The sequence below is a fragment of the Chryseobacterium sp. sg2396 genome (assembly GCF_042610505.1).
In the GTDB taxonomy this organism is placed as follows: domain Bacteria; phylum Bacteroidota; class Bacteroidia; order Flavobacteriales; family Weeksellaceae; genus Chryseobacterium.
In genome coordinates this window covers 1-57,671 of record NZ_JBHGAQ010000017.1, presented here as the reverse complement: position 1 = coordinate 57,671, position 57,671 = coordinate 1, and the positions used below count along the sequence as shown (strand labels likewise).

General features: G+C 40.8%; 51 protein-coding genes (1 of these 51 running past the window's edge). 14 read left to right on the top strand and 37 right to left on the bottom strand.

The features are described from left to right. A protein-coding gene (locus tag ACED20_RS16895) for a hypothetical protein (RefSeq protein WP_294202580.1) crosses the window boundary here: on the bottom strand, positions 1-703 show its 5' portion. 32 nt of this gene lie to the left of the window's left edge; 703 of the gene's 735 nt are visible here — the first part of the coding sequence; it begins with the start codon at positions 701-703; its stop codon lies off the left edge, out of view. Between the two features lie 193 nt (positions 704-896). Between ACED20_RS16895 and ACED20_RS16890 the strand changes: the two genes are divergently transcribed. Both ACED20_RS16890 and ACED20_RS16885 read left to right on the top strand, forming a co-directional pair. After that, complete coding sequence (locus ACED20_RS16890) at positions 897-1,646, top strand: SDR family oxidoreductase (protein WP_345767650.1); 750 nt, start codon at positions 897-899, stop codon at positions 1,644-1,646. A gap of 300 nt (positions 1,647-1,946) precedes the next feature. Continuing rightward, the gene (locus ACED20_RS16885; protein WP_345767649.1) at positions 1,947-2,915 is read left to right on the top strand and encodes an NAD(P)H-quinone oxidoreductase; all 969 of its coding nucleotides are present in this window, start codon (positions 1,947-1,949) and stop codon (positions 2,913-2,915) included. 290 nt (positions 2,916-3,205) lie between these two features. On the opposite strand, the gene gldG is transcribed toward ACED20_RS16885, so the two are convergent. The 21 genes from gldG to ACED20_RS16780 form a co-directional block, all read right to left on the bottom strand. Then, positions 3,206-4,876 (bottom strand): gliding motility-associated ABC transporter substrate-binding protein GldG, encoded by a 1,671-nt coding sequence (gene gldG, locus ACED20_RS16880; protein WP_294202637.1) that lies wholly within the window; start codon positions 4,874-4,876, stop codon positions 3,206-3,208. A 4-nt stretch (positions 4,877-4,880) separates the two neighbouring features. Continuing rightward, a complete protein-coding gene (locus ACED20_RS16875; protein ID WP_294202583.1) occupies positions 4,881-5,609 on the bottom strand; it encodes an ABC transporter permease in 729 nt (242 codons plus the stop codon). A 61-nt stretch (positions 5,610-5,670) separates the two neighbouring features. Further along, complete coding sequence (locus ACED20_RS16870; protein WP_294241154.1) at positions 5,671-6,225, bottom strand: CopD family protein; 555 nt, start codon at positions 6,223-6,225, stop codon at positions 5,671-5,673. A gap of 9 nt (positions 6,226-6,234) precedes the next feature. Continuing rightward, a complete protein-coding gene (locus ACED20_RS16865; RefSeq protein WP_345767646.1) occupies positions 6,235-6,693 on the bottom strand; it encodes a hypothetical protein in 459 nt (152 codons plus the stop codon). Between the two features lie 238 nt (positions 6,694-6,931). After that, on the bottom strand, positions 6,932-7,369 hold the full coding sequence (locus tag ACED20_RS16860) for a hypothetical protein (RefSeq protein ID WP_295212889.1): 438 nt from the start codon (positions 7,367-7,369) through the stop codon (positions 6,932-6,934). Between the two features lie 69 nt (positions 7,370-7,438). Beyond that, positions 7,439-8,635, bottom strand: coding sequence for a glycine C-acetyltransferase (gene kbl, locus ACED20_RS16855; protein WP_345767645.1), 1,197 nt, complete (start codon positions 8,633-8,635; stop codon positions 7,439-7,441). 88 nt (positions 8,636-8,723) lie between these two features. Further along, complete coding sequence (locus ACED20_RS16850; protein WP_378105896.1) at positions 8,724-10,646, bottom strand: M1 family aminopeptidase; 1,923 nt, start codon at positions 10,644-10,646, stop codon at positions 8,724-8,726. Positions 10,647-10,729: 83 nt separating this feature from the next. Beyond that, positions 10,730-12,202, bottom strand: coding sequence for a D-alanyl-D-alanine carboxypeptidase/D-alanyl-D-alanine-endopeptidase (gene dacB, locus ACED20_RS16845; protein ID WP_294291128.1), 1,473 nt, complete (start codon positions 12,200-12,202; stop codon positions 10,730-10,732). Positions 12,203-12,363: 161 nt separating this feature from the next. Next, on the bottom strand, positions 12,364-14,811 hold the full coding sequence (gene priA, locus ACED20_RS16840) for a primosomal protein N' (RefSeq protein WP_378105893.1): 2,448 nt from the start codon (positions 14,809-14,811) through the stop codon (positions 12,364-12,366). Between the two features lie 792 nt (positions 14,812-15,603). Further along, a complete protein-coding gene (locus tag ACED20_RS16835; RefSeq protein ID WP_294225508.1) occupies positions 15,604-16,512 on the bottom strand; it encodes an AEC family transporter in 909 nt (302 codons plus the stop codon). Between the two features lie 44 nt (positions 16,513-16,556). Further along, a complete protein-coding gene (locus tag ACED20_RS16830; RefSeq protein ID WP_345767639.1) occupies positions 16,557-17,159 on the bottom strand; it encodes a hypothetical protein in 603 nt (200 codons plus the stop codon). 133 nt (positions 17,160-17,292) lie between these two features. Next, a complete protein-coding gene (locus ACED20_RS16825; RefSeq protein WP_378105889.1) occupies positions 17,293-19,764 on the bottom strand; it encodes a glycoside hydrolase family 2 protein in 2,472 nt (823 codons plus the stop codon). Further along, positions 19,764-20,141 carry a GxxExxY protein gene (locus ACED20_RS16820; protein ID WP_345767636.1) on the bottom strand — a complete coding sequence of 126 codons (378 nt, stop codon included), beginning with the start codon at positions 20,139-20,141 and terminating at the stop codon, positions 19,764-19,766. The genes ACED20_RS16825 and ACED20_RS16820 overlap by 1 nt, the downstream gene beginning before the upstream one ends. A gap of 1,092 nt (positions 20,142-21,233) precedes the next feature. Beyond that, entirely contained in the window at positions 21,234-21,896 is a 663-nt protein-coding gene (locus ACED20_RS16815; protein ID WP_294225523.1) for a copper homeostasis protein CutC, read from the bottom strand. Positions 21,897-21,933: 37 nt separating this feature from the next. Beyond that, entirely contained in the window at positions 21,934-22,929 is a 996-nt protein-coding gene (locus ACED20_RS16810) for an isoaspartyl peptidase/L-asparaginase family protein (RefSeq protein WP_294263390.1), read from the bottom strand. A gap of 95 nt (positions 22,930-23,024) precedes the next feature. After that, complete coding sequence (locus ACED20_RS16805; RefSeq protein WP_294202603.1) at positions 23,025-23,507, bottom strand: DUF6691 family protein; 483 nt, start codon at positions 23,505-23,507, stop codon at positions 23,025-23,027. 10 nt (positions 23,508-23,517) lie between these two features. Then, positions 23,518-24,081 (bottom strand): YeeE/YedE family protein, encoded by a 564-nt coding sequence (locus ACED20_RS16800; RefSeq protein WP_294202604.1) that lies wholly within the window; start codon positions 24,079-24,081, stop codon positions 23,518-23,520. 62 nt (positions 24,082-24,143) lie between these two features. Next, positions 24,144-25,556: an MBL fold metallo-hydrolase gene (locus ACED20_RS16795; RefSeq protein WP_345767634.1), complete on the bottom strand. Its 1,413-nt coding sequence runs from the start codon at positions 25,554-25,556 to the stop codon at positions 24,144-24,146. A 246-nt stretch (positions 25,557-25,802) separates the two neighbouring features. Continuing rightward, on the bottom strand, positions 25,803-26,597 hold the full coding sequence (locus tag ACED20_RS16790; RefSeq protein WP_294202607.1) for a sulfite exporter TauE/SafE family protein: 795 nt from the start codon (positions 26,595-26,597) through the stop codon (positions 25,803-25,805). Between the two features lie 265 nt (positions 26,598-26,862). Next, positions 26,863-27,489 carry a Crp/Fnr family transcriptional regulator gene (locus tag ACED20_RS16785; protein ID WP_378105883.1) on the bottom strand — a complete coding sequence of 209 codons (627 nt, stop codon included), beginning with the start codon at positions 27,487-27,489 and terminating at the stop codon, positions 26,863-26,865. 13 nt (positions 27,490-27,502) lie between these two features. Continuing rightward, positions 27,503-29,761: a beta-N-acetylhexosaminidase gene (locus ACED20_RS16780; RefSeq protein ID WP_378105880.1), complete on the bottom strand. Its 2,259-nt coding sequence runs from the start codon at positions 29,759-29,761 to the stop codon at positions 27,503-27,505. 103 nt (positions 29,762-29,864) lie between these two features. Here ACED20_RS16780 and ACED20_RS16775 point away from each other — a divergent pair, with 103 nt between their 5' ends. After that, a complete protein-coding gene (locus ACED20_RS16775) occupies positions 29,865-30,668 on the top strand; it encodes a DUF4197 domain-containing protein (RefSeq protein ID WP_294202611.1) in 804 nt (267 codons plus the stop codon). 125 nt (positions 30,669-30,793) lie between these two features. On the opposite strand, the gene ACED20_RS16770 is transcribed toward ACED20_RS16775, so the two are convergent. Continuing rightward, the gene (locus tag ACED20_RS16770; RefSeq protein ID WP_294322128.1) at positions 30,794-31,186 is read right to left on the bottom strand and encodes a helix-turn-helix domain-containing protein; all 393 of its coding nucleotides are present in this window, start codon (positions 31,184-31,186) and stop codon (positions 30,794-30,796) included. A gap of 95 nt (positions 31,187-31,281) precedes the next feature. Between ACED20_RS16770 and ACED20_RS16765 the strand changes: the two genes are divergently transcribed. Continuing rightward, positions 31,282-31,659, top strand: coding sequence for a nuclear transport factor 2 family protein (locus ACED20_RS16765; protein ID WP_294322126.1), 378 nt, complete (start codon positions 31,282-31,284; stop codon positions 31,657-31,659). Positions 31,660-31,895: 236 nt separating this feature from the next. Here the strand turns inward: ACED20_RS16765 and ACED20_RS16760 are convergent, their stop codons facing one another. Then, on the bottom strand, positions 31,896-32,549 hold the full coding sequence (locus ACED20_RS16760) for a 3-oxoacid CoA-transferase subunit B (RefSeq protein WP_294267650.1): 654 nt from the start codon (positions 32,547-32,549) through the stop codon (positions 31,896-31,898). A 110-nt stretch (positions 32,550-32,659) separates the two neighbouring features. Here ACED20_RS16760 and ACED20_RS16755 point away from each other — a divergent pair, with 110 nt between their 5' ends. Next, positions 32,660-34,456 (top strand): ABC transporter ATP-binding protein, encoded by a 1,797-nt coding sequence (locus tag ACED20_RS16755; protein WP_378105875.1) that lies wholly within the window; start codon positions 32,660-32,662, stop codon positions 34,454-34,456. Positions 34,457-34,567: 111 nt separating this feature from the next. Here ACED20_RS16755 and ACED20_RS16750 read toward each other — a convergent pair whose 3' ends face one another. Continuing rightward, positions 34,568-35,269 (bottom strand): CoA transferase subunit A, encoded by a 702-nt coding sequence (locus ACED20_RS16750; RefSeq protein ID WP_378105872.1) that lies wholly within the window; start codon positions 35,267-35,269, stop codon positions 34,568-34,570. Between the two features lie 541 nt (positions 35,270-35,810). Between ACED20_RS16750 and ACED20_RS16745 the strand changes: the two genes are divergently transcribed. Together ACED20_RS16745 and rplS are read left to right on the top strand one after the other, a co-directional pair. Further along, positions 35,811-36,191 (top strand): hypothetical protein, encoded by a 381-nt coding sequence (locus ACED20_RS16745; protein ID WP_294202620.1) that lies wholly within the window; start codon positions 35,811-35,813, stop codon positions 36,189-36,191. 248 nt (positions 36,192-36,439) lie between these two features. Beyond that, on the top strand, positions 36,440-36,796 hold the full coding sequence (gene rplS / locus ACED20_RS16740; protein ID WP_034709455.1) for a 50S ribosomal protein L19: 357 nt from the start codon (positions 36,440-36,442) through the stop codon (positions 36,794-36,796). A gap of 144 nt (positions 36,797-36,940) precedes the next feature. Here the strand turns inward: rplS and ACED20_RS16735 are convergent, their stop codons facing one another. The 4 genes from ACED20_RS16735 to rpsA all read right to left on the bottom strand — a co-directional run bounded on the left by ACED20_RS16735 (position 36,941) and on the right by rpsA (position 43,786). After that, complete coding sequence (locus ACED20_RS16735; RefSeq protein ID WP_294238657.1) at positions 36,941-37,936, bottom strand: alpha/beta fold hydrolase; 996 nt, start codon at positions 37,934-37,936, stop codon at positions 36,941-36,943. 74 nt (positions 37,937-38,010) lie between these two features. Beyond that, positions 38,011-38,988 (bottom strand): DMT family transporter, encoded by a 978-nt coding sequence (locus ACED20_RS16730; RefSeq protein ID WP_294202631.1) that lies wholly within the window; start codon positions 38,986-38,988, stop codon positions 38,011-38,013. 129 nt (positions 38,989-39,117) lie between these two features. Continuing rightward, positions 39,118-41,769, bottom strand: a complete 2,652-nt coding sequence (locus ACED20_RS16725) for a T9SS-dependent M36 family metallopeptidase (RefSeq protein WP_294238654.1) — start codon at positions 41,767-41,769, stop codon at positions 39,118-39,120. A 214-nt stretch (positions 41,770-41,983) separates the two neighbouring features. Beyond that, a complete protein-coding gene (gene rpsA / locus ACED20_RS16720; protein WP_294219757.1) occupies positions 41,984-43,786 on the bottom strand; it encodes a 30S ribosomal protein S1 in 1,803 nt (600 codons plus the stop codon). Between the two features lie 377 nt (positions 43,787-44,163). On the opposite strand from rpsA, the gene ACED20_RS16715 reads away from it, so the two are divergent. The 3 genes from ACED20_RS16715 (at position 44,164) to ACED20_RS16705 (ending at position 46,779) form a co-directional block, all read left to right on the top strand. Beyond that, positions 44,164-44,595 (top strand): carcinine hydrolase/isopenicillin-N N-acyltransferase family protein, encoded by a 432-nt coding sequence (locus tag ACED20_RS16715; protein WP_294238652.1) that lies wholly within the window; start codon positions 44,164-44,166, stop codon positions 44,593-44,595. Between the two features lie 143 nt (positions 44,596-44,738). Then, a complete protein-coding gene (locus tag ACED20_RS16710) occupies positions 44,739-45,431 on the top strand; it encodes a hypothetical protein (protein ID WP_378105865.1) in 693 nt (230 codons plus the stop codon). Positions 45,432-45,471: 40 nt separating this feature from the next. Then, complete coding sequence (locus ACED20_RS16705) at positions 45,472-46,779, top strand: DEAD/DEAH box helicase (RefSeq protein WP_378105863.1); 1,308 nt, start codon at positions 45,472-45,474, stop codon at positions 46,777-46,779. Between the two features lie 66 nt (positions 46,780-46,845). Here ACED20_RS16705 and ACED20_RS16700 read toward each other — a convergent pair whose 3' ends face one another. Continuing rightward, a complete protein-coding gene (locus ACED20_RS16700) occupies positions 46,846-47,739 on the bottom strand; it encodes an SMP-30/gluconolactonase/LRE family protein (protein ID WP_294238643.1) in 894 nt (297 codons plus the stop codon). 208 nt (positions 47,740-47,947) lie between these two features. Here ACED20_RS16700 and ccoG point away from each other — a divergent pair, with 208 nt between their 5' ends. Beyond that, positions 47,948-49,387: a cytochrome c oxidase accessory protein CcoG gene (gene ccoG, locus ACED20_RS16695; RefSeq protein ID WP_345767621.1), complete on the top strand. Its 1,440-nt coding sequence runs from the start codon at positions 47,948-47,950 to the stop codon at positions 49,385-49,387. Between the two features lie 2 nt (positions 49,388-49,389). Here ccoG and ACED20_RS16690 read toward each other — a convergent pair whose 3' ends face one another. After that, on the bottom strand, positions 49,390-50,271 hold the full coding sequence (locus ACED20_RS16690) for an AraC family transcriptional regulator (RefSeq protein WP_378105860.1): 882 nt from the start codon (positions 50,269-50,271) through the stop codon (positions 49,390-49,392). Positions 50,272-50,429: 158 nt separating this feature from the next. On the opposite strand from ACED20_RS16690, the gene ACED20_RS16685 reads away from it, so the two are divergent. Both ACED20_RS16685 and ACED20_RS16680 read left to right on the top strand, forming a co-directional pair. Continuing rightward, positions 50,430-50,774: a MerR family transcriptional regulator gene (locus ACED20_RS16685; RefSeq protein ID WP_056078312.1), complete on the top strand. Its 345-nt coding sequence runs from the start codon at positions 50,430-50,432 to the stop codon at positions 50,772-50,774. Between the two features lie 129 nt (positions 50,775-50,903). Beyond that, positions 50,904-52,202, top strand: coding sequence for a hypothetical protein (locus ACED20_RS16680; protein WP_345767618.1), 1,299 nt, complete (start codon positions 50,904-50,906; stop codon positions 52,200-52,202). A gap of 283 nt (positions 52,203-52,485) precedes the next feature. Here ACED20_RS16680 and rluF read toward each other — a convergent pair whose 3' ends face one another. The 6 genes from rluF to ACED20_RS16650 all read right to left on the bottom strand — a co-directional run bounded on the left by rluF (position 52,486) and on the right by ACED20_RS16650 (position 56,617). After that, positions 52,486-53,208, bottom strand: coding sequence for a 23S rRNA pseudouridine(2604) synthase RluF (rluF, locus tag ACED20_RS16675; RefSeq protein ID WP_294203757.1), 723 nt, complete (start codon positions 53,206-53,208; stop codon positions 52,486-52,488). Then, positions 53,208-53,783, bottom strand: coding sequence for a hypothetical protein (locus ACED20_RS16670; protein WP_294203755.1), 576 nt, complete (start codon positions 53,781-53,783; stop codon positions 53,208-53,210). Before ACED20_RS16670 ends, rluF begins: the two co-directional genes overlap by 1 nt. Then, the gene (truB, locus tag ACED20_RS16665; protein WP_294203753.1) at positions 53,780-54,478 is read right to left on the bottom strand and encodes a tRNA pseudouridine(55) synthase TruB; all 699 of its coding nucleotides are present in this window, start codon (positions 54,476-54,478) and stop codon (positions 53,780-53,782) included. Before truB ends, ACED20_RS16670 begins: the two co-directional genes overlap by 4 nt. A 27-nt stretch (positions 54,479-54,505) precedes the next feature. Then, complete coding sequence (locus tag ACED20_RS16660; protein ID WP_378105853.1) at positions 54,506-55,324, bottom strand: undecaprenyl-diphosphate phosphatase; 819 nt, start codon at positions 55,322-55,324, stop codon at positions 54,506-54,508. A gap of 91 nt (positions 55,325-55,415) precedes the next feature. Further along, positions 55,416-55,715, bottom strand: coding sequence for a DUF3098 domain-containing protein (locus ACED20_RS16655; protein ID WP_378105851.1), 300 nt, complete (start codon positions 55,713-55,715; stop codon positions 55,416-55,418). Positions 55,716-55,717: 2 nt separating this feature from the next. After that, complete coding sequence (locus ACED20_RS16650; RefSeq protein WP_294203747.1) at positions 55,718-56,617, bottom strand: ABC transporter permease; 900 nt, start codon at positions 56,615-56,617, stop codon at positions 55,718-55,720. A gap of 91 nt (positions 56,618-56,708) precedes the next feature. On the opposite strand from ACED20_RS16650, the gene rsmA reads away from it, so the two are divergent. Then, a complete protein-coding gene (gene rsmA / locus ACED20_RS16645) occupies positions 56,709-57,479 on the top strand; it encodes a 16S rRNA (adenine(1518)-N(6)/adenine(1519)-N(6))-dimethyltransferase RsmA (protein ID WP_294221802.1) in 771 nt (256 codons plus the stop codon). Positions 57,480-57,671 lie beyond the last annotated feature (192 nt).

Sequence of the window (57,671 nt, the reverse complement as noted above, 5' to 3'; positions counted from 1 at the left end):
CCGTGCTTGCACCGAGTATAGTGGGATTTAAACTAGTGGAATTTGTAAGCCCGAAGGAAATTTTATCTCCTGCCTGAAACGGATACAGCCCGTTTAATGTCTCCTGTGCTATCGCCATCTCGGCAAATCCGAGATTTTGGCTCATGAAAGCACGTGCATCAATCAGTGTTGAAACACCATTTCTTGTGCGGACGATGCCTACTCCTGCAGTAACTAATTGTGCAAATAATCCCTGACCGTATCTGAAGGTATAATTGATTTCATATATACCGGTACTGGGAACGTTGTACGTATTATCATTATCGGTAAATACGGCTGAAGCACCTACCGTCCTTTCCGCATTCACAAAATTGACGGCCTGGAAACCGGTTGGAAATACGGTTGCCGACACTAACGTAACGCCTGCTGTTTTCCTGGCCGAATATACAGAAGCCGGAATACCGGTTACGCCCCCTTGTGTTGCCAGATCTGCGATAAGCTGCGGGTTGATTCTGGTAACTTCGAAATCCCCGCCCGTATTCTGGTTAACTGCCAGAATCTGGAATCCCGTGGTAGTGGCAGCAGTAGGCATCTGTCTGATTTTCATATTCCCGTTTACATCCAAAGTAGACTGGGGAGTGGTGGTATTAATGCCTACCTGAGCCAGCATTAGTGATGATGAAGAAAAAAGGCATAGTGCCGTGATAATCATTCTAGTTTTCATACGTACAATTTGGCGCAAATATATTGATATAAAGTCAGATATTCTTATATTATATTAAATAATTATCATCCTGCTGTCAGCCTTCATCTAAAGCTGGTCATTCACGATTCAGATACACTCTCCGCGGATCCGGTTACTTTTTTCATGTCTGATCTTCTGATCTTTTCCTATCAATTAAACAAATAGTTACAAAATGGAAACAAACAAAGTATGGTTCGTTACGGGAGCCTCAAAAGGATTTGAACTGGTAAAAAAACTACTGTCGGAAGGTTACCGGGTAGCGGCCACCAGCCGTACCGTTGAGTCGCTCGTGTCTTCTTTCGGGGAAGCTTCTGAAAACTTTCTGCCGCTGAACATGAATATTACGGACAATGACAACGTAAAATGGGTTTTTGCCCAAACGGGGGAACATTTTGGAAATATGGATGTCATCGTCAACAATGCGGGTTACGGCCAGATCGGAACGCTGGAGGAACTGACCGACCAGGAGGCCAGAGCCAATTTTGATGTGAATGTTTTCGGGAGCCTGAATGTGATACGGAATGCGATGCCTTACCTGCGGGAACAGCAATCGGGAAAAATCTTCAACATCTCATCCATCGGTGGTTATGCCGGGAATTTCCCTGGCTGGGGCGTTTATTGTTCTACCAAATTTGCCGTAGCCGGATTCACCGAAGCGCTTGCGGAAGAAGTAAAAGCGTTCGGAATTCATGCCACGGTGGTCTATCCCGGATATTTCCGGACGGATTTTCTGGCCAAGGATTCGGTGAAGATTCCGCAGAATCCCATTCCGGTTTATGAAGCGGCCAGGAGTTCGGAACAGGCACACCTCGACGAAATCAACGGCAACCAGCCGAATGATCCGGTAAAAGCCGCAGAAGCCCTGATCGAGAACAGAATCCACCGGTGCATTTCCTACTCGGTATCGAAACCAAAGCAATGACGAAGGATGCGGAGAACTGGAAAGAACTGACGGAATCCACTGCCCTTTAGTTTTTTATCTGAAACAAAAATTCAGGACTTGTGTCCCGGATGTTAAAAGCTGTTTGAATGATTTTGAATGAAGGCAAAAACGGATGCCTTGTTGAGTTTAATTCAGGCAGCCTTTTAATTATTTAGAGTTCCCACGTTTATCGGCACAAATTATGAAGTCTCACCGGAATAATTTCCGGCAGGAAGATGGCACCGATCGGTCATTCGCCAAACGGACTGAAAAAAGTTTAAAATAAAACTTCGTAAAAAAATGGAAGCAGTAGTTATTACAAAACCCGGAGGACCTGAGGTTCTGGCATTAAAAGAATATCCGACACCCGAAATCTCGGGAGATCAGGTACTGATAGAAGTAAAAGCAGCAGGACTTAACCGCCTGGATGTTTTCCAGCGTGAGGGCAATTATCCCGCTCCGGCCGGTGTCCCGTATGATATTTTAGGTTTGGAAGTCGCCGGAACGGTGACTGAATGCGGACCTGAGGTAACTGATCTTAAAGTCGGGGATAAAGTCTGCGCACTTTTGGAAGGCGGCGGATATGCGGAATTCGTGAGCGTTCGTGAAGGACAGTGCCTTCCGGTTCCTGATGGGCTGAGTTTTGCGGAAGCGGCCAGTCTGCCCGAAACGGTGTTTACCGTCTGGTCCAATATTTTCCAGAGGGGAAATCTTCAGCCCGGAGAGACGTTGCTGCTTCACGGCGGAAACAGCGGCATCGGCATCACCGGGATTCAGATCGCCCATGCTTTAGGCTCGAAAGTAATTGTCACCGTCGGTTCTGAAGAAAAAGGTAAGACCTGTCTCTATCTGGGAGCGGATTTATATATTAATTATAAAATTCAGAATTTTGAAGAGGAATTGCAAAACGAAGGAGTAAATGTTATTCTGGATATGGTTGGTGGCGGCTATTTAGCCAAAAACATCAATATCTTAAAACCTGACGGAAGACTTGTCCACATCAATGCAGTAGATGAAAGCGGGACCAGTCTCGACATCAGGAAAGTGATGACAAAACGTCTGACGATCACAGGAAGCACGCTCCGGAGCAGAGGATATAAATTCAAAAAACAACTGGCAAAAGAAGTTCAGAAATATGTCTGGCCGCTGATCGAATCGAAACAATTTAAACCTGTCATATTTCAGACCTTTCCTTTTTCAGAAGCTGCTGAGGCACATAGATTACTGGAAAACGGGACACATACCGGTAAAATCGTTCTGGTAAGATAACATAAATCTGAAGTAAAAAACTGAAAGAGTAAAGCAAATCAGAAAATTGCTAGAGATCTGATTAAAGGAATTATTGAGAAAACGAAAATGCTAGAATTTTAACTGGAAATTGGACTAAAAGAAAAATTTCATATATATGGTTTAAAAAACTATAAAATTACTTACTGGTTTAATCTGGAAAAAGCAGAATTGAAATAAATGATGTTTTCAATTCAAAACAGAACCCTGTGAAACTACAAGACAGACAATAAAAAAAGAGAAGCTTCCGAGCTTCTCTTTTTCAATATCATTTATCCAAATTTCTTCTTCCTCAGCCAGAAGAACAATCCTCCCAGAATTCCTATAATAAACAACGGCAGCAGCAGGTTGAACCATTGCCAGTTTGTTTTTTCTTCGGTAATCCGCTGACGGTCCAGAAGCCTTTCTTCAATGTTGCGGTTTCTTAATTCCATCAGGTTGCTGTCATCCAATAGATAGTCTAAGGCATTTCTCAGAAACTGCTCGTTTCCGAACTGCTCGTTGGTTAGCAGATCCACACCTAAAGGCAAAGGTTCGCCTTTCAGGACTTTGTTTCGGCCTACGTCTCCGTCGGCGATGACAATCATTTTATTTTCCGGGCTTGTCGTTTTGAAACCAGGATATGATTTCCTTTCGATCCTTGAAGCATAGGCCGAACTGAATTTTCCTTCCAGAGACACCGCATAAATTTTCGGAGTGCTCGGTTTTTCCATCTGCCCGAGGCTGTCGACACTGGAAATTTCTTTCAGGTCTACGTAATTCGGAACCTGTTTCAGCAAAGTACGTTCGCTGGATTCAAAAAGGACGCGGGTTTTAATGTTCTTTCTTCCGCCCAAGGTATCGATGGACGTTGGAAATTCAAACTTCACCGGGTTGATGTTTTTGGTGATCGGATTATCCTTTTCCGCAATTCCCAATGGAAAATACGGCCATGGAAGGCTTGTATACTGAGGGTTCCCGCTTACTTCTCCGGTCACCAGCCTCAACAAAGCGAACTTCTTCACATCCTTCACCAAAGCCGGATTGATTCTAACCCCGTAATTGAAGAAAAAGTCGGTCATGTTGATGTCAACCGGGAAAGGCATCACTTTCTGGGACCTCATCAGCGTATCCATTTCGGCATTTACGGCATCGATCATCCAGAGCGTTTTCCCACCGTTCATGATATACTGGTCCAGAATAACCTTTTCACCGTCGGTAAAAGCTTTTCTCGGTTTTGCAATCACCAGCGCATTCATTTGCTTTAAAGCAGGAACATCCGCCAACGTCAATTCAGTATTGTTTTTAGGAATGATCGGGCCGGCATCATAGCTTTCAGTAGCCAACTGCATAAAGCCCTGGAATTCTCTTGGATTCAGCTCATCCTGATTGATCAGAATTCCGATTTTCTTTCTTTTGTCTGCCGAAATATTCTTGATATTGGAAACGAGGTTGTATTCAAGATTCTCAATGGATTTCGTCAGCTGCTGATCGGCGTCGATTCCCGTCTGCTGCACTACCAAAGGAATAGAGACTCCCTTTTTATCATACTTGACTACGGCATAAGGGAAAAGATAAATCTGGGACACTTTCCCGTCTTTAATATCCGGAAGCACCGAAGGTTGCATTCCCATAGCCATCAGGGTATCTTTCGACATTTTCGCTTTTACCGGATCAATGAATTTAAAATCGATCTTCGGATTTATTTTCCGGAATTCTTCCAGCATGAATTTCGTTTCGCTCTGCAGCTGCTTGAAGCTTGCCGGGAAATCCCCTTCCAGGTAAACATCCACAACCAGCGGCTTATGTACCGATTCCAGCACCTTAATGGTGTTATCGGACAGCGTATATCTTTTTTCCTTGGTTAAATCCAGCCTGATTCCGGAAATGGCAAGGATAATCACCAAAGGCAATATAACGAAAAGTAAAATTCCCAACGGAGATTTAAACGGTATCTTCTTCATCATTTTACTTTTTTTTATTAATGAAATGGTTTGACAATACTAAAGTAATTCCAATAACGAGTACAAAATAGGCCACATCCTTAAAATCGATAAGCCCTCTCGTAAAGCCCAGGAAATGCTGATAAAAACCGACATTCTGCAAAATGAAATCGGCACCACCCAACAGTTTGTAGCTGGCCAGCTGCTCGATCCCGAAATACAGGATGAAGCACATAAACACACCCAGCAGATAAGCCATGATCTGGTTTTGAGACAGTGAAGAAGCCAGGATTCCCACACCGGAAAATGCGGCGATCAGGATGATCAGCCCTGCGTAACTTCCGAAAGTCATTCCAAGGTCTATGTTTCCTTCCGGCACACCCAACACATACACGGTATAAAGGTAGATTAACGAAGGAATAAGACATAAGATCCCGACAATCCATACCGAAAGGAACTTCCCGAATACAAGGTCCGAAACTTTTAAAGGCTGTGAAAAAAGCCAGTTCAGGGTACCGGTTTGCAGTTCTTCCGCAAAGGTTTTCATGGAAAGTGCCGGAATAATGAACATGAGCAGCCATGGAACCAGTACAAAATAGCTTTGTAAGGATGCCATCCCGATTTCAAAAATATTGGAATCGTTCTCGAAAAAAAACAGAAACAATGTCGTAATCAGACTGAAGGCCGCAATAATCACCCACGCGCTCCAGTTTCCGAAATAACTCCAGAGTTCTTTTTTTAAAATTGCAATCATAGTTTTTATCAAAAGGTTCAGGGAAGATGAGCATTCACAACTGAGTTCTCACCATTCACTATTATTTATTACTTTTTTTGTTTTTATTGACCAGCTTAACGGTCATCATGATCAAAAATACCAAAACGAAAAATCCGGCGATTAATTGCCACCAATATTCGATAACCTGCGATTTTAAGATTACGGTAAAAACGACCAGAAATAAAATAAAGGTTGCGATTTCGTTGGCCTGCCGAAGTTTGATGTTGGCCGTTTCAAGGGTATTCCCATTCAATTCTTTTAACCGAAGCACTTTTTTCCAGCACCAGTAATGGTAAATCGTCAGCCCGACAAGAAATGTCAGCTTCAGATGAAACCAGGGCGTTTTCATCAGTCCGGTATTCAGGAAGATCATCACCAACCCGCAGACTGCCATAATAATCCCTGCCGGAACTGTGATGATGTTCCACAGCCTGCGTGCCATGAAGGTGTATTGTTCTCTCAGGATCCGTTTTTTATCTTCCGCAAATTCATCGGTGTCTTTATAGTACACAAATATTCTTACCAGGTAAAAAATCCCTGCAAAATAGCTTACCATAAAGATAATGTGAAGCGCTTTGATGATGGTATAAAGCATTTTTACTAATTATTTAAGTGAAAAAATAGTGCATAGCTTATCTGAATTTTTTAAAAGCTGTAAAAATTCGTCTTTACAGCTGATCCATTGTATTCTTATAAACTGAATGTAAAGAGCATAAAAAATTAACATCAGTAACCAGAAATATTGCCAAATGAAAAGGGTGAGCACATAGGCAGCCAGAAAGAAAAAAACCGTAGCGATCAACAATCCGAGTAAATGGAAAGGTCCTGAAGAGATATCAAGCCATAATTTCTCTTTGTCATCTTCATCTTTTCTGAAATCTCCTGTAATTTCTGGCGAGGCATTCCAGCCGGCATATTTCACTTTAAAACCATTGGCTGTAACCCGTCCCTGAAAAGACTTATCCCAATCCAGAAGTTTTTTGGCCAACCGGCTTTCGATACCGGCTAAAACCTCTTGTTTCGGTTTATAAAATTCAATGATGTATCTAGAATTAAAAAACATTTAATTGAGATTATGTGCAAATATAACAATTGTATAAAGCATCTTAAAAATTTGTTTGCAAAGATAAGTTATTTCACAAAAAAAGAACGTTTTATACGAAAAAATGAAGGTGAAATAAGGATGATCAATATCAACTTAGAAACATAATGCAGAATATTCGGAATGGAAAAAACTTATTCTGTAAATAACATGGCTTTTTATGAGATTCCAAAGCCATAAATAATTCAGAGTATATCTGTTACCGTACCATTGAAATACTGTCTGTTTTCTGTCCTTGCCGGTATACTTTTATGTAGAGCAGCTTTCCGTTTTCATCATAATATCTCCAAGGGCCGAAATAGAACCAGTGCTGCTCATGATCTGAAATTTCAAGCCTGGACTTGCCTTTTTCCATGATGTTGCCATTGGGAAAATACTTTTGGGTTTTTGTCACCTCTTTCCTGATCACATCCTTCTGATATTTCCTGCCATTGAAAGAAGTTTTCCAGGTTCTTACTTTTTCCCCATTCTTATATCTTCCGGAAGCCACCAGAGTACCTTCATCTGCCGAATATTCTTCCACCCACTTCCCGTTCCGCCTGCTGACTTTCCGTTCGTCCTGGATATACTGATTTAGTTTTGTCTTACATGAAATAAGAGACAGCATCATTAAAAAGGATATATAAAGTTTGTTCATAAAAAAACAGGATTTCTACAAATATAAGAAATCCTGTTTTTATTCTACAAATGTAGAGCTATTTATTCTTTAAGAAATTACATTCAGCTCTTTTCCCACTTTTTCAAAAGCGGCAATGGCTTTATTCAGATGTTCCCTGGTATGAGCCGCAGAAAGCTGAACCCTGATTCTCGCTTTTCCTTTCGGTACGACAGGATAGAAGAATCCGATTACGTAAATTCCTTCATCCATCAGTTTTTCTGCCATTTTCTGGGCTAAAGGCGCATCGTAAAGCATTACCGGAACAATTGCTGCATCACCATCCGGAATATCAAAACCTTTGGCTTTCATTTCCGTCCTGAAATATTCGGCATTTTCCATTACCTTATCGCGAAGGGAAGTATCTTCGGAGATCATATCCAGCACCTTCAGTGCCGCTCCTACAATTCCCGGAGCTAAAGAGTTAGAGAATAAATACGGTCTGGAACGCTGTCTCAGCATATCGATGATTTCTTTCTTACCGGATGTAAATCCGCCCAGGGCACCACCCAACGCTTTTCCTAAAGTAGAGGTAATGATGTCTACCCTACCCATTACATCATTTGCTTCGTGGGTTCCGCGTCCCGTTTTCCCGATAAATCCTGTGGCGTGGGAATCGTCCACCATAACCAGCGCATCGTATTTATCGGCCAGGTCACAAACCCCTTTAAGGTCGGCTACAATTCCGTCCATGGAGAAAACCCCGTCGGTTACGATAATTTTAAACCGGTGATTTTTTTCGGAAGCAGCAATTAATTGTGCTTCCAGGTCTTCCATATTGTTGTTTTTATAACGGTATCTTGCAGCTTTACATAAACGAACCCCATCGATGATCGAAGCATGGTTCAGCTCATCCGAAATAATCGCATCCTCCTCGGTAAATAACGGCTCGAAAACCCCACCGTTCGCATCAAAACAGGCAGCATACAAAATGGTATCCTCAAGTCCCAGGAAGTCGGCAATCTTCTGCTCCAGCTGCTTGTGGATATCCTGGGTCCCGCAGATAAAACGTACCGAAGACATTCCGTAACCATGTGATCCGATCATATCCTGGGAAGCTTTCATCACTTCGGGATTGTTGGATAATCCCAGATAATTGTTGGCACAGAAGTTCAGAAGCTTTTTTCCGTTGGCTTCTATTTCCGCACTCTGCTGGGAAGTGATGATCCGTTCTTTTTTGTAAAGCCCGTCATTCTCAATATTCTGTAGTTCATTCCGTAAATTTTCAAGATACTTTTCAGAGATCATTTCTAGTAATTTTTAAGATGCGCTAATTTAATAAAAAAAGCCGTTTCGCACTTATGAAACGGCTTTGTTATTTATATCAGGGGAAATTTTATTTCTTCAAAAACTTCACTTTCTTATCATTAATCCTGAAAATGTAGGTTCCCGGAACCAGTTCGGAAATGTTAATCGGCTTTTCAGGCTGAAAGGTTCCTTTTAGCACCAGTTTCCCGTCAATGAAATAAATTGTGAAATCTGCCGGCTGATCGATTCCTTTCAGATTCAATTCGTTTTTAGCAGGATTCGGATATAAAGCAAACTCATCTTTACCGGTTTCTGAAACTGTTAACGTATTATCCTGAGCTATCGTAGAATTCTTTTCCAGGATCTGGTACTCATAATTGAATTCCACACTGGCTACCGGAAAGTTTACGGTCTGTGTAAAATACTGGTTGTTGGAAGTATTGTTCAAGGCAAAATAAGCAACCTGCCCTCCGGTACCGTTTACTTTAATCGGCAACGGCATTTCAAAGAAGGATACTGTTGAACTGCTCTGCGTCTGTGCAGCCCTGAAGGTCACGGTGTTTCCAACCTGTTTCCAGCGGATATCATAGATCGGATACCCTTCACCATAAATCCAGTCGTTTAAAAACTCGGTAAAATCTTTTCCGGTAGAGGTAAGCAAAGAAGTTTTAAAATCCTGTGTTCTGGCATAATTATATGCCAGAGCCGGCCTTGAATTATAGTCCTGAAGTGCCTGATAGAAAGCGGCATCCCCAAGAATCCATTTGATCATTCTTAAAACATAACCTCCTTTAGAATAAGACAGCCTTCCATTGAAAATCATTCCTACATTTGTTAAATTGGCATCCGAAACGTATACACTTCCACCGGGAGCACTGGTAATATAATTTTTCTGGCCTAAGAGATAATTTAAAAAGTCCGTATTCGACATCAGTAATTTTTCATTGGCCAGATGCTCTCCGTAAGTGGCAAAACCTTCATTCAGCCAGATATCGTTCCATGCACCACAGGTTATCTTATCGCCAAACCACTGATGAGTCAGCTCATGAGCGATCAGGCCTCTGCTCCAGCCTCCCATCGATGACATGGTCTGATGTTCCATTCCACCGCCGGCCTGAAATTCCATGTGCCCGTATTTCTCGTTTCTGAAAGGATAAGGGCCGAAATAGGTTTCAAAAGTATTCATCACGGTTTTTGTCCAGTCGATATTACTCATATTCGTGGTATTCGTTGAAGTGGACGGAAAAACATAATTGATGAACGGAAAAGGGGGATTCCCCATGGTATCGGTCAGTTTCACAAAATTGGTTACCGAAAATGCTATTAAGTATGCTGCAGTAGGATATTGAGTACGCCAGAAAGTAAGCTTCTGTCCGTTTCCTAACACCGTTTCGGACATCAGTTTCCCGTTTGAAGCTACGCTGTATTGGGATGGAGTGGTAATTTTCACATCTACCCTTTCGATTTTATCATTTAAACTCTGCTTGGTCGGGAACCAGTCCTGTGCCCCGTAAGGCTCACTCAAAGTAGAGAGTACCGCCGTTCCGCCCTGGGTTCCGTTAAAGAAGGCATTGTTCGCCGTCGTAGGTGCTCCTGAATAGGTAATGGTAAGCGAATCCAGCACATTGGCAGCCAGTGCCGACTGAAAATTAATTTTCACTTCTTTGCTGGAAAGCTGCTGGAAAGTAAGTGTATTCCCATGATACTGCACCTGGGAGACTGTCATCTGGTTGTCCAGATCAAAATAAATATTACTTATATTCTGGTTCGGCTTGAAGTGGGAGGTTACCGATCCTGAAACATTATAGACTGCCGGATTGATGTTTAAATCGAGCCTCTGATACTGAAGATCATAATTCAGCGTGTTCGGATTGATGTTTCCTACGGCCATTTTCTGCGCAAAGGATTTCATTTCCTTCGCCATCATGGCTTTTCGTTCGATATTATCACTTTGAGCGCAAAATTGCTGGAAAACAAAGACGCTCAGTACCAAAAAGTAAATTTTCTTCATTCTTAAATTAATTATATCAAAGATATAAAAAAACCTTTCAATCGTTGATTAAAAGGCCTTTATCTTAATTAAATTTTAATGTTCTATAAATCCAGTGCAGGCTCCAGAATTTTCTCCATTCTTTTCTTCACCATATCCACCGATCCTGCATAATTGTTTACCATCAGAGAAAAAACCAGTGTTTTCCCGGTGTTGGTTTTCAGGTATCCCGCCAGTGTTTTCACCTTGTTTAACGTTCCGGTTTTGGCAAATACCTGTCCGTTTCCAAGACCGTTGAACATTCTTTTCAGCGTTCCGGATTGTCCTCCCACCGGTAATGAATTCAGATAGGTCTTATAAAACTTTTCATCCATTAAAGAGGTCAGGAATTTAGCCTGGGCAATCGGTGTTACATTGTTGCTTCTGGAAAGCCCGCTGCCGTCGATGTAGTTAAGACCCATCATATCAAACCCATGATTTTTAAGATGTTCCGTCACAACTTTTCTGCCGGATTCGGTAGTCTGGTCACCTAAACTCTGAAAACCTACTGTTTTTAAAAGAGCTTCTGCTAATCCGTTATCGCTATGCTGATTGGTATAGTAAATAATATCTGCCAAGGTAGGAGATTTGTACACGGAAACCATTTTTCTGCCTTCCGGGTTGGCATCCGTCATTTTAGGAATTACTTTTCCGGTTACGGGAATCCCGCTCTTCACTAAAGTGGTTCTAAAAGTATTGGCTAAATAAGCAGGTGCATCAGGCAATTTTGTTGTTAACATTCCGTCACCTTCATATTTATCGGCATATACCATCTGATTATTGTACGGAGAAACGTAGAAGAATTTTTTGTCTGCCGAAAGAGCTGCTGATTTTTTCACGATCAGTTTTTCGTTCGCTGGGTTGATCTCGCGTGTGGTTCCTGCCGGTAAGTAGTAATTGTTGTTTTCCAACCAGACAACATTTTCCGGAAGCCTGGAAATATTGCCTTTGAAAAGCGCTGTCTGGATAATAATATCACCATTTACCTTTTTGATACCTTCGCGGGAAAGCCCTTCTTTAAAATCCGTCACGATGTCCCGGTAAGCCCATGCTCCGCCTTTATTGGTTCCCAATGAAGGGTCGCCACTGCCTATGATATACAGGTTTCCGTTCAGTACTCCGTTTTCGTCCACACTTCCGGAATATTCCAGCTGGGTATTCCACCGGTAATTCTCACCCAGCATGCTCATGGCTGTTTCCGTTGTCAGCAATTTGGTGGTGGAAGCCGGAACCAGCGGGGTATTTTCGTTATACGAAGAAATAACCTTCTTCGTTTTCGGGTCGTACACGACAAAGCCCCAGGTTGCATTTTTCAGCACCGGATCGGCCATCATTGTGTTTACACTAATGTCTACAAGTTCTTTAGGCGACAAAATGGTTTTCTCCACCATGGAAGTGATGGGCGAAGGTAAGTTTAAACTGCTCTTCTGATTTTCGTATGCCTGAGAATAAAGAACGGTAGATACAGTAGACTGTGCCAGGAAAAACCCTGAGGCCAACACTGCAACACCTGAAATATATTTTCTGAAATTTACCATCGATCTTTCAATTTTTGTTATATTTTGGATTGGATAAGAGACAATGGGTTAAATTGAATGTTAAACTCCAAACATATAATCAACGTCCAAATGTAGAAAATATTGTTGTATGGCAGTTCAGTAGACTATTATAAAAAGTCTATAAATTTTGTTAAAAAATGTTAAAAATCAACAAATACATCTTTTTTAATGCTTTGATAGGCAGGGATTTCCTCAAATTCTTGAATGCTTGCCAACACCAGCTTTTTGTATTCCTCATACTTTTTGCCACGGGGAAGCTTGAGCATGATCTGAAACTGGTACAGGTTATTGAGCCGGGCAATCTGAGCTTTTTCCGGGCCTAAAATACAATCTTCCGGCAAATATTTCCTGAGGATGGAACCCAGAAACTGGGAAGCACGGTTGGCCTTATCTTCACGGCGGTGCTTCAGTTCGATCATAATTAATTTCGTAAATGGCGGATAGTGGAATTTCTGGCGTTCCGTCAGGATGTATTTATAAATCCTGGCCGGATTATGCATTTTGATCAGCTGGAAAACGGAATGTTCCGGATTAAAGGTCTGGATCAGGATTTTTCCTTTTCCGGAAACCCTTCCCGCTCTTCCGGAAACCTGGGTGATGAGCTGATATGCTCTTTCTTCCGCCCGGAAATCCTGAACATAAAGTAAAGAATCCGCCTTCGGAATAGCGACCAGTTCGATATGATCGAAGTCCAGACCTTTGGAAATCATCTGAGTTCCGACCACAATATCGGTTTCCCGGTCTTCGATTTTTTCGTACAGTTTTTCGTAAGCAAATTTTTTCCGCATAGAATCCACGTCCATCCGATCCACTTCGTTATCCGGAAACAGCTTGGAAACTTCTTCATGAATCTGTTCCACGCCTACTCCTCTTTCATTGAGGTTCTCGGAGTGGCACTTCGGGCAGGTTTTCGGTTTGGAAGCGCGCTGGCCGCAGTAATGGCATTTCATTTCATTGGCAGCCTTGTGATAGGTCATCACCACATCACAATTGGAACAGTAGTTTACATATCCGCAGGTCTCACATTCCACCACGTTGGCGTAACCACGGCGGTTGTGAAGAACAATGGCCTGGCTCCGCTCTTCCAGCACTTTTTTCATTTCATCGATCAGATGCAGCGAAAAATTCCCGGATATTTTTTTGGAATCCTGGGCTTCCTTGAAGTTGATGATCTCATATTCCGGCAGGCTGACGTTGCCGAAACGTTCTTCCAGGAAGATGTATTTCATTTTTTCCTTCCTTGCATTGTAATAACTTTCTACGGAAGGTGTTGCCGAACCTAGAATGACACGTGCACCATAAAAATTCCCAAGTACCAGAGCTGCATCTTTCGCATTGAAATACGGCGATACTTCCCTCGGCCTGTAGGCGGAATCGTGTTCTTCATCTACGACAATCAGTCCTAAATTCTGAAACGGCAGGAATAAGGCATTCCGGGTTCCGATCAGGATTTTAATGTCGTTTTGCCGGATTCTCCGCCATACTTCCACCCTTTCAAAATCAGTGAGTTTCTGATGATAAAAGCCGAGCTGGCGGCCGTATTTTTTTTCCAGCCGCTGGGTAATCTGTTTGGTTAATGATATTTCGGGAAGCATGAACAGGACATTCCGGCCTTCGCTGATACATTCTTCAATTTTCTCTAAATACAAATGGGTTTTCCCCGATGAAGTTACGCCGTGAAGCAGAACATTCTTTCCATCTTCAAATGCCTCATCGATTTCCGTTTTGGCAGTTTTCTGGGCTTCGGAAAGTTCCTCGAGCGCTTCAATTTCACCTTCATAGCTTTCCAGCCGGTCTTTCTGCATGTAATATTCCTCTACGAGGTTTTTATCGGCCAAAGCTTTAAAATGGGAACTTCCGAAGTAACCGTCCTCAAAGAGATCCGATTTTTTCAGGCGAAGATCCGGATTTTCGCTCTGTTTTTCAAGGATATGGAGAAAAAGATCTTTCTGTTTCCTGGCTTTATTCAATTTCAACAGGATTTCCGTGAGTTTTTCATTCTCTAAAACCCCGTCTTTGATTTTTACGTAAGCAATTTCTTTTGCCCTGTATTTTTCCGCAATTTTTTCATCAATTTCAATATACTGCAGATCAATTAATGAATTGACGGTCTTGACGATGTCTTTTTTCGGAATGAAGGCCTCGATATCGGTAAGGTTAATTAGCTGACGGACTTCCAGTGCCTGAATGAGGTACATTTCATTTACATCGAGGTTTTCAAAATCAACGGTAACGTTCGGTTTCAGCTTCAGGTAGGTTTCACTTTCGAGTTTCAGGGAAGAAGGAAACGCAAAACGGTAGATTTCCCCCAGTCCGCACAGGTAATAGTCGGACAGCCAGTTCCAGAACCGGATCTGCTCCTCCGGAACGATCGGTTGATCATCCAGCAAACTGATGACTTCTTTCGCAATAAATGTTTCAGGCGTCTTGTCGTGAAGTTCAAAGACAATGCCCGTATAGATTTTTTTTCCGCCGAACGGAACCAGCACCCGCATTCCGATACGGATTCCGGACATTAATTCTTCAGGAACTTTATAGGTAAAGGATCCTTTCAAGTTTAACGGTAAAATAATCTGGGCGTAATTCAAGAGAAATATTTAAAGTGTAAAATTAAAATTTTCCGGAGAGAAGTGCAATTTTTAAGGAAGTTAAATGGATGAGTTTTTTATTGGAGATCTGTTTTTGAAACGCGACGTGCGCGAAGGTTTTTTTTTAAGTATTGAGAATATTTTACGGGCGCAAGGGCGTTTCACTCATCAAATGAGCAGTAACGCTGCTCATTGAGTGGTGATTGTAATTAATTATAACTCTGAATTGAGCTTTTTATCGGAGATGTGTTTCAAACGTGACGCTCGCCAAGATTCCGTTTGAAAGTATGGAGAATATTTTCCGGGCGCAAGGGCGTTTCACTCAGCAAATGAGCAGTAACGCTGATCATTGAGTGGTGATTGTAATTAATTATAATTCTGAATTGAGCTTTTTATCGTAGATATGTTTCAAACGTGACGCTCGCCAAGATTTCTTTTTAAAGTATGGAGAATATTTTCCGGGCGCAAGGGCGTTTCACTCAGCAAATGAGCAGTAACGCTGATCATTGAGTGGTGATTGTAATTAATTATAATTCTGAATTGAGCTTTTTATCGTAGATATGTTTCAAACGTGCCGCTCGCCAAGATTTCTTTTTAAAGTATGGAGAATATTTTCCGGGCGCAACCCGTCACAGCCCGGATAGAAACGGTACCCCACAGCAAGCGTTGGCCCTGGCGGCAGTGCGAGGAGTAAGAGTGGATAGCCGGATAAGCTCCTTATTAATGAGAGGGTCTTAGAGTTGGTAAGTTTATGCGTTTAATCGTTTTGAGAATAGTAGGGGTTTATCTGGATTAAAAGAAGAATTCGGTCAGATGGTACCAGATGGCAGAGGTAAAAAGTCCGGCGATGATGCTGAAACCGATGGTTAAATTGGTGAGTTTGGTGTTGAGCCGGAACTGTTCGGCGATGATGCTTGAAGTAACCACGGTGGGCATGGCGGCTTCAAATACGGTGATTTTAGCAACATCTCCTTTGATGCCGGCCAACATTGCAAGGCCTAAAACCAGTGCCGGAGCCAGGATCAGCTTGTAGAGCATGGAAACGGACATTTGGGGAATAAGTTTTTTCCAGCCGTTGAATTTCAGTTGAAGTCCTACTGAAAATAAAGCCAACGGACTTACGGTAGCCGCCAGTTTATCAAAGAAAGGTTCTGCCGGTGAAAAATCAATAAACCTTGACAGGACCAATGCAGCGATACAACCGATGAGCGGCGGAAAAGTAACAAGCCTTTTCAGGATAAACTTTGCACTTACCTTCCCGGACCGACTGCCTCCTTTTACCGCAGCGATGATGCCTAACGTCGAAAGGGCCAGGAACATCGTCTGGTCGCAGATCACGGCGATGCTTAAAAGGTTTTCCCCATAAAATGCGGCCACCAGCGGAAAGCCGATAAACGAAGTGTTGCTGTAACCGCTTACCAGTTCCAGTGTGCTCCGTGAACGCCCAGAATAGCCTTTGTACCGGCTGTACCCCATCATAAAGAAAAAACAGAATACCGATATGAGGAAGGTTGCCGCTACGGGAAAAAGCATTTCGACCGTCCATTGTATTTTTGGAAGGTATTTGAAGGAAACGGCCGGAAGCGCAAGGTACAGGATCCAGGTGTTGATCCCTTTGTGAGCGTCGGGATGAATGGATTTTGTCGCCTTAAAAACCATTCCCGCGATGATGCACACTGCAATCAGAACAAAATTGAACATACTTCAGAATTCTGCAGCAAAGGTACGGCTGAAATTTTATTTCTCTACATTCCGGATCGGAGTTTCCTCCATTTTTCTGCGATAAATAGAATGAGTTTCAAGACAACTGCCGTTAAAACAACTCCTATCATTGAAGGAAAGCTGAGCAACCGGAGGAAAAGACCTTGCTCGACGATTTTTTCTTTTGTGCCGGATAATTTCCAGATCGCCGGATAAAATCGGTCCAGGTTTCCGAATTTTTGATGATTGCGGGTGATGAAGAATGTATTGGGTTCCTTCCTTTTCCCTGATCTGGCGATATTGCTTTCTCCACGATAAAAAGGATATACCGTAATATTTTTGCCCGTCTGCAACGTGACGATGATATTATCTTTTGTATCGATGCCCAATCTAAAAGGTTTTCCTTTTGCATCTTTCACCTTAAAAGATCCTGTAAAGTTCCCTGCTCTGTCATATTTCTGAATAACCGAGTAGAAATTGTCTCCTGTAAAAATATTCTCACGACTATCGACAACGAATCCGGCAAAATCGTTGATTGGCAGTTCAGCTTGTATTTTAAAATCGGTCCATGTCATAACAATTCCTGGTATAAATACCATGAAGAATATGAAAAACAGGAAATCGGAAATCTTTTTTATTATTTTCATGAATAAACCTACATTATTGCTCCGTCAAATCCTAAATTTCCGCCACCTCTATTTTTTCTAAAGGTTTGATAGGTGATTTTTGTGTAAATCTCATAGGTTTTCAAAAACCTATGAGGTTGAATTTACCGGAATTTTACTTATTCATCGTATCCCAAAGGCTCATGACCTCGATTTTTTCCACAGGCTTTGACAGGATGATCTTTTTCGATGTATTCGGAAGCAGATCGAAAAAGTTATCACTGAAATGAGTGTCTCCCATAAGATAAACATCTTTTGCCAGGACATCGGTGGAAATTTCAATTTCAGTAGCAGAGACTTTTTTAATCTGAAAGGTCGGTTTTGAAAGTTTGAGATCTTTCGGTTTGCCGAAATAAAATAATTTTTCAGCTTTTTGCCCAGGGCTGTCAAAGCTCAGCCTTAGAACTGATGCTGATAAATCAAACCCTGCAAAATCAGATTCTTCTATTGCCAGATGCTTACCAGATGAATTGGCAGGTAAGTGATCGGCAGCATCCGACGCCCATAATGGCTTTCCATCAAAACTTAAAAGTTCTGCCTGTAAATCTCCATCGAAGTCAGTTAACGTGTCATTCAAAAGGTAAACATCATATGCTTTTTCTTTTTTCTCCACTAAGACAGCCATCGCTTCAAAGCTTCTTTTTACCTGATAATGCAACGCTTTCCAGTTTCCCAGATAATCGATGGACGACCATGAAACGACCGGCCAGCAATCGTTGAGCTGCCAGTACAGGGTTCCCATATTATAAGGTTTAGCCCGGCGGTGGGCCTCGATGGCGATCTGCATCCCTCTTGCCTGAAGAAGCTGGGAAACATAGTTGTATTTTACAAAATCTTTCGGAACGATATAGTCCCGTTTCATATAATTCTCAATAATCTCCCAACCTCTGGAATGTTTTTCGTGCGCTTTGATCACAGGATTTTGTAAACTTAAATCCGGTTTTCCCGAGAACATCGATTTTGTGGTTTCTAAAGTCGGCATTCCCTGAAAGCCATATTCTGAAGCGAAACGAGGAACTTTTTCATTGTAGATTTCAAAAGGCTGTTCTCCCCACCAAACGCCCCAATAATGGGAATCACCTTCCGTCAGGCTTTCTTTATGTCCCCAACCGATGGAAGGTGAACTTTGCCAGTAGAGCTGTTTATCCGCTGTTGCATATTTTTTAATGGCATCCGGAATCACTTCGTGAAAAATGGTTTTGTAATCTTTCCAGACCTGCACCGAGTCTTCTTTTGAATATTTAAATTGTTTCTGATATCCCCAGTTGACGATTGCTTCATCAATTTCGTTGTTTCCGCACCAAAGAGCCAGTGAAGGATGGTTCTGAAGCCTTTCGATCTGATCTTTGACTTCCAGTTCCACATTTTTCTGAAAGTTTTCGTCTGCGGGATAAAAGCTTCCGGCAAACATAAAATCCTGCCATACCAGGATGCCGTTTTCATCACAGGCTTTGTAAAATTCATCGTCTTCATAGATTCCGCCGCCCCAAATCCTAATCATATTCATGTGCGCTTCTTTGCAATCACGGATCAGCTTCCGGTACTTTTCTTTGGTTATTCGTGGTGAAAAGCTGTCCCCCGGAATCCAATTGGTTCCTTTTGCGTACATCGGCTGACCGTTGACTTTAAAATAAAACGATTTTCCTTTGGCATCCTTATCCTGTACCAGTTCTACCGTTCTCAATCCGATCCGTTCTGTTTTTTCGCATATGAGTTTTATCTCTTTTTGTATGCTGATTTTTATATTGTAGAGATTTGGTTCCCCCCATCCATTGGGCTGCCATAGCCTCGGATTCTGAATCTGATATGGAACTAAAATCGTATTGAGTCCCTGTTTCAGAGAAAAAGTATGCGCATTACCGTTCACCGCAACAGTGTACTTTCCGCCTTTCTCTGTAAAAATTTCGGTGTGGATGTCCAGCTCTGCTTTTTTATCAGTTATTTTAACCTGCTCGATCTTCACGGCTTCCAGTTTAGCCTGATTCCAGAAACTGAGTCTGACGTCTTTCCAGATTCCTGCTGTCACCAATCTCGGCCCCCAATCCCAACCAAACTGATACTGCGCTTTACGCACGAAGCTTCTCGGTGATTCCGGAAGGGTGAAAGGAATTTTTTTGGCTAATTCTTTTCCAACATTAACGGCTGATTTAAATTTCACATGAAGAATGTTTTCACCCTGTTTTACATAAGGTTTAACCGGAATGGTCCATTTCCTGAACATATTGTCCGTTTTCTTCAGCAGTTTTCCATTCAGATAAATTTCAGCAAAAGTATCCAGTCCGTCGAAAACCAGATCAATATGCTGGTTCTCCAGCTCTGTAGCAGAAACGGTAAACTGAGTCTGATAATCCCAATCTTCATTTTCTACCCATTGCACCTTTTTTTCGTTTTCGTCTTTGTAAGGATCAGGAATCATATTGTTGTTCATCAGATCCAGATGAGCGGTTCCCGGAACGGTGGCTGTCAACCACTTATTTTCTTTTGAATTTTTAAACTGCCAATTCCGGGAAGCCAAAGAGCGTTCCGAAGTCTGGCCGTTGATCAGAAGCTGAATGAAAAGAAAGGAAAAAAATAAAATTTTGTTCATTATAAATTGTTTACAACCCTGTGGATTCCATGTTTTATAAGTAATGTATTAAAATTAATCAAAAGTCCGAGTTTCATATGGGCTAATTTCAAATACGTTAACAATTGAGCCTGAAATATGGGATGTATTTCTAAAACCGATTTTATTTCAACAATTACTTTGCCTTCGATGAAAAGATCTATTTTATAGGTATTTTCGATTATTACATCTTTGTATATAAGAGGTAACGCAACCTGTTGTTGTACATCAAGGCCCAACTGTTTTAATTCATAAAGCAGGGCAATTTCATAAGTATTCTCTAATAGACCAACCCCTAAACTTCGGTGTACTTCCAGTGCGGCTCCAATAATTTTGTAAGATAATTCGTTTTCTGTCATATGTGTATTTTATTTAACGCAAAGGCTTATTTTCTCTGTGTATAAAGTAAGGAAGCAAAGAATAGATCAGCAAGCTGATCTGATGAAGCGCAGCGCCTTATCCGTACGCTTCATCTGCGGCTTTGCCGCCTGCTTTGCCCGCTTAAAATATGCTGCCTCACAAATAAAACTTTGCGTTTAATTAATTTGCGGGTATTTTTCAAAATTACAATTTCATTTTCTCCAGGCGTGTGTTTTTGTTAACGCAAAGGTTTGTTCTTTTCTATGTATAAATCAAGGGAGCAAAGAGGGGATCAGCTAGCTGATCTGATGAAGCGAACGCATTATCAGTACGCTTCATCAGCGGCTTTGCCGCCTGCTTTGTCCGTTTAACATATGCAGCCTTATAAATAAAACTTTACGTTTAATTAATTTGCTAAGTATTTTTCAAAATTACAATTTCATTTTCTCCAGGCGTGTGTCTTTGTTAACGCAAAGGTTTGTGCTTTTCTAGGTATAAATCAAGGGAGCAGAGAGGGGATCAGCTAGCTGATCGGATGAAGCGAACGCATTATCCGTACGCTTCATCAGCGGCTTTGCCGCCTGCTTTGCCCGCTTAAAATATGCAGCCTTATAAATAAAACTTTGCGTTTAATTAATTTGCTAAGTATTTTTCAAAATTACAATTTCATTTTCTCCAGGCGTGTGTCTTTGTTAACGCAAAGGTTTGTTCTTTTCTATGTATCAATCAAGGGAGCAAAGAGGGATCAACTAGCTGATATGATGCAGCGAACGCATTATCCGTACGCTTCCCCAGCGGCTTTGCCGCCTGCTTTGCCCACTTAAAATATGCAGCCTTATAAATAAAACTCTGCGTTTAATTAATTTGTTGAGTATTTTTCAAAATTACAATTTCATTTTCTCCAGGCGTGTGTTTTTGTTAACGCAAAGGTTTATTCTTTTCTATGTATAAATCAAGGGAGCAAAGAGGGATCAACTAGCTGATATGATGAAGCGAACGCATTATCCGTACGCTTCATCAGCGGCTTTGCCGCCTGCTTTGTCCGTTTAACATATGCAGCCTTATGAATAAAATTTTGCGTTAATTAATTGCTAAGTATTTTTTAAAGCCACTACCTCTTCTGCGCTGGCAAAAGCACCGCCGTCCGTGATGGCGGATGAATGGAAATACTTTGCTTTCGTATACTCCCGGATTTCTTCGATGTTTGTTGAACGCAGGCCACCACCAACCAGGATTTCGATTCTTCCGGCGGATAATTCCACCAGCTTTTTGAGATTTTCTTTGCCTTCGGAAACACTCGGTTGCTGACCGGATGTAAGAATGGTCTTAAAGCCACAGCCGATCACTTTTTCCAGGGAATCTTCAAGATCTTTGGCACGATCGAAGGCGCGGTGAAAGGTACAGGGATATGGTTTAGCCATTTTCACTAACTCTGTATTTTGCTCAACATTCACCTCATCATTCTCATTTAAAATCCCGAAAACGAACCCGTCGACGTTTAATGATTTTAATTGAATCAGATCCGATTTCATCTGTTCAAATTCCTCATCAGTATACGTAAAATCTCCCCCTCGCGGACGAATCATCACAAACATTGGAATACTGATTTTTTCATGCAGGTGTTTTACCGTTTCAAAGTCAGGCGTAGTTCCGCCTTCGCTTAATCCATCACACAGCTCAATGCGGTCGGCTCCGTTTTCAAAGGCGGTAATGGCGGATTCCGGATTGAAGCAGGCTATTTCTATTTTAGACATTTTAATCGTTTAAAGTTTAATGTTCAGAATTCAAGGTTTACTTTAGAGCAAATCCGGGTTTTTCCAGACGGTTTCCTTTCTGGTCGTATACGGCAAAGCTGAACCCGTCCTGGATGCAGTAAGAGCCATATTCTCCTTTTTTATTCAGGGCGATAAACCCGACCTGGATGTCTTTCAAGTTTTTATTTCTTCTTTTGGTAATCTGTACGATTCTTTCCACAGCTTCTTTACACGCCTGCTGCGGCGTTTTTCCCTGGCGCATCAGCTCAACCACCAGGTGGGTTCCTACCGTTCTGATTACTTCTTCACCATGACCGGTTGCCGTAGCTGCGCCCACTTCATTGTCTACGAAGAGCCCTGCACCGATAATCGGGGAATCGCCTACCCTGCCATGCATTTTGAAGGCCATTCCACTCGTGGTACATGCTCCGGAGAGGTTTCCGTTGGCATCTAAGGCAATCATTCCGATGGTATCGTGGTTTTCAATATTAACGATGGGCATGTATTTACTGTCTTTCAGCCAGTCTTTCCATTCCTTTTCAGATTCGGGCGTGAGGAGGTTTTCTTTTTTAAAACCCTGGGAAACGGCAAACTGCAAAGCACCGTCGCCAACCAGCATCACATGCGGTGTTTTTTCCATCACCGCGCGGGCTACGGAAATTGGGTTTTTGATATATTCCAGACAGGCTACCGAACCGATATTGTAATTTTCATCCATGATACAAGCATCCAGCGTTACCCTTCCATCTCTATCCGGCCGGCCGCCATAGCCCACGCTTCTTTCAGTAGGATCATCTTCCACCAGACGGACTCCTCTTTCTACCGCGTCCAGTGCTTTGCCGCCGTTGTCTAACGTTTTCCAGGCCTCCTCATTGGCTCTCAGTCCGAAATCCCAGGTGGACAGAACAATAGGTTTATTAGTAATGGTATTGTTATTCTGAACCTTTTCTCCGGCGAAAACATCCAATGGATTTACTGTGAGGGCCAGCGAAGCTATTGCTGATTTTTTCAGGAATTTCCTCCTACTTTGCATATGAGATTTATTTGAGTCCCAAATTAAGGATTTTCCTGTTGGTGCGAAATAAAAAAGCGATGGATTTTCTATCGCCGGAAAATGATTTATAAAAATCAGTGAGGAAGCTTTTCCCTGAAATACCCGTACACCCAGGTTCCGAAAATGGCACTTAGCAAAGTAACAGTTACCGCCAGTGCTCCCGTTCCGATCTGCGCGAAAAGAGGTCCCGGGCAGGCTCCGGTAACAGCCCAGCCGAATCCGAAGATCAGTCCGCCATATACCTGACCTTTATTGAATTTTTTTGGAGCAATGGAGATTTTTTCGCCATGTATGGTCTTAATATTAATTTTTTTGATGAGGAAAACGGAAATCATTCCCGTCAGGATGGCACTTCCAATAACACCGTACATATGGAACGACTGAAACCGGAACATTTCCTGGATCCTGAACCAGCTTATAATTTCTGCTTTTACAAATACAATTCCGAACGCAATTCCTACCAGCAGGTATTTCAAATTGTAGTACCATTTGTGATGAAGCCTGCTTTCGTTGGTACAAACACTGTCCTGGTGACGTATATCTTTTTCTGTTGCCATAAGTTTAAAATTAAAGTGAAAGAATTACCGGCAGAATAACATTGGCCATCAGAAAACCTCCTGCCATGAAGCAAATGGTGGCTACCAAAGACGGCCATTGCAGGTTGGAAAGTCCCATAATCGCGTGTCCGCTGGTACATCCGCCGGCGTAACGCGTCCCGAAACCGACTAAAAATCCGCCGACAACCATGGTAATAAAGCCCCTCAGTGTCAACAGGCTTTCAAAATTCATGAGCTGTGTGGGAACAAGATGGCTGTAATCCGTAATTCCATAGGCAGCCAGTTCGGCACGGAGATCCGGATTGACGGTAATTTCTCCAGGATTCATCAAAAACTGAGCGGCAATGATCCCGCCCAAGAAAATTCCGAAAACAAAAAAAAGATTCCAGAGTTCTTTTTTCCAGTCGTATCTGAAAAAGCTGATTTTTGCGGGAATACAGGCCGCACAGATATGCCTTAACGACGAGCTGATCCCGAAAGATTTGTTACCCAGAATAAGCAGGACCGGAACGGTAAGACCGATCAGCGGGCCGGCCACATACCATGGCCAGGGATCTTTTATGATTTCTAACATGGATAATATTTTTGATATTAATTATACTAAGTTATTGTTTTAGCGCGATCATTACTAAACGATTACTTCATTACTTTATTTGGGCAGACAAAATCACTTGTAGGAACTTCAGTCAGGGCAATGGCGCCAAATCCGCCATCGATTTCCGTAAAATTCCTGTATCCTCTTGCCTGAAGAATGCTGGCCGCCATCATGCTTCGGTAGCCCCCGGCACAGTAAAGGTAAAAATATTCCGCCGGATTAATGAGGCCGATCCATTCATTAATATAAGCCAACGGCCTATTGTATGCTCCATCCACATGTTCTGCTTGGTATTCACTTTCCTTTCTTACGTCGATAATTTTGGTTTCTTTTTCCCTAATCTCTTTTTCAAATTGTAAGGCGGAAATCCTCTTTACCGAATCCGTTTCCTTTCCGCTGTTTCTCCAAGCGCGGAAACCTCCCTTCAGAAATCCCAACACATGATCGAATCCTACACGGCTCAAGCGGGTAACCGCTTCCTCCTCTTCATTTTCATTCGTAACGAGGAGGATCGGCTGTTTTACATCGACGATCAAAGCGCCGACCCAAGGTGCAAAATCTCCGTTCAGTCCGATATTAACAGATTGCGGGATAAAACCTTCTGCAAAATCCCCGTTGCTTCTTACATCCAGGATCAGAGCTCCGTAATGTTCTGCAGCTTCTTCAAATTCTTCCGGAGAAAGTGCCTGTAAACCGTTTGCCAATACTTCATCGAAACTGTCATAACCTTTTTTGTTCATGGCAACATTCATCCCGAAGTAAGCTGGTGGCGGCAGCAATCCGTCCGTAACGGCTTTGATAAAGCTTTCCCGGTCTTTCTGATTCAGGGCATAGTTGGTCCTCTTCTGGTTTCCCAAAGAATCTGCCGTTTCTTTCTGCATATTTTTTCCACAGGCCGAACCTGCGCCATGTGCCGGATAGACAGTGATGTTATCATCCAAGGGTAAAATTTTATTGTACAGGCTATCGTAAAGCAACCCTGCCAATTCTTCCTGCGTCATATCCGCAGCCTTCTGAGCCAGATCAGGACGGCCTACATCTCCCAAAAACAAGGTATCTCCACTGAACAATGCTTTTTCCTTACCGTTTTCGTCTATCAGAAGGAAACAAGAACTTTCCAAGGTGTGGCCGGGTGTATGAAGAACTTTTATCTTGAGGGCTCCCACTTCAAAAACCTGACCGTCTTCCGCAATAATGGCTTCAAATTCCGGTTTTGCCGTAGGACCGTAAACAACAGCAGCTTTTGTTTTTTTGCTTAAATCCAGATGTCCGCTTACAAAATCTGCATGAAAATGGGTTTCGAAAATATATTTGAGGGTAACATTATCTTTTTCCAGCCGCTCAATATAAGGCCGGGTTTCCCGTAGCGGGTCAATAATCGCCGCCTCATCATTTGATATTATGTAATAAGCGCCCTGTGCGAGACATCCTGTATACATCTGTTCTATTTTCATTTTTTATGATTTTAAATGTTATTGTTATTTTTTTATCTGAAACAAATTCCCGGATTCTGGATTTTCAGTACCGCTATTTTTGTTACAGAAGGATCTTATCCGGCTATGTTTCTTCGTACACTTCTGCTTCGGCCGGCCTTACCGGATGCTTCGACTAACTCAGAGCGGTAATCTGCAGCGGAAAATAGCTAAGTAAAAACGATTTTTTTCAAAATTTATGAACACAGCTCTTAGCTGCCAAAAAAATTAAAAGAAGATCTCCTTTATCATAATATACATTCCCATTACCAGAATGAACCATCCGAATACCGGTTTAAGTTTTTTCCCGTCGATTTTTTTTGATAATTCTGCACCGATGACAATCCCGGCAACAGCAATGGATGAGACCGTTGCCAATAATTTCCAGTCGATGGATGCTTGATGCATGGTAGAGAAAAAACCGATGAGCGAATTTAGGGAGATGATGACAAGCGATGTTCCGACTGCCACTTTCATCGGAGTTTTAAGGAGATTGACGAGCGCGGGAATGATCATAAATCCGCCGCCTGCACCGACCAGACCCGTTAAAATTCCAACTACCGAACCTTCGCCTGCTGCCAGAACCGAACGGTTTTTCTGAATATGCCCATTTTCAGACTGGTATGATGGACTTTTCCGGATCATTTTCCAGGAAGCCACCACCATTAATACGGCGAAGATCAGCAGTAATAAAGTGTCCTTCGTGAGTACTGCATGGTTAAAGGTAAAGACCTCATCGGGAATTAACGGCAAAATATAATTCCGGGTAAGTAAAATCGAAATAACGGAGGGAATTCCGAAAATGAAAGCCGTCCTGAGGTTCACCAATCCTTTCCTGAAATAAGAAACCGAACCGGCCACACTGCTGATCCCGACAATAAAAAGGGAATATTCGGTCGCCAGAAAAGCATCCAATCCGAAAAGATAAACCAGAACAGGAACGGTAAAAATGCTTCCCCCTCCACCTATTAAGCCTAATGAAATCCCTATTAAAACCGAAGCGATATATCCGAATATTTCCATTTTTTTCAACTTTATGATGCAAAATTGAGGAAACAAAAGATGGTGTACCGCTACTTTTGTTACACAAGATCATATTTTAGTTTAAAGGCTGGAAAAAGAGAAGCCCGGACGCCTAATCTGTCAACATATCGATAACAGTATGAACTATCAAATGATATTGCCTGTACTGCGTAAAAAGAAAATTCTATTTAAAATTTCTGATCTTTTCGTATTTGTCTTCTTAAACTACCGCAGATAAATTAAACATCATCGAATTCACAGTACCTTACAAAAGGATAATTTTATTGCGCCCAAGCTGGAGCTTACCTGAATCTTCGAGCTGTTTCAGCAGCCGGGAAACAACTACCCTGGCTGTTCCGAGTTCGTTGGCTAGCTGCTCGTGGGTAATAATCAATGTTTTGGAATCCTGGATTTCAGATTTTTTGTACAGGAGGGTCAACAGCCTTTCATCCACTTTTTTGAAGGCGATCGCATTGATGATGTCTAAAAGTTCTTCGAAACGTTTGTGATACAACCTGAAGATATAATCCAGCCATTCCGGATGTTCTTTTATAAACAGGAAAACCTTATCGACAGGTAAGAAAAGGATTTCGGTATCTTCTTCCACCTCGGCCTTTACGATGCTTTTTTCGTTATGCATGCCTCCGAGGAAAGACATGATGCAGCTCTCGCCCGCCGTAATGTAGTATAAAAGGATTTCCCGGCCATCCTCTTCGGTACGGATTACCTTCATCATTCCTTTCATCACAATCGGGATCGAGCGGATGGATGAATTTTCATCTAAAATAATATCGCCCTCATGGTAGGTTTTTGTAACTCCGTTTTTATAAAGTTTTTCCACGAGTTCCGGAGAGGATGTAAATTCTGAAGAAAGCACTGAATCCTGCATCATAAAATTTTTACCGCTAATTTACACCGATTTCATCAACAAAAAGCCAGGCCTGGGAATCTGCACCGGGATTTCCGGGAGGAATGATTCCTGCATTTTCTATTTTTATTTTTAAATATTTCGCCTTCTGATTTCCTAACTGCAGCCTGATTTTTCCTTTTGCAGCAAGGATTTCGTCTTTTCCGATCTCTTTGATCATTCTGAAGTCCGTACCGTTATCGGAAACAAAAACATGAACCGATTTGGCAAAATGGATCCAGCTTCCTTTGTTGTCCAATGTATTGAAATACACTTCCGAAAACGGAGTTGGCTGACCGAAATCAATGGTAGCCACAACATCTTTTCCCTGGAAGCCCAGCCAGGTTTTTCCCAACTGTCGTTGGTTTCCGATAATGCCATCTACCAATGTAAAGGCTCCGCCGAAAGAATAGTTTTCATTCGGTTGCTGTTCCAGCGTAATTTTTTTGCCGGTTGTTTTGGAAACGGTGAAATCCTGAGAGGAAATTGCACTTTTCAGCTGCCTGTTTTCAAAATAAGCAGATTTTATGGTCATTGATTTCTGAACAGGAATCGGATTTGTGTAAGCCGGTGAAGCTGCCGAAGGATCTGCCCCGTTTACCGTGTACCGGACTCCACTTGGACTTTGCGACGTTGACAGTTCGTACGCTATGCCATTGTCGGCAGCCATTACTTTTCCGTTAATGTTATAAATGCTTCTTGCATAGTGTACGCTCATCTTATCCAGGGTTTCAAATTCATTGATCACCCGGCGTTCAAATTCCTTGTAATTTTTTGCGTCTGAGGTTCCCCAGGCTACTTCGGAAAGGGCAAGCATTCTAGGGAAAATCATATACTGGACCTGCTTAAAATCCAGGATGTATTCGGTCCAGAGATTTGCCTGCACTCCTAAAATATATTTTGATTGCGTTACATTTAGTTCTTCAGGCACCGGCTGATAAGAATACACTTTATCTAAAGGCGTAAAGCCACCGAAAGCGTTGGGCTCGGTAGCCGGATCTCCCTGGTAATGATCGAAATAGCAATAAGCTCCTGGTGTCATGACGGCGAAATGCCCGGACTTGGCCGCTTCTACTCCACCTTTAATGCCGGTCCAGCTCATTACCGCTGCATTAGGAGCCAGTCCGCCTTCCAGGATTTCATCCCAGCCGATAATTTTCCTGCCTTTGGAATTGACGTATTTTTCAATCCTCTGGATGAAATAACTTTGCAGCCCGTGTTCATCTTTAAGATTATATTTTTTAATGAGTTCCTGACAGTGGGCACATTCCTTCCATCTCGTTTTCGGGCATTCGTCACCTCCGATATGAATATACTGCGAAGGGAAAAGCTGCATCACTTCATTTAATACATTTTCTAAAAAGGTAAAGGTTTCTTCTTTCGGGCAGAATACATCATCAAAAACACCCCATTTGGTTGCCGGTTCAAAAGGCCCTTTGGTACAGGCAAGTTCAGGATAAGCTGATAAAGCAGCCAATGCGTGACCCGGCATTTCAATTTCGGGAACGACGGTAATATGCCTGTCCTGAGCATATTTCACCACGTCCCTGATCTGATCCTGCGTATAAAAGTATGGCCCGTATGGTTTTCCGTCAAAAGTATTATCAACATACACCCCGATCATAGATTCTTTTCTTTTGGAACCGATCTGGGTAAGCTTGGGATATTTTTTAATCTCAATTCTCCATCCCTGATCATCAGTTAAATGCCAGTGAAAAGTGTTCAGCTTATACATGGCGAGATAATCGATGTACTGCTTTACTTCCTCCACCGTAAAAAAGTGACGGCTGACGTCGAGATGCATTCCCCTCCAGGCGAATTTCGGTTCGTCTTCAATCTTCATGGCCGGGATTTTTCCTGAATCCTTATATTGCCTGAATAGCTGAATTAAGGTCTGAAGTGCAAGAAAATAGCCTTGTTTCGTATTTGAGCTGATTACAATCTGCCGGGGAGAAATTTCGATGGCATATTTCTCTTCATTTTCCGGATTTCTTTTGGAAGGAGCAGAAAAAGGTACATTTACCAAATGAGCGGTTTCTTTTTTGCCGATACCAAATGTAAAAACATCCCGGATCTGCTTTTTAAAATATTCGGTTTCCAGCCTGGAAAGATTCTGGTCGAGCTTAAATTTTCCGGGAATGGTAAATTCGCCTTTCAACAATTCCACTTTCTGAGGATAAGGAATTAAATTCAATCGGTTCTGGGCAAAGAATAAGCCTGAAAGCAATACCGAACATATCAGTAAAAAACGCTGCATCTGATGGGTTTAAGATTTTAGCGAATATACTTATTTTCTGAAAATTTATAAGATCCTTTAACTTATTAAACCTTAAAACATCTAATTTTGTAAAAAATAAACGATGAGAAAAACATTTCTATTGATTGGAGGGCTTTTATTCTCGGTTTCTTCACAGGCACAGATCTTTGATGCTATTAAAACCGCAGTGAAGGATAAAACAGGTATCGACCTGAATGTACCTCAAACCACAAACAGTTCTACGGCAAGTACTACTCCTAAAACAAATTCAGGTTCTTCCGTTAATTTAGGAACCCTTACTTCTACACAGATTTCCTACGGATTGAAGGAAGCTTTGAGCATGGGTGTAAATGAAGGCGTGAAAAAGCTGGGCGTTACCGACGGTTTCTTTAAAAATGAGGCTGTAAAAATTCTGATGCCTGAAAAGTTAAGAAAGATCGATGCGACCTTACGTTCAGTAGGATTAGGAAGTTTGGCCGATCAGGGAGTCAAACTGCTGAACCGGGCCGCAGAAGATGCCGTAACGGAGGCCGCTCCGATTTTCACAAATGCCATTACTTCCATGACGATTACGGATGCCAAAAATATTTTATTGGGAAGCAATACTGCCGCTACCAACTATCTTCAGAGCAAAACCCAAAGCCAGCTGTTTACGGCTTTTCAGCCGAAGGTGAAGGCTTCCCTTGGGAAAGTCGGTGCCGACAAAGTATGGACCAATCTTATTTCCAAATACAATGCTTTTACGGGACAGTCGGTAACGACCGATCTTAATGCGTATGTGACGACGGAAACCATTAATGGTGTTTTTAAAATGGTTGCGGAAAAAGAGAATGGTATCCGGAATACGCCTGCTATGCGGACTACGAGTATTCTAAAGAAGGTTTTTGGAGCACAGGATGGCTATTGATTTCTTTTCTCTTGAAATCGGAGATTATCTCCTTAAAAGTCGATGAATGTTATTTCGACATCGTCAAACAAAAGAAACAAATTCAAGACTTGAAACTTTCCGCTAAAAATAAAATTAGCTAACCGCTAAAAACGATTGGAAACTATACCCTCTCCTAATTTGGTGTCTAACTTTTTGTGACGTTCTCCCCATTGTTCCATCTGGCTGATAATCGGTTTGAGTTCGTAGCCTATTTCAGTTAATTCATACACCACTTTCGGAGGTACTTCTGCGTATACCGTTCTGGTGAGGATTTTATGTTTTTCAAGTTTTCGCAACTGCATCGTCAGCATACGTTCGGTAATATTCGGAATTGCTTTTTTAAGTTCTCCGAACCGCATCTTACCGTTGGTTAACCATGAACAGATGACAAGCGACCACTGTCCGCCGATAATACCCGCTGCATATACCTCGGAACATTCGTCCGCCAGCATTTTTTTATTTTCAAAATGGGTGGATGTTTCCTTGATTTTCCCCATTACTTACCTTTTTTATAGTACCATACAATTAGCTGCCAATATAAGGAATTCGCGGTGAACATGCTATTTTTGTTATAAATAAATTGTTAAACAAAATGAATAATCAAACAAAAAACCAGTCGAAAATGAGCCATGCAGAACTGTTGCATGAAGCCAATGAGTTCGTAAAGAAAGGACAGTATGAAGATTTTTTAGCTTACTGCACGGAGGATACCCGTTGGGTTTTCATAGGCGAACGGATCCTTTCAGGCAAGGAAGAAGTAAGGGATTACATGAAAGAATTTTACCGGGAACCACCGGTATTCAGTGTCGACACGACTGTTGAAGACGGCCGCTTCCTGGCCGTAACCGGTGAAATTACGCTGAAGGATCAGAACGGAGTTGCCTGTCATTATGATTATTGCGATGTCTGGCAGTTTGAAGACGGGAAAATTGTGGCTTTAAAGGCTTATGTTGTCGAAAAAAAGATTTAATCCATAACTCTTTTATTACAATTAATCATTAACCTCATTAAAATATAAATGGCGGTTATAAGCCGGATTAACAGATTTATCAGCTTGCGAAAGCTTTTACAGTGCTTTAGTATTCAGGAAAAACCCATTGCTCAGACAGAAAATGAGGGCATAAATAAAGGCTGTTTCAAAAGAAACAGCCTTGTCTATTCTTATATGTAGTTGCCGGAAACTAAAAGTATACAGCCAGCCGCCCTCTAAAATTGCATTTCCGGGATTTCGCCTTCAATGATCAGTTCGGCTTCTGTTGATTTTACGATATGCTCTACGGAAACGCCCGGTGCTCTTTCAACAAGCCTGAATCCGGCAGGTGTAACATCTAAAACCGCTAATTCGGTAACGACTCTTTTTACACAGTTTACACCCGTTAAAGGAAGCGTACACTTTTTAAGGATTTTGCTTTCCCCCGCTTTGTTCACGTGCATCATAGCGACTATGATATTTTCAGCAGAAGCCACAAGATCCATTGCGCCACCCATTCCTTTTACCATTTTTCCCGGAATTTTCCAGTTGGCAATATCCCCGTTTTCCGCAACTTCCATAGCTCCGAGAATGGTTAAATCCACTTTCTGCGCACGGATCATTCCGAAACTAAAAGCAGAATCGAAGAAGGAACCTCCGTCCAGGATGGTGATCGTCTGTTTTCCGGCATTGATGACGTCTGCATCTTCTTCTCCTTCAAAAGGAAAAGGCCCCATTCCCAATACCCCGTTTTCGCTTTGGAATTCTACGGAGAGGTTATCCGGTACATAGTTTGCCACCAGGGTTGGAATCCCGATTCCGAGGTTTACATAATATCCGTCCTTTACTTCTCTTGAAATTCTCTGTGCAATTTGTTCTTTAGTCAGCATAGCTTAATCTTATCCCGCCAAATTAGCCATTTTTTCAGAATTACGAAATAATTTTCTTTCTTATCCTAAGGTAAATTTTCGTACTCAATTTGTTGTAAATTTGTAAACTTATGAAAGTTTTACTGCATTACCTGAAACCCTACCGTCTCCTGATTTTCATCTCCCTACTCTTAGCCTCTGTAAACCAGGTATTTTCACTATTTTCACCGGCTATTACCGGAAATATCCTGGACCGGCTGGTTACCCATCCCAACTTCTTCGATAAAGAGAAAACAATATCGAGAAACCTGAACGAATACCTGTATGGAAATGATATGTACCACGGGGTTTTCTATTTTCTGGGGCTTTTAATCGGAACGGCGATGATCAGCCGCATTGCGAAGGCTTTCCAGGATTATGTGGTGAATGTGATCATCCAGAAGTTCGGAGCCAAAATCTTCACCGACGGCCTGAGACATTCGATGAGACTGCCGTATCATGAATTTGAGGACCAACGGAGCGGTGAAACGCTTTCTATCCTGACAAAGGTACGTGAAGATACGGTGAAGTTTATCAATAATTTCATCAACATCTTTTTCGGGATTCTGGTAAGTATCATTTTCGTTTCGGTGTACGCCATCCGCCTGCACTGGTCGATCATGCCGGTATATATCATAGGAATCATTTTTATTGCCGTCGTTACAAACCTGCTGAGCAGGAGAATCAAGACTATCCAAAAGAATATAGTAAAGGAAACCACTGATCTGGCAGGCAGCACAACAGAAAGTCTCCGGAATATTGAGATTGTTAAAAGCTTAGGCCTTACCAACCAGGAAGTGGAACGCCTGAACAACAATACCTATAAAATCCTTAACCTGGAACTGAGAAAAGTGAAAAGTATACGTTCGCTGAGTTTTGTGCAGGGAACATTGGTTAATTTTTTACAGCAGATGATTACGTTCACCTTATTGCTGTTAATTTTTAAAAACGTTGTAACTCCGGGACAGTATCTTTCGCTGATGTTTTACGGATTCTTTATTTTCGGGCCAATGCAGGAAATAGGGAATATCATTATTTCCTACCGTGAAGCACAGGCTTCCCTCAATAATTTCGACCGGGTAATGAAAAAGGAAGTTGAAGCTAAGCCATTAAGCCCGAAGAAGATCGGGGCGATCGAAGAACTGGAATTCCAAAAAGTTTCTTTCCAGCACCAGACAGCACATTATAAGGCCCTGAATTCGATTTCATTTGATGTGAAAAACGGTGAAACCATTGCTTTTGTGGGACCGAGCGGTTCCGGAAAAAGTACGCTGGTAAAATTGCTTGTCGGCCTCTACCGTCCTCAGGAAGGTTCTATTTTCTACAATCATGTGGATGGAAAAGAGTTTGATTTTGATGAGCTGAGAAACCAGATCGGTTTTGTAACCCAGGACACCCAGCTGTTTGCAGGTACGATTAAAGAAAACCTGCTGTTTGTAAATCCGGCAGCAACTGAAGAAGACCTGCAGTCGGCTTTGAAAAAATCCAGCTGCACCGGACTTCTGGAACGCGCCGAAAACGGAATTGAAACGGTCATCGGGGAAGGCGGCCTGAAACTGAGCGGCGGGGAAAAGCAACGGATTGCCATTGCCCGGGCTTTATTGAGAAAACCGCATTTGCTGATTTTTGATGAGGCAACCTCCGCCCTGGACAGCATTACCGAGGAGGAAATTACGACAACCATTAAAGAAATCTCCAAAGAAAAAGAGCAGATTACAGTCCTGATTGCCCACCGTTTAAGCACCATTATGCATGCCGACCGGATTTATGTGCTGGAACGCGGAAAAATTGTGGAAACCGGTTCGCACCTTAACCTGATTGAAGAGAAAGGACTGTATTATGCAATGTGGAGACAGCAGATCGGGGAAAGGAAGACGATGGGAGTTTGATGGATAGATGATGGGTGATGGAAGTTTAAAGAATTGTTTATTGTTGTACACTTTGTATTTTTCAACGAATATAAAAAACAAAAACCGTGAAAGTTTCACGGTTTTTTATTTTTAATCTTTTTTTCTTACGGTTCGCTGTTCGATTCTTTTTTCGAATTTTTCACCCTGGAAAATTCTTTGGATCATGATTCCGGGGATATGGATTTGGTTCGGGTCCAGTTCGCCCGGCTCTACAAGCTCTTCTACTTCGGCAATGGTGATTTTTCCGGCTCCGGCCATCGGATGGTTGAAGTTTCTTGCGGATCCTTTGAAAATAAGGTTTCCGGCATGATCGCCTTTCCACGCTTTTACGATAGCGAAATCGGCTTCATAGGCAAATTCCAGGATGTGCGGTTTTCCTTTGAAGTCTTTTACTTCTTTTCCTTCTGCCACTTCGGTTCCGAAGCCTGCCGGGGTATAAAATGCCGGAATTCCCGCCTGTGCCGCCCTGCATTTTTCCGCCAGCGTTCCCTGAGGCGTCAGTTCAACTTCCAGTTCGCCGGAGAGCATCTGTCTTTCGAACTCTGCATTTTCTCCTACATAAGAAGAAATCATCTTTTTGATCTGCCTTTTATGAAGCAGCAGGCCAAGCCCGAAATCATCCACACCGGCGTTGTTGGAGATACAGGTAAGATCTTTTACATCACTCTCTACCAAAGCATTAATGGAATTCTCAGGAATTCCGCAAAGGCCGAAACCACCCAGCATGAGGATCATACCATCTTTAATTCCTGCGATGGCTTCCTTTGCATTCTGTACTCTTTTATCTATCATGAACTATCAGATTTTCTGTTGGCTAAATTTAATACTTTTTCTCATATCCCGACGAATGGGGAATAACTTCATTGGAGAAGGATCAATTTTAGGAGATTGATGGCTAAGTTAACACCGATTCAAAAGGCTGGAAGAGCGATGCTGGAGGCTGGAAGTTTTCAGTCAATATCAAAAATAGATACTAACGCATCAAACTTTTCTAAAGATTTCTGACTATTGAAGTTTTAACTGTGGTATAACTATAAAAGGCAATTCATATCTCTACCAAGATAATAAATAAAGGCCTCATGCCAAAAATGAAGTCTGCTGCCCTAGCCCGGATCGCAGCGGTTACCCCACAGCGGAGTTGGAGGATTTTGGAGTGGATGGATTTGGTGGTGGCGTGCTTTGGAGAAGGTTGGCGCGAGGAGTATGAGCGGAGAGCCGGAAAAAGCTCTTGAAGAAAAATTTCCATCCTGCCTGGATTATTTTGTCAGCAACGGTATAAAAACGTGGTCTGGATTTTGGTTGTGATTATACTACACCAATTAAATTACAAGATATGGAAACGAAAGACATTTCAAGAATTGCGTTAGGCGCATTTCTGATCACCGCAGGAATCGGACATCTCACTTTTGCCAGAAAGGCTTTTCAGGCCCAGGTTCCGGAATGGGTACCGCTGGACAAGGACGATACCGTTGTTTATTCCGGCTATGCAGAGATTGCTTTAGGAACCGCAATGATTGCCACGCCTAAAAAATACAGAAAGACCATGGGAAAAGTGGTTGCAGGATTTTTCGCTGCCGTATTCCCTGGAAATATTGCCCAATATAAAAACAGAAGGGACTCATTCGGTCTGAATACCGATAATGCAAGACTTGGAAGGCTGTTTATGCAGGCACCGCTGATTGCGTGGGCACTGAAATCGACAGATGAGGAATAAAATTCAGGATGCAGATATAAATTGTCAGGAGCGGGAAAGTTTAAACTTTGTCGCTTCTTTCAGTCTGTACACTTCTTTTCTATTGAATTGTAAGGATTACCGAGGTTTAAACTATCAGTTATTTTCTAAAGATTTCATTATAAATTATTTGGGAAATTAAAAAAATGTTTTGTACATTTGCAACCTGTTATTCAACCTCTGACGAAGTCCGTGTAAGTTGCTTAGCATTAACATTTTATTTATTAATAATGGATTTATTAAAGTACGTACAAGACAAGTACATTACAAAAAAAGAATTCCCTGAATTCAAAGCCGGTGATACGATCACTGTGTATTACGAAATTAAAGAAGGTCAAAAAACAAGAACCCAGTTCTTCAAAGGAACTGTTATCCAGTTGAGAGGTACAGGTTCTACAAAGACTTTCACCATCAGAAAAATGTCCGGTGATGTAGGGGTAGAAAGAGTATTCCCGATCAACATGCCTGCTCTTCAGAAAATTGAAGTTGACAGAAGAGGTAGAGTTAGAAGATCAAGAATCTACTATTTCAGAGATCTTAGAGGTAAAAAAGCGAGAATTAAGGACGCTGCTTACAAGAAGAAATAATTCAGACAACAATAGATACGAAAAGAGACCGTTTAATTTTAAGCGGTCTCTTTTCATTTTTACATTGTGTAATTGTAAATGTTGAATTTTACTTCGTAAGTGAATGGTGAATCTTTACTTTTTGACCAAATATAAAGCGCGAATTTATTTTACAAAATCATACAAAGCTTTCCAGAACTGATCATACACTTCAATATGCGGTAGATGTCCCACATTCTCAATTTCCACCAATTTTGAACCGGAAATCTGCTGTTGGGTTTTCTTTCCCAGTTCCTGATACTGTCCCATTTTCGGCTGCAGTTCTTTAGGAGCCCGGTCCTTTCCTATCGCTGTTCTGTCGCGTGTACCGATGATGAGCAAGGTCGGAACTTTTATGTTTTTAAATTCGTAACAAACCGGCTGATTATAAATCATGTCGGACGTTAAAGCTGCGTCCCAGGCTACTTTAGGATAATCCGGATGCAACGTCCACCCTGCAATTAAATCAAGCCAGGGTTGGTATTCGTCCTTCCATTTGTTATCATAATAAAAGGTAAGCTGATACTTCTTATACGATTCCGCGGTATTTTTCAATTCCGACTGATATGCCTGATCAATGGTCTGATACGATGCAAAGGTCTTATAATCTTCCAGCCCGATCGGGTTTTCCAGAATTAATTTTTCTACTCTTTTCGGGTACAGCAAAGTAAAGCGGGTAGCTACCATTCCGCCCATTGAATGGCCAAGCACGATAGTTTTGTCAATTTTGAGTTCATCCAGAATTGCTTTGGTATTATCTGCAAGCTGCGAAAATGAAAACTGATAATTCTGCGGTTTTGAGGATTTGCCGAATCCGATCTGGTCCGGGATAATAATCCGGAATCCTTTATCTGAAAGCTCTTTTGCCGTTCTTTCCCAATAGGCCCCGTTAAAGTTTTTACCATGGAGCAGCATAATGGTTTTACCGTTCGATGCTTTTGGTCTAACGTCCATATATGCCATTTTCAAATTATTTTTCTGAGATGTAAACTGTAGAAAATGTACTTCAAAGGGATATTGGTAGTTGGTCAGTTCTGCATCCTGCGGCCTGATTTGTGAAAACACAGGACAAAAACCAATGAACAATAATACGGCGACTAAAGGATTTGTAAAGTATTTCATAAAAATAAATTTTGGTACTGTTAAATTAAAAAACCGTTCCAAAGGAAACGGTTTATAGATATTCATTAGCCCTGTTATGCTATTTTTTCAGTCTTACCTTCTTTTTTCGGAATATTCATAAGAACGATTGCAAAAAGAATTAAAGCAATTCCTATCCACTGGATCAAGATTACTTTTTCTCCCAGGAGTACAAAAGCCATTGTTACCGAAACCGGCAGTTCCAGAGATGAAACAATACTTCCCAACCCCAGCCCTGCATTCGGAAATCCGATATTGAACAAGATTGGTGGAATAATAGTCCCAAAGAGTGATAAAACAAGCCCGTAGGTCCAAAGTATGGAATAATTAAAGGGATGAATATGTTCCGTATTTTCGGTGAAATTCAGATACAAAGATTTCAGATTTTCAAAGTGTAAGGGACCAATTTGGGCAAACAAAAGAAAACCGAAGATAACCAAAGAGCCTCCGCACAACATAATAATACTCTTCCTGAAAACAGGCAGATGTGTCGCTAACGTATTGGACGTAAACATCGTAAGGGTATAAGAAGCAGCGGCCATCAATCCCCAGAAAATGCCTTTCCAGTCGAGATCCAGGTTTTCATTCATTAAATTGGTTGCTAAAGCGGTTCCTGCCAGGACAATTATTACCGATACAACCTTTCTGGTATTAGGCCATTTTTTTGTCAGGACACTTTCAACAACCACACTGAACCATACCGACTGCATTAACAATACAATCGCAATAGAAACATTGATGTACTGAACGGCAATATAGTAAAACAAGCTGGTACACCCCAGCGAAGTTCCTGCCAGCATCAGGTTTCTCACTTCTTTGGAAGTAGGTGACGGCAAAGTTTTTTTAGAAGTGATCGTCTGTATAAAATTTAATATTAAAAGACCTACCAAACCCAATATAAACTGAGACGTTGTAACCTCAGATGTAGTATATCCTTCCTGGTAAGCAAGCTTCACAAAAGTAGCCAGCATTCCGTATATACTTGCTCCGATTCCTACAAAAACAACCCCTTTCAATATATTTTTCTTCTGCATAATTCATTTTTTTTAACAGCCTGCAAAGGTACGACTTATTCTGAAAACGGGCAGATCGTAAAGATGACAAAAAAATATCCGGTGTAAGCTAAGCTCACACCGGATATTTAAATTCATTTATATATTAAATTATTTTCTGACAATAACTTTTGAAGCGGCATCAATACCGATTCCTTTTACTTTCACCATATAGTTTCCGTTGATCAATCTGTCTGTTGAAATCGCTTTCTTGGCATCAGGCGATATTTTATCTTCAGAAGAAACCAATTTTCCTGACATATCGTAAATTTCTACACTTACTTTACCTAAGGTATTGCTTGGGAAATTAATGAAGAATTCATTTTTAGCCGGGTTCGGGTAAATTGAAATATTGCTTTTAACCGTTTTCACCTCATCCGTAGCAAGCGCACAGCCTGCCGGGACAGAGAAATCTTCAACCTGATCATTGATATTTGTTTTGGATCCTGCACTTGCATTAACACCAAGACCTCTTTTTGCAAAAGTTCTCCAGATCATACACCGGTCAGCTCCCTGTGTGGTGGCCATATCTGCAGCTAAGATGGCATCCCTACCATCAATAAATGTTGGATCACAAGCTTGAAGTTTCAATGCATCCGTAACCAATTGTAATACTCTAGAACTACCATTTGTTGTATTCGCTGTGACATTAGAAGAATATCCGTATTTGGCAACATATTGCCAGTGAAGATCCCAGAGCATGGTTGCCCACACAAATCCAATTGAATGCACATCAGGAACCATTGTAGAACCATTTTGAAATTCCATTCCGTTTGTATCTGTGTAAGTATAGTCGTTTATAGTGAAATCAGGAGAATATTTTGCAGGTCGTATTCCGCCATCTGTTATAGCTTCGGCAGAAACATATGTTCCAATACCTCTTGGAACTGAAGCATTGTCTCCCGGCCTGTTTGTTAACATCAATGCAAAAAAGTCCGACCAACCCTCTCCCATCTGTTCTTTAGAATAAGTAAGATTAGAGTAAGGGTTTGTAAATGGCATTGCATTTAAGCAACTATATCCATCACCAGTTAATCTATTAGAAATTCCGTGGCCATATTCATGAATCATAACCCCATTATCAAAACTACCATCTTGTTTTGTACTGTAACTCATTGAAACATTAACAGGAGTATTATTTGCTAATTGGGCTTTAATAAATTCTCCCTCTGCGTTGTCAATAAGCTCAGACAATATGTAAATGCTTGAATTGGTTCCTCCCATATTTCCGGGGGCACCAGAACTTACCGCATTATAAATTAATGCACCTGTTGCACCAGCATCCTGCATATTTTGAACTTTAGTAACAAAATCACAAGTTCCTCTTTCTGCCAAACCGATAAATCCAGTTAATGAACCACTAGGAAGCGGTGTGCAGGCGTCTAAAACCGGAGACAATTTTACATTTCCAGTTACAGGCACTCCTGTAATTTGTTGCCCAAACTGAGGAGCTAAATAAGAGACAGGCGTTCTACTTATGGCTGATGAAGGAGAGTTGTAAAATAATTTCTGAGAACTGTTGACCCATAAATACATTTGCATTCTGCCACTTCCTCCGTCCGCAGGCGTTGCAAAATTTGCATTATTATAATTTTGGATTGTTGTAGTTACCGGTGTTCCTCCTCCATCTTGTGCTTCAGCGTTTACAAAATCATTTTCTGCTCCTCCTAAGTTAAAATTTTTTTTCTGAAAATTTCGCGCTGCCGGTGTAAAACCGAACTTGTAAAAAATATCATGTACCATATTATTGGCATAAAACAAGTTAGTAATTGCAGCATCCTGATTTGTCAAAGCTAACGCTCCTGCAGTATAAGTAAAATTAAAATTTCTTGAAGCACCTCCTTCCGCTGTAACTCCAGAGTAAGAATTGAAGTCATCAATATCTTGATACGCAAAAACATTATTCCCCCGTGTGTTCGTATAATGTGTAATACCATCTGAATGCCATCCTTCAGGTGAGGCTGTAAGATTCCATGGATTCGTAACAATCGATCTGGAACCAAAAGTAGGGGCTTCTATAGGAAAAGCAAATACATTATACGATGCATTATCCGGAGATAGCAATAAACTTGTATTTGGATTTGCTTGTAATGAATTTTCTTTTGTTAAAGGATATATGGCCGACCTATTTTCATGAGAATGGCCATATGGATGATCAATAAAATTGCAACTAAGATTTAAATTATTTTTTTCAACAATTTCTCCGGTATTTGCATTGACCAACACATCCCAGTAATTTGATGTTTTCTTTTCAGGAAATATAAATTCATAACAAAGTATAAGATCCTGATTTATTTTTACGTATACCAACTGCTGTTTTGCAAATAGCATATTGGCTAAATCAGCATCGTAAAAGTTCAATATTGTAAATTTACTAGGATCATTAATAGATGTATCCTTTGATGCAGATTTAAATGCAACCTCTTTTGAAATAGAAGGCACATTATTATCTACATACTGATAATCTTTTTCAAAACTATCATTATATATTATTACTTGATTATTTTTTATTAATACAGATCCCAAAGCTCCGTGAATAGGAATGCCTTTATATAGTTGTTGTGTCTTTATCACATCTCCATTCATGCTTTCAGAATGATCAACTACCTTAATAATAAAGTTAGCAAGATCAGATTTCTTATATTCTTTAATCTTGTTTTGAGAAATATAATCTTTAATTAATCTCTCGTTATCTTGTCCAAAAAGAACGGAAGGAAAGATTGCAGATACTGCAAATAAAAGGGGTAAAGCTACTTTTTTCATATACACTAATAAAGCCGCTAATCTACAAATAATTAACAACAAAATAACAATTTATTTAAAATTATTTAAAGATAATTCCACTTTAACATGTACTTGTTTATTTTCTGTAAATTAACTATTCAATTTTAAGCTATTTTAGTCTGAAAAAATGATAATATTAAATAAAAAAAGCCACTCAATTGAGTGGCTTAAATTTTAAAAATGGAATTAAAGATTATTTACCTTCTTCCATTTTTCTTTTTAATTCTGCTAATGCATCAATATCTCCAAGAGTTGATCTTTCTTCATTGTTTGAAGACGACATATTATTGTTGTTAGATCTGTTGTTAGAAGATTCTCTCATGTTTTTCTTCTCTTCATCTCTGAAGATTCCTGTATGAGAAACTACTACTCTCTTGAATTCTTTGTTGAATTCAATTACTTTGAAATCAGCTTCTTCACCTTTTTTGATTTTAGATCCGTCTTCCTTTTCTAATAATCTGGATGGGCAGAAAGCTTCAACCTCAGCATCTTCGAACTGTACAGAAGCACCTTTATCGTGAACTTCTACTGCTTTACCAGCGTGGATCGTTCCTTCAGCATATTTGGTTTCGAATGCATCCCAAGGATTGTCAGTCAATTGCTTGTGACCAAGAGATAATCTTCTAGCCTGGATATCCAGTTCAAGAACGATAACATCTAATTTATCACCAACTGCACAGAACTCAGACGGGTGCTTGATTTTCTTAGTCCAGGAAAGATCAGAGATGTAAATTAATCCGTCGATTCCTTCTTCTAACTCTACGAATACACCAAAGTTAGTAAAGTTTCTTACGGTTCCTACATGCTTGGATCCTACAGGATATTTAGCTTCGATATTTTCCCATGGATCTTTGCTTAATTGCTTGATACCCAAAGAGATTTTTCTATCTTCTCTATCTAAAGTCAATACTTCAGCTTCCACTTCATCACCTACTTTCACGAAGTCACCGGCAGATCTCAGGTGAGTAGACCAAGACATTTCAGAAACGTGGATTAATCCTTCTACACCCGGAGCAATTTCTACGAATGCACCATAGTCAGCAAGAACCACTACTTTTCCTTTTACTCTGTCACCCACTTTCATATCAGCAGAAAGAGCATCCCAAGGATGAGCTTCTAATTGCTTCATACCCAACTGGATTCTTGTTTTCTCATCGTCAAAGTCAAGGATAACTACTTTCACAGTCTGTCCGTCCTCAAGGATTTCAGATGGGTGGTTCACTCTAGACCAGGAAAGGTCTGTAATGTGGATCAATCCGTCTACACCTCCAAGGTCGATGAATACTCCGTAAGAAGTAATATTCTTAACGGTACCTTCAAGAACCTGTCCTTTTTCAAGCTGAGCGATGATTTCTTTTTTCTGACCTTCGATATCTGCTTCGATCAATGCTTTGTGAGATACAACAACGTTTTTGAACTCAGGGTTGATTTTCACAACTTTGAACTCCATTGTTTTCCCTACGAACTGATCGTAATCTTTAATTGGCTTAACGTCGATCTGAGAACCTGGTAAGAATGCTTCGATTCCGTGTACGTCAACGATCATACCACCTTTAGTTCTGGACTTAACAAAACCGTTTACGATTTCACCTGTTTCGTGAAGTTCGTTTACTTTATCCCAAGCTTTAAGCGTTCTAGCTTTTCTGTGAGATAACTGTAACTGTCCTGTTTTGTCTTCTCTTCTGTCTACCATTACTTCTACCTCGTCACCTACTTTAAGGCCTTGGTTGTAACGGAATTCGTTAAGAGAAATAACACCTTCAGATTTGAAGTTGATGTCTACGATAGCTTCTTTGTCTGTTAATCTTACCACTTTTCCAACTAAAACGTCGTTATCGCTTAGGTTGTTCAAAGATCCGTTGTAGATTTCCTCAAGATCGCTTTTCTCTTTTCTAGCATCAGCATCAAGACCGGATTCGAAAGAATCCCAGTCAAATTGTTCAGGTGCTACGTTTTGATTTAATAATAATTCTGCTGAATTTGTCTCTTTTGACATAATTCTAATAAAATTTGTATTCCTTCTCTTTCAACGGTCTGAATAAATGTGAATTGAAAAATACGGAAGTAATTAATTTTTAGTTGTTTACTCTTCAAACCTTTTCGTCACAAAAGTGGGTGCAAAGATATGACTTTTATTTAAAATAAACAATAGATTTCATTTGGCAAAAAAAACGGTTTAAACAACTGATTTTCAACATTTATCAACCGAAAACTTAAAAGCCGAAGCTTTCGATGTCTGATCTTACCATTCCGGAATCTCCTTTTTATCTTGATATTCTTCAAAGATTGTCTTTTAAGCAACAATTAATTTTAAAATTATTTAACAAAGTATTTTTTTTCCAATCAACCTACAACATCCATAAAAACTCGATCATGCAGAAATATTTCTTTTTAATCTTAATCAGCCTGTCATCAGGTTTTATATCCACAATAAAAGCCTGCACCATATTCTCTTGCGCCAGAGGAAGTGAAGTATTTGCAGCAGCCAATGAAGATGATATGACACCTTTTACCAAAGTATGGTACAACCCAGCCACCAAAGACCGCTATGCTTCTGTTTGTTTTGGGGCTCCGGATATGCAGATTGCATCAGCAATGAATGAGCATGGGTTATTCTTTGACTATTCGGCAGCCAATTATGATCTCAGTAAGCTTGCTCTTACCAATCCTTACCCGGGAGATATTATGTGGGAAGTTCTCGAAAAATGCAAAACCGTAAAAGAAGCCCTTCTAATCTTAAAAAAGTATGATTATGTTTCCAAATCTCAGGTTTTGTTAGCTGATAAGGAAGGAAACCCGTGCTGATCAATCCAAAAGGTATTATTGAAAAAAAAGATGATTTTCAGGTCAGTTCAAATTGTAATATGATCAATGGGAAGTTATCATGCAGAAGACCTGAAATTGCCAATGAAATGCTTTCGGGTTAAAAGGAAAACAATGTGGACTTTTTGAAGAAAATCCTTGATAAAACGCATCAGGAAGGAGAACTGAATACATTATATTCTACTATATGCGATCTAAAAAAAGAAATTATTTACGTTTATCTTTTTCACGATTATCAAACGGTTTATACTATTAATCTAAAATCTGAATTAAAAAAAGGGTACCGAATAGAGAATCTTGCGGACCATTTTTCCACTTCATTTGCTTATGAGAATTTCTCAAAAAATCATTCCTTATATCTTAAGGAAAACATTCTTCAGGAAATGAAAGATAAAGGTACAGATGTTACGATTGCCCGTTATATTTCAGAAAGTGAAAAACTAGCACCCCAAAATGAAAAATTAAATTCTGCTTTATTAGAAGCTGCCCTGCAGCTCATTAAATATTCCTGGAATGAACATAATGATGGCAGTTCTTGGGATTACTGGTTCAGCAAGCCTAAGGGGTATGATATAAAACAGTATCAAGACAGCAAACTGACCTCTGCAGAAACACTTTTAGCTTATTTATCTGCTCACGAAAATAAAGATGCCAAACTTCGGAACTTCATGTACAAAATATCCGGTTTTATCAATCTCTTGCAGGGAAATACTATAATAGGGAAAGATCTCTATCTAAAATCAATCAGCAATCCCGACGAAGCCTACCCGGTGACTCTTACAAGAGGAAATGAAATAATGAAGCGACTAAACAAATAGATTATTTCATTTAACCGTTCCTTTATTCTAAATTTGCACCATGGAATTAGAATCGATTTATCAAAAACTGCAGATTCAGGACATGAATCAGATGCAGAAATCCACTTATAAAACAACGGAAAATCAGCAGGATGTCATCCTGCTCTCTCCTACCGGTTCGGGAAAAACGCTTGCTTTTCTATTTCCTGTACTGCGAAATTTAAAAAAGAATGCTTCGGGAATTCAGGCTTTGATCCTGGTTCCGGCACGGGAACTGGCTTTACAGATCGAACAGGTTTTTAAAGCCATGGGAACAGATTTTAAAGTATCCGTTTGTTATGGCGGTCACGACAAAAAGATTGAAGTCAACAACCTGATTGAAGCTCCGGCAGTTTTGATCGGAACGCCCGGAAGAGTGGTTTACCATTTGAGAAACAGTAATTTCGATCCGAAAACGATTCAGACGCTTGTTTTGGATGAATTTGATAAAGCTTTGGAACTCGGTTTTCATGAAGATATGGAATTTATTTCCAATTCATTAAAAGGACTTTCACAAAGAATGTTAACCTCTGCAACAGCAATGGATGAAATTCCTGCTTTTACCGGACTGAAAAATGAGAAAATTATTGACTTTCTTAAATTAAGTGAAACCAAACCGGATATCCAGTTTAAAAAAGTAATGACCACATCGGAAGAGAAACTGGATACTTTATTTAATTTAATCTGTAAAATAGGAAATAAAAGAACATTGATTTTCTGCAATCACCGCGAAGCCGTTGACCGTATTTCTGACCTTTTAGCTGAAAAGGGAATCGACAGAGAGACCTTCCACGGCGGCATGGAACAGGATGAAAGGGAACGAGCTTTATTGAAATTCAGAAATGATTCTGCACGGATTTTAATTACAACAGATCTGGCATCAAGAGGTCTGGATATTCCGGAAGTTGAATCCATTGTTCACTATCAGTTACCCCCGAAAGAAGATGCCTTTATCCACAGGAACGGCCGTACCGCGAGGATGAACGCCAAAGGTTTCGCCTATCTGATTATGAAAGAGGACGAAAATTTCCCCTTCATTAAAAACAATACCTTGGAAGAGAATGTTGCAGGATGTACCAAAGTTCCGGAAAAAACACCGTTCCAGACTATTTACATCAGTGCCGGAAAAAAAGATAAAGTCAACAAAGTGGATATCGTAGGCTATCTGCTGAAAAAAGGGGAACTTCAGAAAGAAGATGTAGGACTGATTGAGGTAAAAGACACCACTTCCTATGTTGCCGTTTCCAGGAATAAAGTAAACAGTCTTCTGAAAAAGCTTGCCAACGAAAAACTAAAGGGCAAAAAAGTAAAAATGGAAGTAGCTTATTAAGGCTGAGATTAAGGCTAAGGGAAAGACGATGAAAACATTAATCTTATCCTTAGCCTAAACCTTTACCTATTTTACTCCTTTCACTCTGGTCGGCAATGTATAAACGGATTTGCTGGCTGTAATAAACAATACATCCTTATTTTTCCCTCCGAATGCTATATTGCCTGTCCATTCTTCATCAATAGGAATGTGGTATATTTTTTTACCTTCTTTATTAAAGACATGTACACCTTTTCCCGTAAGATAAACATTTCCGTGCTTATCCATCGTCATTCCGTCGGATCCCATTTCACAGAACAGCCTTTTCTCAGACAGTTTTCCTTCTCCCAGAATGTCATAAACATAAGTTTTGCCGGCATCGATATCGGAAACATACAATTTGTTAAACTTGTGGCTTCCGATGATTCCGTTCGGCTGGATAAAGGTTTCTACTTTGGTAACTTTCCCTTCTTTACTTCGGTAATATAAACTTTTATGCGGAATTTCATGTTTGAAATCTACCCAATATTCCCTTTCGTAAAGCGGATCGGTAAAATACATTCCTCCGAATTTATCGTTCCAGATATCATTAGGGCCGTTTAGCCTTTTGCCTTCAAAATGGCTAAGCATCACTTCTACTTTCTTATCCTTGGAAATTTTCCAGATTTCGCCTTTATCATCGGAACAGGTGATCAGATTGCCGTCCTTATCGAAGTGCGTTCCGTTAGCCCTTCCTGTTTTATCCATAAACTCGACAATCTTATTGGTTTTCCAGTCCCAGTAATAAATTTTATCATTGGGCTGATCGGTAAAATAGACGTTTCCATCCTTATCGGCCGAAGCTCCTTCCGTAAACTTAAACTGATCCGAAACTTTTTCCGGCTTTTTATCTTCATAAAACATACGATTCGTATTTACTGATTTACAGTTCAGTAATACTAAAACCAAACCAATACAGCCGGCTCTCAGGACATTTTTCATACCACGTTATTTTTAAAGGGTACAATTTACGACAAGCCGGAAGAGATTCAAAACTTATTTTCCCTGTTTGATAAATTAAAATTCATTAGCATCATGTCCGAATTGTATCATTCTAAAAGTATATGATATTAGAAAATCATCCCTTTATTTTGAACCTTTGCACTATGATAATTTCAAAGATTTCTTTAGATAAAAAACGTAAGGCAGAATGAGTACACTACACAGCGATTTTCAGGCCTCGGAACCTGAAGAATATTTCAGGAATTCCGTAGGAACAATGGACGAAGCAGGCAAAAGAAAATGGGTTTACCCCCGTAAACCGAAGGGAAAATATACAGACTACAGAAAGTATGTAACGTATATTTTGCTGATCCTGTTTTTCGGATTACCGTTTGTAAAAATCCATCATAATCCGTTTCTGCTTTTTAATGTGATCGACCGGAAGTTTTTTATTTTCGGGCAGCCGTTTTACCTGCAGGACTTTTTTATCCTCGCACTTGGAGCCGTGACATCCGTTATTTTCGTCATGCTCTTTACCGTTGTTTTCGGAAGAATATTCTGTGGCTGGCTCTGCCCGCAAACCATCTTTATGGAAGGAGTTTTCAGAAAAATCGAATATTGGATCGAAGGAGACCGAAATAAACAGATGAAACTGGACCGTCAGGAATGGGACCGCGAAAAAATAAGAAAACGGCTGACGAAATGGGCAGTATTTGCCCTGATCTCCCTACTCATTACCCATTTTATGTTCATGTACATTGTCGGATACGAGGAAGTTTTCAGCATTATTCGGCAGGGTCCGGCAGAACATCCTTTAAAATTCCTGAGCATGATTGCTTTTGCCGCAACGTTTTATTTTGTTTTTGCATGGCTCCGCGAGCAGGTTTGTACACTCGTCTGTCCTTATGGAAGGCTGCAGGGGGTCTTAATAGACAAGCACACCATCAATGTCTATTATGATTTTAAAAGAGGGGAAAACCGCTCAAAATGGAGAAACCATGAAGACCGGAAGACAGCAGGCAAAGGCGACTGTATCGATTGTCAGCAATGCGTAGTAGTATGCCCGACCGGAATCGATATCCGTAACGGCCAGCAGCTGGAATGCGTAAACTGTACCGCCTGCATCGATGCCTGTGATGAAGTGATGGAGAAAGTGGGCCTTCCAAAAGGTCTCATCCGTTATGCCACGGAAGCGGAAATCGAAAACAGAGAAAAATTCAGATTCACGTCAAGAATGAAAGCTACTGCCTTCTGTCTGGCTCTACTGATCGGCTTTTTAGGATTTCTGATGTATGACAGGGGATCAATGGAAGCAAAATTCATTAAGCCTGCAGGATCGACATTTTTTGTAAAAGACGGAAAAATAGCCAACACCTTTATTTATACATTTTTGAATAAGTCCAACGAAAATAAAGTACTGACCATAAAAGTATTACATCCCGCAAATGCGGAAATCGATTTCTTCGGAACAGACAGAATCATTTTAAAAGGTGATCAGATCATAAAGGGAAACATCAATATTTCTTTCCCTGAAAAAGAGATTAAATTTTCAAAGCAGAATATGACCATAGGAGTATTTGATGAAAAAGGAAATATGGTGGATTCTTTTGAAACCGTTTTTGAAGGACCTTTCCAGCTTGTTCTCTAAAGCTATGATTTGTACAATTTGATAAATTGCGTTGGCGTTAGACCTGACGTTTTACGGAACACCCTTACAAAATAGGAATACTCCTCATATCCCAGCCGGAATGCTATATCTATAAGGCTGTCATCAAGATACATCAGCATTCTTTTGGCTTCGAGGACTACCCTTTCCATAATAACCTGGGTTGCCGTCTTTTGTACGACCGTCCGCGTAATTCGGTTCAGATGCTTGGGCGATATATTGAGTAGAGAAGCATAAAATGCAATTGATTTTTGTTTTGTAAGATGCTCCTCTATAAAATTTTCAAAATCCTGATAATGCCTGAAATAAGAAGCGTTCAGAACCGGGTATTCATCTTCGAGCTTCCTGGAAAACAGCCTGGATGAACGGATGAAAAGCTGCGACATCAGGGAAAGAATAAGCGCTTCATTCATGAATTGAGGCATCAGATATTCCCCTTCCAGTATTTTAAAAAGAGGAATATACGCTCCCAATTCCGTTTCATCCAGCTGAAGCTTTCTCGGAAAACTGACAGATCCGAAAAAAGGAAAACCTTTAAGCTTCTGATGTACATAATGAAGCTCATAAAAATCCTGGGAGCAGAAAAAAATATACCCGTCGATGTCATCGGAAAGTTCCCAGCTGTGAACCTGTCCCGGGGACATGAAAAACAGGCTTCCCGGGCTCACCTCATACTGATGGAAATCTATTTCATGAACCCCACTGCCTCCTGTAAAAAGAATGGTAGCATAAAAATCGTGGCGGTGCGGCTTTTCAATATGCCGGTGTCCCAGCACCAGGTGCTCCCTCATCCTGTTGAAATAGAAATCTGAAATACCTTTACCCGCCTGAAAGAGATTAATGTGGAGAACAGAAATAGAATTCACTCCTTTTATTTTAAATCAAAATTAATAAAAACCGGTATATTTTCCGTGCCATCAAATATGACTTTCTCCCTGATGATAAAGCTGAAACGAAGTTTTTGCCTGATAGACTTGTACGGGGATTTAAAAAATTTTTATCTTTGGAAATTACGATTCCAGAAATGAAGATAAACCTACCCGATAAACTGTATTATTCCATAGGAGAAGTGGCTAAAGCCTTTGATGTAAACACTTCACTGATACGCTATTGGGAACAGGAATTCCCGATCATCAAACCAAAAAAAAACAAAAAAGGCAACCGGTACTTCACTCCGGAGGACATCAAAAACCTTCAGATCATCTATCACCTCGTGAAAGAAAAAGGCTACACCCTCGACGGTGCCAAGATCGCCCTCACCACCAACAGCAAAATCTCCGAAACCGTTACCCTGATCGACAGACTGGAATTTGTGAAGGCTGAATTGCTGAAGCTGAAGGATTCGCTGACGGAGCGGGATAGTGAATAATTAAAATAATTCATCTTTACACTATTTTTAATTTATATTTTAATATAAAAATAAAAACTTCTATCATAAAATAATCCAATTGCAACACCCTCATTGCGAATGCTTAATAAAATCATTAAGTTTATAGCGATGAGAAAAACCGATTACCAGAAACTGGCCGGCATGGGATTATTGCTGGTTATTTTATTTGTCTTTCAGGAGTTTACCAGTAAGGGAAAAGAAGATTTTTCCGGGGTAAAGTTTATAACCGTACATCCGGCAGAGATCAATCTTACGGAATTCGATCCGAATGAGCTGGATGCCAAGCAATGGCAGAATATGGGCTTTACTGAAAAACAAGCCATTACGATACTCAATTATAAGAAAATCCTCGGCGGAAAATTTGTTTCAAAGGAACAGCTGAAAAAGTGCTTTGCCATCTCCGCAGATAAATTTTCCATACTTGAACCCTATGTTCTGTTGCCGGAAACCGGAAGGGAAGCAACATCAAGCCGCTTCAACAATCGTGAAAAGAGAACGGTCACCATTTCCGGAAGCTTTAATCCCGACCGTTATTCCGCTGCTGACTGGCAGGAAATGGGCTTCAGTGAAAGACAGGCCGAAGCCATCGTAAAGTACAAACATTACCTGGGCGGAAGTTTCATCAGCAAAGAAAAGTTTAAGGAATGCTTCATCATCAGCGAAGAGAATTTCCTGAAAATGAGCCCTTATTTGCTGCTGCCTGAAAAAAAACCGGCCATTTTCGGCAAAGTAAAAAATGCAGCCCCGGGAAAAAATAAGATCAATTATTCCCCGTTCGATCCGAATATGCTGGATCTGGAAGGATGGAAATCCTTTGGCTTTTCACAGAGACAGGCACAGACCATCATCAATTACCGCGAACGGAATCTAAAAGGCAGCTTTAAAAGTTTGGAAGATATTCAGAAATGCTTTGTGATTTCCTCTGAAAAGTTTGCAGAAATGAAGCCGTTTATCAGATTAAACACAGTCCTTGCATCCAATCTTCCCAATCAGAAAACGGAGCCGAAGCAGCAGGAAAAAACGGATTTTTCCAAGACCGATTTAAATTCGATCACGTTCAGGCAGCTTATCGAATTCGGCTTTGATGAAAAAGCAGCCGGATCGATGATCGGTTTCCGGAAAAAGCTGGGCGGCTTCGTCAACAAAGAACAGATCCTCAATACATACAATATCGATAAGGAACTCACGCAGAAGCTCCTGTCCATTGCTCCGCTGAATATCTCAACCGTGCAGAAATATACGCTCACCGATGCCCCAGAAGAATGGCTGAAAAACCATCCTTATTTTAAATATTCTGCTGAAAAGATTATATTTTATCGGCTGAGCGAAAAAGACGAAAGGAAAATCTGGAAATTATTGAAGGTAAAACCTGAATACGAAGCCAGGATGAAGCTCTACCTTAAATAACGTGACTCCAGGTAAAAATCGGATTAACAGGCTGGAAGAAGCAAGCTGGATGCTGGAAGTTCCTATTGTAAGCATTACTCCCAAAAGTACCAATGAGCAAATTAAATCATTTGTTATTAGATAAATAGAAAATTTATTGAAAATATTAGATTACCAGGCTGAACTCCGACCTTTCGTTTCAGTAAACTTCTGAAAAATAAATAAATTACGGTTGAATTCCCGTTAAATAAAATGATATGTGTTTTTATTGAGATACCGCGCCCTGGCAAAGCATCTCAATTTTTTAATCGAAGGTCTTGCTGGAGCCTTCTACGAGCTTTAACAAAGCGGCAAGTTCATCATCCGTGAGATCTCTCCATTTTCCGATAGGCAAATCCAGCTTGATGTTCAGCACCCTGATTCTCTTCAGCTTTTTTACTTCATAGCCAAGGTATTCACACATTCTGCGGATCTGGCGGTTTAAACCTTGGGTCAATACGATCCTGAAGTTCATTTCATCGATCTTCTCCACTTCGCATTTTTTGGTGACCGTATCGAGGATCGGCACCCCGTTCCTCATTTTATCCAGAAACTTCGGCGTAATGGGCTTATCGACCCTTACGATGTATTCTTTCCCGTGGTTGTTCCTCGATCTGAGGATCTTATTTACGATATCTCCGTCGCTGGTTAAGAGGATCAGCCCTTCGCTTGGTTTATCGAGCCTTCCGATCGGGAAAATCCGTTTCGGATGTTTGATGTAATCGATGATATTATTCTGTTCACGTTTGGTATCTGTTGTGCAGACAATTCCCACGGGTTTATTGAAGGCAATGTACACATGGTCTTCTTCCGGCTCGCGGATCGGCTTTCCGTCTACCTCGATCACATCTTCGTCGGAAACTTTAGTTCCCATTTCCGGAACCTTCCCGTTGATGGTAATCCTTCTCTCCTCCAGTAATTTGTCTGCCGCCCTCCTTGAGCAGTACCCGACTTCCGATAAATATTTATTGATTCTTGTCTTTTCCATTAATCTTCCCCGTAACCGGTATAATTTTTATTGCCGAAAATCGTTACTCCATAGCTTAATCCGATAAAAAGCGGAGTGGAATTTCCTGTTTTATACGTCTCCACAACAATTCCTCCTTCCTGGCTCAGCCTTTTTGAGTAAGAAACCTGCATTCCGATTCTTCCGCCCCAAAGTTCTGAATCTGAAATGACGCTGTTATTAATCTGCTTCCCGTAACTCAATTCGATAAAAAGCGGGTTATCCCCCGGCGTAAAAATAATCTTCGGCTGGATCATCAGGTATAACAGGTGATAATTATTTTCGATAAAACTGTATCTAAAACCTGATCCAAATGCAAAGTTAGGCAAAAAATGATACCCTCCGATTGCCGTAACTCCGTAAGTAAGTTTACGGGTAGCTTGCGGCTGGATGTACTGCGTATTATTGGGAATATATTTCTCTTTAACAACTTTAAGACCGGCATGCACAGAAGGATTGAAATAAAATCCCATCGTAGATTTTGTAGAACCAACTTCCTGTGAAAAAACAAACGAAAATGAAATGGAAGCAACTAATAACAACAGCTTTTTTTTCATGGTGTATTAAATTTAAAATCATTATCTAGAAAATCGGCTGTGGCATTCTCTATACTGTATTCGCCGATCTTTGTTCTTCTTAACTGCGTAAGATAAGCACCAACGCCCAGTTCCTGTCCGATGTCGTGAGCGAGGCTCCGGATGTAGGTTCCTTTGGAACAACCTACGGTAAAACTCACCAGCGGAAATTCAATTTTAACATCCTTGATATAAAGAATGGTGGTTTTCCGGGATTTCATTTCCACTTCCGCTCCGGCTCTGGCCAGATCGTATGCTCTTTTACCATCGATCTTTATCGCTGAAAAAACAGGCGGCGTCTGGTCGATCTCTCCTATAAATTTTTCCAGAGCGGTTTTTACCTGTTCTTCGGTGATGTGCGAAATATCCCTGTGAAGGATTTCAGGCTTTTCCGTATCATAAGATTCGGTCTGTACCCCGATTTTGATTTCCGTCCAGTATTCTTTCGGGGCATCCTGAATTTCCGGGATCTTCTTGGTGAATTTCCCACAGCAGACGATCAGAAGGCCGGTTGCCCTCGGATCCAGCGTTCCGGCGTGGCCGATCTTGAATTTTTTAGGAAGGCCAAACTCTCTTTTGAGCTTGTATTTCATTTTATTGACGGCCTGAAAAGACGTCCAATCCAAAGGTTTGTCGAGTAAAAATATATGTCCTGATTGTAAGTCTTCTGCGGTCATTCTTAGTGGGTAATGAGTAATTGGAATTTATTCAAAGAAGTAAAAATAAATCAGCAGCGCTACTCCGACAAAAATACGGTACCAGCCCCAAGGCTTAAAGCCATACTTATTTAAAAATCCGATAAAAGCTTTAATGGCGATCAGAGCTACGATAAAAGCCACGACGTTTCCTACAATGAAGACCGTAATGTGCTCCTGAGACTCCATGATCATTTCATAACCTTTCTGCGGATTCAGGGTTTCTTTACCCCACGTTTTTACAAATACCGAATACACCGTTACGGCCAGCATGGTAGGAACGGCCAGAAAGAAAGAAAATTCTGCTGCCGCCTTTCGGGTAAGGCCCTGAGTCATTCCTCCGATAATGGAAGCCGCACTCCGGCTGGTTCCCGGCATCATCGCAAGACACTGCCAGAACCCGATGGTAACCGCTTTTTTTATAGTAATCCCTTTTTCATCATCGATCACCGGATTTTTAAACCACTGATCGGCAAACAACAAGACTATTCCACCCAGTACCAGCACTGAGGAAATGGCAATCTGGTTTCCCAGAACCGCTTCTATTTTATCATCAAAAAGATACCCTAATACCAATGCCGGAATTACAGCAAATGCAAGCTTAAAATAAAACTGAAGGTTTTTCAGATCAAAGAATTTTTTCCAGTAAGCGACAACTACAGAGAGAATGGCGCCGAACTGGATGGAAACCTGAAACATTTTTAAAAATTCGGTTTCTTCAAGCCCCATTAAATTGGCCGTAAATCCCATGTGGGCAGTCGAGGAAATCGGAAGATATTCCGTAAGTCCTTCTACAATAGCAATGATGATTGCTTTGATTAAATCCATAATTAATATAAAATTAAAAGATTAAGAAACTGAGAAATCCTGACCACAAGCCCAATTTCCCAGTTTCTTAATCTCTAAATAAAAATTGATTTTATTTCTTTTTCAGAATGGCATAAACCTCGATCGCAAATCCGACTACAACGAATAATGGAGCAATACGGATCCTTCGGATGGAGAAAATCCCTTCGTTCCAGGCATTCGCATCGTACTTTCCATCTACGGTATTCGCATCCGGGCTCATCATCAGAAGGAAACCGACTACAATACACGCGAAGCCGATCAGCATCCACTTAAAGTTTTGCTTTCCAAAGTAGAACGTGTTTTCCTGTGGCACTTCAGCTGTTTCTTTTCCGAAGCTGTCGGCGGAAAATTTATTTGTTTTTTTGCTCATTGTTAAGAGTAATATAAGTCGTCAACGTTTGATCTTAAGAATCTCCAGGTAGCAATTACCGTACTTAAAACCGTAATGAAAATCCCTACGCCCAATACCAGCAGCACAAGCCAGAAGTATTGGTTGTTATCCTGTACAAAAGCAGATCCGATCTGGCTTGTAAAGTAATACCATACCCCGAAAAGAGCCAGAAGCCCGATTACGGAACCGATGGCTCCTAAAATAACGGCTTCCATGATGAAAGGCTTCAGGATAAATCTCCGCTTCGCCCCTACCAGCTGCATGGTTTTAATGATAAATCTTTTGGAGAATATTTTCAGACGGATGGAATTGTTGATCAGCACCACCGCTAATATTAAAAATAATATGGAAAATCCTAAGATCCATTTAAGAATTCTGCTCAGGTTGTTGTAAACGTCTACCATCAGGGTACTGTCATTTTTCACGTCAATAATCCCCGGCACGGCTTTTATGGCCTTAATGGCTTCATTGATCTTGGCAGGATCTACATATTCCGGTTTTAAGGCAATTTCTACGGAGGAAGGGAAAATATTTTCTTCAAACAGCGCATCCGCATCGATTCCCATACTTTTCTTAGCTTCCTTTGAAGCCATTTCCCTCGTAATGTAAGTTGCTTTTTTTACCGGCGCCAGTGTCTGAATTTCCTTGAAAACCTCGGCTTCCATTTTTGCAATTTTTACAGAATCCTTGGCATCATAATTTTCGTCAAAATAAGCATTCACTACAAGCTGTTCTTTGATATAATCGGAATATTTCTGGGCGTTGATCAGAATAAGCCCCATTAATCCCAACAAAAATAACACTAAGGCAATACTTATTACTACTGTAATATTGCTAGACCTAAGCCTTTTCTTATTAAACTCATCTACCGATTTAGCCATTAATATTAAAATTTTTGGCTAAAATAGAAAAAATCTTCCGAAATTTGGGAACGGAAAAGAGAAATCACTGTTAATAAAATCATAAAAAACATTGAGTGTAAAAGCAAAAAAGCATCTTGGTCAGCACTTCCTGACAGATGAAAACATCGCAAGAAAAATCGTGGACGGCCTTAGTTTTGAAGGCTACCGGAACGTTATGGAAGTGGGTCCGGGAATGGGTGTCCTTACGAAATACCTGTTGGAAAAAGACCAGCAGATTTATCTTGCGGAAATCGATAAAGAATCGATTGAATATCTAAAAGACAACTATGCCAACGTCAACGAAGAAACCTTCGTGGGTGATTTTCTGAAACAGGATTTTCAGTTTATCAACGACGGGCAGATCGCAATTATCGGGAATTTTCCTTACAATATTTCTTCACAGATTTTATTTAAGATTATCGATCATTATGAACTGATTCCTGAAATGGTAGGAATGTTCCAGAAGGAAGTGGCAGAAAGAACGGCTGCTGTTCCGAGAACCAAGGATTACGGGATTCTGTCGGTCCTTATCCAGGCTTATTATGATACGGCATACCTGTTCACGGTTCACGAAAATGTATTCAATCCTCCACCGAAAGTAAAATCGGGGGTGATCCGGATCACAAGAAACCCGAAAGAAGGTCTGGCCGGAAATGAAATTCTTTTCAAGCAGATCGTAAAAGCCGGATTTAACCAAAGAAGGAAAAAACTGTCGAACGCCCTGAAAACCCTTACCATTCCTGAAGCATTGAAAACCCATGAATTCATGGACAAAAGAGCCGAAGAACTCAGTGTAACGGATTTTATTGCGTTTACGCAGCTTTGGAAAGAAAACAAATAGAATTTAATTTTTACGTTTGTCCTAATATTAAATTTGTGAATGATATTCTTACCGGTCATTATATCAGACTGACGTTAATTAAAAGTAATAAAAAAAGGCTGTCCGAAATTGTGGATAGCCTCTTTTATTAAGCTATACAGCAAGTTTATCAGGCCTGATAAATTATACCAATTATGTATATACAATAGTCTA

What these genes read in the sequence shown, in the direction of transcription:
- ACED20_RS16805 (WP_294202603.1), bottom strand. Translation starts at nt 23,507, where the DNA reads ATGGCAACAGAAAAAGATATACGTCACCAGGACAGTGTTTGTACCAAC.
- rluF (WP_294203757.1), bottom strand. Translation starts at nt 53,208, where the DNA reads ATGGAAAAGACAAGAATCAATAAATATTTATCGGAAGTCGGGTACTGC.
- ACED20_RS16730 (WP_294202631.1), bottom strand. Translation starts at nt 38,988, where the DNA reads ATGCAGAAGAAAAATATATTGAAAGGGGTTGTTTTTGTAGGAATCGGA.
- ACED20_RS16830 (WP_345767639.1), bottom strand. Translation starts at nt 17,159, where the DNA reads ATGAAAATAATAAAAAAGATTTCCGATTTCCTGTTTTTCATATTCTTC.
- ACED20_RS16885 (WP_345767649.1), top strand. Translation starts at nt 1,947, where the DNA reads ATGGAAGCAGTAGTTATTACAAAACCCGGAGGACCTGAGGTTCTGGCA.
- ACED20_RS16825 (WP_378105889.1), bottom strand. Translation starts at nt 19,764, where the DNA reads ATGAACAAAATTTTATTTTTTTCCTTTCTTTTCATTCAGCTTCTGATC.
- ccoG (WP_345767621.1), top strand. Translation starts at nt 47,948, where the DNA reads ATGAGTACACTACACAGCGATTTTCAGGCCTCGGAACCTGAAGAATAT.
- ACED20_RS16685 (WP_056078312.1), top strand. Translation starts at nt 50,430, where the DNA reads ATGAAGATAAACCTACCCGATAAACTGTATTATTCCATAGGAGAAGTG.
- ACED20_RS16870 (WP_294241154.1), bottom strand. Translation starts at nt 6,225, where the DNA reads ATGCTTTATACCATCATCAAAGCGCTTCACATTATCTTTATGGTAAGC.
- kbl (WP_345767645.1), bottom strand. Translation starts at nt 8,635, where the DNA reads ATGATCTCTGAAAAGTATCTTGAAAATTTACGGAATGAACTACAGAAT.
- dacB (WP_294291128.1), bottom strand. Translation starts at nt 12,202, where the DNA reads ATGGTAAATTTCAGAAAATATATTTCAGGTGTTGCAGTGTTGGCCTCA.
- ACED20_RS16680 (WP_345767618.1), top strand. Translation starts at nt 50,904, where the DNA reads ATGAGAAAAACCGATTACCAGAAACTGGCCGGCATGGGATTATTGCTG.
- ACED20_RS16650 (WP_294203747.1), bottom strand. Translation starts at nt 56,617, where the DNA reads ATGGCTAAATCGGTAGATGAGTTTAATAAGAAAAGGCTTAGGTCTAGC.
- ACED20_RS16715 (WP_294238652.1), top strand. Translation starts at nt 44,164, where the DNA reads ATGCAGAAATATTTCTTTTTAATCTTAATCAGCCTGTCATCAGGTTTT.
- ACED20_RS16765 (WP_294322126.1), top strand. Translation starts at nt 31,282, where the DNA reads ATGAATAATCAAACAAAAAACCAGTCGAAAATGAGCCATGCAGAACTG.
- ACED20_RS16890 (WP_345767650.1), top strand. Translation starts at nt 897, where the DNA reads ATGGAAACAAACAAAGTATGGTTCGTTACGGGAGCCTCAAAAGGATTT.
- ACED20_RS16860 (WP_295212889.1), bottom strand. Translation starts at nt 7,369, where the DNA reads ATGAACAAACTTTATATATCCTTTTTAATGATGCTGTCTCTTATTTCA.
- ACED20_RS16755 (WP_378105875.1), top strand. Translation starts at nt 32,660, where the DNA reads ATGAAAGTTTTACTGCATTACCTGAAACCCTACCGTCTCCTGATTTTC.
- ACED20_RS16700 (WP_294238643.1), bottom strand. Translation starts at nt 47,739, where the DNA reads ATGAAAAATGTCCTGAGAGCCGGCTGTATTGGTTTGGTTTTAGTATTA.
- ACED20_RS16875 (WP_294202583.1), bottom strand. Translation starts at nt 5,609, where the DNA reads ATGATTGCAATTTTAAAAAAAGAACTCTGGAGTTATTTCGGAAACTGG.
- ACED20_RS16795 (WP_345767634.1), bottom strand. Translation starts at nt 25,556, where the DNA reads ATGAAAATAGAACAGATGTATACAGGATGTCTCGCACAGGGCGCTTAT.
- rplS (WP_034709455.1), top strand. Translation starts at nt 36,440, where the DNA reads ATGGATTTATTAAAGTACGTACAAGACAAGTACATTACAAAAAAAGAA.
- ACED20_RS16780 (WP_378105880.1), bottom strand. Translation starts at nt 29,761, where the DNA reads ATGCAGCGTTTTTTACTGATATGTTCGGTATTGCTTTCAGGCTTATTC.
- ACED20_RS16835 (WP_294225508.1), bottom strand. Translation starts at nt 16,512, where the DNA reads ATGTTCAATTTTGTTCTGATTGCAGTGTGCATCATCGCGGGAATGGTT.
- ACED20_RS16705 (WP_378105863.1), top strand. Translation starts at nt 45,472, where the DNA reads ATGGAATTAGAATCGATTTATCAAAAACTGCAGATTCAGGACATGAAT.
- ACED20_RS16820 (WP_345767636.1), bottom strand. Translation starts at nt 20,141, where the DNA reads ATGACAGAAAACGAATTATCTTACAAAATTATTGGAGCCGCACTGGAA.
- gldG (WP_294202637.1), bottom strand. Translation starts at nt 4,876, where the DNA reads ATGAAGAAGATACCGTTTAAATCTCCGTTGGGAATTTTACTTTTCGTT.
- ACED20_RS16865 (WP_345767646.1), bottom strand. Translation starts at nt 6,693, where the DNA reads ATGTTTTTTAATTCTAGATACATCATTGAATTTTATAAACCGAAACAA.
- rpsA (WP_294219757.1), bottom strand. Translation starts at nt 43,786, where the DNA reads ATGTCAAAAGAGACAAATTCAGCAGAATTATTATTAAATCAAAACGTA.
- ACED20_RS16770 (WP_294322128.1), bottom strand. Translation starts at nt 31,186, where the DNA reads ATGGGGAAAATCAAGGAAACATCCACCCATTTTGAAAATAAAAAAATG.
- ACED20_RS16790 (WP_294202607.1), bottom strand. Translation starts at nt 26,597, where the DNA reads ATGGAAATATTCGGATATATCGCTTCGGTTTTAATAGGGATTTCATTA.
- ACED20_RS16725 (WP_294238654.1), bottom strand. Translation starts at nt 41,769, where the DNA reads ATGAAAAAAGTAGCTTTACCCCTTTTATTTGCAGTATCTGCAATCTTT.
- truB (WP_294203753.1), bottom strand. Translation starts at nt 54,478, where the DNA reads ATGACCGCAGAAGACTTACAATCAGGACATATATTTTTACTCGACAAA.
- ACED20_RS16670 (WP_294203755.1), bottom strand. Translation starts at nt 53,783, where the DNA reads ATGAAAAAAAAGCTGTTGTTATTAGTTGCTTCCATTTCATTTTCGTTT.
- ACED20_RS16810 (WP_294263390.1), bottom strand. Translation starts at nt 22,929, where the DNA reads ATGCAAAGTAGGAGGAAATTCCTGAAAAAATCAGCAATAGCTTCGCTG.
- ACED20_RS16785 (WP_378105883.1), bottom strand. Translation starts at nt 27,489, where the DNA reads ATGATGCAGGATTCAGTGCTTTCTTCAGAATTTACATCCTCTCCGGAA.
- ACED20_RS16760 (WP_294267650.1), bottom strand. Translation starts at nt 32,549, where the DNA reads ATGCTGACTAAAGAACAAATTGCACAGAGAATTTCAAGAGAAGTAAAG.
- ACED20_RS16660 (WP_378105853.1), bottom strand. Translation starts at nt 55,324, where the DNA reads ATGGATTTAATCAAAGCAATCATCATTGCTATTGTAGAAGGACTTACG.
- ACED20_RS16655 (WP_378105851.1), bottom strand. Translation starts at nt 55,715, where the DNA reads ATGAGCAAAAAAACAAATAAATTTTCCGCCGACAGCTTCGGAAAAGAA.
- ACED20_RS16815 (WP_294225523.1), bottom strand. Translation starts at nt 21,896, where the DNA reads ATGTCTAAAATAGAAATAGCCTGCTTCAATCCGGAATCCGCCATTACC.
- ACED20_RS16850 (WP_378105896.1), bottom strand. Translation starts at nt 10,646, where the DNA reads ATGAAGAAAATTTACTTTTTGGTACTGAGCGTCTTTGTTTTCCAGCAA.
- ACED20_RS16800 (WP_294202604.1), bottom strand. Translation starts at nt 24,081, where the DNA reads ATGTTAGAAATCATAAAAGATCCCTGGCCATGGTATGTGGCCGGCCCG.
- ACED20_RS16735 (WP_294238657.1), bottom strand. Translation starts at nt 37,936, where the DNA reads ATGAAATACTTTACAAATCCTTTAGTCGCCGTATTATTGTTCATTGGT.
- ACED20_RS16750 (WP_378105872.1), bottom strand. Translation starts at nt 35,269, where the DNA reads ATGATAGATAAAAGAGTACAGAATGCAAAGGAAGCCATCGCAGGAATT.
- ACED20_RS16775 (WP_294202611.1), top strand. Translation starts at nt 29,865, where the DNA reads ATGAGAAAAACATTTCTATTGATTGGAGGGCTTTTATTCTCGGTTTCT.
- ACED20_RS16745 (WP_294202620.1), top strand. Translation starts at nt 35,811, where the DNA reads ATGGAAACGAAAGACATTTCAAGAATTGCGTTAGGCGCATTTCTGATC.